The 47,015-nt window shown below is 45.7% G+C and carries 35 protein-coding genes and 2 pseudogenes; 19 read left to right on the top strand and 18 right to left on the bottom strand.

Features of this window, described 5'->3' with window-relative positions:
• Positions 1 to 158: 158 nt before the first annotated feature.
• Complete coding sequence (locus tag JGK20_RS07655; RefSeq protein ID WP_293184641.1) at positions 159 to 482, bottom strand: hypothetical protein; 324 nt, start codon at positions 480 to 482, stop codon at positions 159 to 161.
• Positions 483 to 529: 47 nt separating this feature from the next.
• Between JGK20_RS07655 and JGK20_RS07650 the strand changes: the two genes are divergently transcribed.
• Positions 530 to 748, top strand: a complete 219-nt coding sequence (locus tag JGK20_RS07650; protein ID WP_293184639.1) for a hypothetical protein — start codon at positions 530 to 532, stop codon at positions 746 to 748.
• A gap of 128 nt (positions 749 to 876) precedes the next feature.
• Here the strand turns inward: JGK20_RS07650 and JGK20_RS07645 are convergent, their stop codons facing one another.
• Positions 877 to 1,569: an iron-containing redox enzyme family protein gene (locus JGK20_RS07645; RefSeq protein WP_293190707.1), complete on the bottom strand. Its 693-nt coding sequence runs from the start codon at positions 1,567 to 1,569 to the stop codon at positions 877 to 879.
• 696 nt (positions 1,570 to 2,265) lie between these two features.
• On the opposite strand from JGK20_RS07645, the gene JGK20_RS07640 reads away from it, so the two are divergent.
• The 13 genes from JGK20_RS07640 to JGK20_RS07580 all read left to right on the top strand — a co-directional run bounded on the left by JGK20_RS07640 (position 2,266) and on the right by JGK20_RS07580 (position 18,679).
• On the top strand, positions 2,266 to 2,745 hold the full coding sequence (locus JGK20_RS07640) for a hypothetical protein (protein WP_293190709.1): 480 nt from the start codon (positions 2,266 to 2,268) through the stop codon (positions 2,743 to 2,745).
• A 363-nt stretch (positions 2,746 to 3,108) separates the two neighbouring features.
• Positions 3,109 to 4,734, top strand: a complete 1,626-nt coding sequence (locus tag JGK20_RS07635; RefSeq protein ID WP_293190711.1) for a tryptophan halogenase family protein — start codon at positions 3,109 to 3,111, stop codon at positions 4,732 to 4,734.
• A 369-nt stretch (positions 4,735 to 5,103) separates the two neighbouring features.
• Positions 5,104 to 5,283 carry a hypothetical protein gene (locus JGK20_RS07630; protein ID WP_293190713.1) on the top strand — a complete coding sequence of 60 codons (180 nt, stop codon included), beginning with the start codon at positions 5,104 to 5,106 and terminating at the stop codon, positions 5,281 to 5,283.
• Between the two features lie 1,054 nt (positions 5,284 to 6,337).
• A complete protein-coding gene (locus JGK20_RS07625) occupies positions 6,338 to 6,688 on the top strand; it encodes a hypothetical protein (RefSeq protein WP_293190715.1) in 351 nt (116 codons plus the stop codon).
• Between the two features lie 90 nt (positions 6,689 to 6,778).
• Positions 6,779 to 7,801, top strand: coding sequence for a GntR family transcriptional regulator (locus JGK20_RS07620; protein ID WP_293190716.1), 1,023 nt, complete (start codon positions 6,779 to 6,781; stop codon positions 7,799 to 7,801).
• Positions 7,802 to 8,520: 719 nt separating this feature from the next.
• Positions 8,521 to 8,796 carry a GIY-YIG nuclease family protein gene (locus tag JGK20_RS34455; RefSeq protein WP_366038638.1) on the top strand — a complete coding sequence of 92 codons (276 nt, stop codon included), beginning with the start codon at positions 8,521 to 8,523 and terminating at the stop codon, positions 8,794 to 8,796.
• A gap of 88 nt (positions 8,797 to 8,884) precedes the next feature.
• Positions 8,885 to 9,247, top strand: a complete 363-nt coding sequence (locus JGK20_RS07610; protein ID WP_293190718.1) for a hypothetical protein — start codon at positions 8,885 to 8,887, stop codon at positions 9,245 to 9,247.
• A gap of 673 nt (positions 9,248 to 9,920) precedes the next feature.
• A complete protein-coding gene (locus tag JGK20_RS07605) occupies positions 9,921 to 12,128 on the top strand; it encodes a pyridoxal-dependent decarboxylase (RefSeq protein WP_293229970.1) in 2,208 nt (735 codons plus the stop codon).
• A 488-nt stretch (positions 12,129 to 12,616) separates the two neighbouring features.
• A complete protein-coding gene (locus JGK20_RS07600; protein ID WP_293229967.1) occupies positions 12,617 to 13,429 on the top strand; it encodes an RNA polymerase sigma factor in 813 nt (270 codons plus the stop codon).
• On the top strand, positions 13,369 to 15,138 hold the full coding sequence (locus JGK20_RS07595) for a tetratricopeptide repeat protein (protein ID WP_293211702.1): 1,770 nt from the start codon (positions 13,369 to 13,371) through the stop codon (positions 15,136 to 15,138). Before JGK20_RS07600 ends, JGK20_RS07595 begins: the two co-directional genes overlap by 61 nt.
• 163 nt (positions 15,139 to 15,301) lie before the next feature.
• A complete protein-coding gene (locus JGK20_RS07590) occupies positions 15,302 to 16,510 on the top strand; it encodes a hypothetical protein (RefSeq protein WP_293211704.1) in 1,209 nt (402 codons plus the stop codon).
• Positions 16,511 to 16,907: 397 nt separating this feature from the next.
• Positions 16,908 to 18,023, top strand: coding sequence for a hypothetical protein (locus tag JGK20_RS07585; RefSeq protein WP_293211706.1), 1,116 nt, complete (start codon positions 16,908 to 16,910; stop codon positions 18,021 to 18,023).
• A gap of 512 nt (positions 18,024 to 18,535) precedes the next feature.
• Positions 18,536 to 18,679: a hypothetical protein gene (locus tag JGK20_RS07580; RefSeq protein WP_293211708.1), complete on the top strand. Its 144-nt coding sequence runs from the start codon at positions 18,536 to 18,538 to the stop codon at positions 18,677 to 18,679.
• A gap of 67 nt (positions 18,680 to 18,746) precedes the next feature.
• Here the strand turns inward: JGK20_RS07580 and JGK20_RS07575 are convergent, their stop codons facing one another.
• Positions 18,747 to 18,989: a DUF2442 domain-containing protein gene (locus JGK20_RS07575; protein WP_293229972.1), complete on the bottom strand. Its 243-nt coding sequence runs from the start codon at positions 18,987 to 18,989 to the stop codon at positions 18,747 to 18,749.
• A gap of 225 nt (positions 18,990 to 19,214) precedes the next feature.
• On the opposite strand from JGK20_RS07575, the gene JGK20_RS07570 reads away from it, so the two are divergent.
• The 3 genes from JGK20_RS07570 to JGK20_RS07560 are packed head-to-tail and all read left to right on the top strand — an operon-like array spanning position 19,215 to position 20,314.
• On the top strand, positions 19,215 to 19,691 hold the full coding sequence (locus tag JGK20_RS07570; RefSeq protein ID WP_293229965.1) for a hypothetical protein: 477 nt from the start codon (positions 19,215 to 19,217) through the stop codon (positions 19,689 to 19,691).
• A 15-nt stretch (positions 19,692 to 19,706) separates the two neighbouring features.
• Positions 19,707 to 20,159 carry a sterol desaturase family protein gene (locus JGK20_RS07565; protein WP_293229962.1) on the top strand — a complete coding sequence of 151 codons (453 nt, stop codon included), beginning with the start codon at positions 19,707 to 19,709 and terminating at the stop codon, positions 20,157 to 20,159.
• The gene (locus tag JGK20_RS07560; protein WP_293184606.1) at positions 20,156 to 20,314 is read left to right on the top strand and encodes a hypothetical protein; all 159 of its coding nucleotides are present in this window, start codon (positions 20,156 to 20,158) and stop codon (positions 20,312 to 20,314) included. The genes JGK20_RS07565 and JGK20_RS07560 overlap by 4 nt, the downstream gene beginning before the upstream one ends.
• A 17-nt stretch (positions 20,315 to 20,331) precedes the next feature.
• On the opposite strand, the gene JGK20_RS07555 is transcribed toward JGK20_RS07560, so the two are convergent.
• The 4 genes from JGK20_RS07555 to JGK20_RS07540 form a co-directional block, all read right to left on the bottom strand.
• Positions 20,332 to 21,405, bottom strand: a complete 1,074-nt coding sequence (locus tag JGK20_RS07555; RefSeq protein WP_293229959.1) for a linear amide C-N hydrolase — start codon at positions 21,403 to 21,405, stop codon at positions 20,332 to 20,334.
• 473 nt (positions 21,406 to 21,878) lie between these two features.
• On the bottom strand, positions 21,879 to 22,868 hold the full coding sequence (gene egtD, locus JGK20_RS07550; protein ID WP_293219342.1) for an L-histidine N(alpha)-methyltransferase: 990 nt from the start codon (positions 22,866 to 22,868) through the stop codon (positions 21,879 to 21,881).
• Positions 22,869 to 23,136: 268 nt separating this feature from the next.
• The gene (locus JGK20_RS07545; RefSeq protein WP_293190723.1) at positions 23,137 to 24,255 is read right to left on the bottom strand and encodes a mechanosensitive ion channel domain-containing protein; all 1,119 of its coding nucleotides are present in this window, start codon (positions 24,253 to 24,255) and stop codon (positions 23,137 to 23,139) included.
• A 125-nt stretch (positions 24,256 to 24,380) separates the two neighbouring features.
• The gene (locus JGK20_RS07540; RefSeq protein WP_293229956.1) at positions 24,381 to 25,946 is read right to left on the bottom strand and encodes a sulfatase-like hydrolase/transferase; all 1,566 of its coding nucleotides are present in this window, start codon (positions 25,944 to 25,946) and stop codon (positions 24,381 to 24,383) included.
• Between the two features lie 780 nt (positions 25,947 to 26,726).
• Here JGK20_RS07540 and JGK20_RS07535 point away from each other — a divergent pair.
• Positions 26,727 to 28,871, top strand: a complete 2,145-nt coding sequence (locus tag JGK20_RS07535; protein ID WP_293229953.1) for a lipoxygenase family protein — start codon at positions 26,727 to 26,729, stop codon at positions 28,869 to 28,871.
• 365 nt (positions 28,872 to 29,236) lie between these two features.
• On the opposite strand, the gene JGK20_RS07530 is transcribed toward JGK20_RS07535, so the two are convergent.
• From JGK20_RS07530 to JGK20_RS07485, 10 genes and pseudogenes are all read right to left on the bottom strand, one after another.
• Positions 29,237 to 30,034 (bottom strand): DUF5829 family protein, encoded by a 798-nt coding sequence (locus JGK20_RS07530; RefSeq protein WP_293190728.1) that lies wholly within the window; start codon positions 30,032 to 30,034, stop codon positions 29,237 to 29,239.
• Positions 30,035 to 30,359: 325 nt separating this feature from the next.
• The gene (locus JGK20_RS07525; protein WP_293190731.1) at positions 30,360 to 34,232 is read right to left on the bottom strand and encodes a PatA/PatG family cyanobactin maturation protease; all 3,873 of its coding nucleotides are present in this window, start codon (positions 34,230 to 34,232) and stop codon (positions 30,360 to 30,362) included.
• 400 nt (positions 34,233 to 34,632) lie between these two features.
• Entirely contained in the window at positions 34,633 to 35,553 is a 921-nt protein-coding gene (locus JGK20_RS07520) for a LynF/TruF/PatF family peptide O-prenyltransferase (protein WP_293190733.1), read from the bottom strand.
• Positions 35,554 to 35,618: 65 nt separating this feature from the next.
• On the bottom strand, positions 35,619 to 36,572 hold the full coding sequence (locus JGK20_RS07515; RefSeq protein ID WP_293203147.1) for a LynF/TruF/PatF family peptide O-prenyltransferase: 954 nt from the start codon (positions 36,570 to 36,572) through the stop codon (positions 35,619 to 35,621).
• 357 nt (positions 36,573 to 36,929) lie between these two features.
• Complete coding sequence (locus JGK20_RS07510; RefSeq protein WP_293190738.1) at positions 36,930 to 37,217, bottom strand: DUF5837 family cyanobactin class RiPP; 288 nt, start codon at positions 37,215 to 37,217, stop codon at positions 36,930 to 36,932.
• Positions 37,218 to 37,351: 134 nt separating this feature from the next.
• Positions 37,352 to 39,682, bottom strand: coding sequence for a TOMM precursor leader peptide-binding protein (locus tag JGK20_RS07505; protein WP_293190741.1), 2,331 nt, complete (start codon positions 39,680 to 39,682; stop codon positions 37,352 to 37,354).
• A 52-nt stretch (positions 39,683 to 39,734) separates the two neighbouring features.
• Entirely contained in the window at positions 39,735 to 40,496 is a 762-nt protein-coding gene (locus JGK20_RS07500; protein WP_293211726.1) for a cyanobactin biosynthesis PatC/TenC/TruC family protein, read from the bottom strand.
• A 23-nt stretch (positions 40,497 to 40,519) separates the two neighbouring features.
• Positions 40,520 to 40,771 (bottom strand): cyanobactin biosynthesis system PatB/AcyB/McaB family protein, encoded by a 252-nt coding sequence (locus JGK20_RS07495; protein ID WP_293190745.1) that lies wholly within the window; start codon positions 40,769 to 40,771, stop codon positions 40,520 to 40,522.
• A 96-nt stretch (positions 40,772 to 40,867) separates the two neighbouring features.
• Complete coding sequence (locus tag JGK20_RS07490) at positions 40,868 to 42,856, bottom strand: PatA/PatG family cyanobactin maturation protease (RefSeq protein ID WP_293190747.1); 1,989 nt, start codon at positions 42,854 to 42,856, stop codon at positions 40,868 to 40,870.
• A 734-nt stretch (positions 42,857 to 43,590) separates the two neighbouring features.
• A pseudogene (locus JGK20_RS07485) lies at positions 43,591 to 44,205 on the bottom strand (S8 family serine peptidase); the annotation flags it as partial.
• Positions 44,206 to 44,540: 335 nt separating this feature from the next.
• On the opposite strand from JGK20_RS07485, the gene JGK20_RS07480 reads away from it, so the two are divergent.
• Positions 44,541 to 44,678, top strand: coding sequence for a hypothetical protein (locus JGK20_RS07480; RefSeq protein ID WP_293184582.1), 138 nt, complete (start codon positions 44,541 to 44,543; stop codon positions 44,676 to 44,678).
• A 991-nt stretch (positions 44,679 to 45,669) separates the two neighbouring features.
• Here the strand turns inward: JGK20_RS07480 and JGK20_RS07475 are convergent.
• Positions 45,670 to 46,614: pseudogene (locus tag JGK20_RS07475) on the bottom strand (IS630 family transposase).
• Positions 46,615 to 47,015 lie beyond the last annotated feature (401 nt).

The following is a 47,015-nucleotide window of genomic DNA, read 5'->3' as shown; positions in this document are numbered from 1 at the left end:
ATTCCAAACGCAGATTCCTCTGACGCAAGACGCCCGCATCTGTCATCCAATGGCACGGGGGCAAAAACAAATTGAACCAGGGGCAAATAGTCTCGTGCGGCCACAATTTGCTCAAAAAGCTACCCAAATAGTCAATGATGGGTAGCTTTGTCCATAAATTAAGTTACAGTTCCTAACCCTTCCCACTTGCGGGTCAACACGCCCACTTCTTCGGCAATCTCTAAGTCGTAATTCTGCTCTTTGAGCGCTGCTGCAACTTCATTCTTGCTGTGGTAGTAGCCCAACCCCAACTCGGCGATCGCCTCTCGACTCATGCCTCTTTCTGCAATCAAGTGGTTGAGGGCGCCACTTCCTACTTCGCCCCACAGCCAATCCCGGCACTGGGCGTACACCGCAGCCAGTATCCCCCGGCGCATCTCCCACTTCGCTGCTATTTCTATTTCCCTAGGGCTGTGTTCGCGTTCGGGCAGCGCTGCTCCCACCCTCGAAGCTGCTTCCCGCAAAGCTTCTACCCAATCAATGGCGGTGCATGGAAGTGATTGCCCGGTTGCGTCCGCGTAGCGAGTGCGCTAGCGTAGTTCGCATCGTTTCCCAAGAGAATGACTTTGAAACAAGAAGGATGAGAGAAGAACATCCGCTCTTGAGGATCGAACGAGCCTTATCTGAGCTCAAGGACGAGACTGAGGAAAATCAAGTAATGCTGTTGGTAGCACGCCATTTGAGAGAATCGCAGCGCAAAGTTGGTTGAAGGCTGAAAGGCTCGGGTATGGCAACATTCACCTCAAGGCGTGGAATAGCAGCAAAAAGCTAATCGAAAACACCACCACCACTGGGCGCCACCGCTATTTTTGCTGCTATCAATGCGGGCGATCGCAATTACCTTGTCAAAGCTGCAACTTTTGAAAGCTCGTGTCTGTCCCCGGTAGTTTTGTTACCGAGAAGGCTCCAAGAGTCCAGCATCTGACCGTACAAACAAGTCATTTCCCAAGCAATCCGAGCGTAGACCTTACCCAAAGATGAGTCTTTCTCGCATTGAGGAATCAGGTCAAGTCCCATTGCTAGGTGCTGTTGGTCAATCTGATTATGGATTTGCCAGTAGCGACCCGCTTGCAGCCCCAGCTTTGCAAGCTTCGGACTCGCTGCACAGAAGAAGTCATAGGACGCCCCTTCTGAGATTAAATTCAGTGTAATGATTTGGTGTGCGTTTGATTCGCGCAGGACTGAACGAAAGCAATATGCGTTTACTGATATGGTTTCAAGGGTTGCCGGCACGTTAGTTGGACTCTCATCGGGTTCCAGAAAATCATATGTGTGCATCCACTCAATTAGCCGTTCGCAGTGATCGACTTCCTCCATCGCATGTCGGGCAAAGCACCCTTGGTAATAAGGGTCGTGGCACATGGCATGGCGCAGAGATAGCGCCGAGGTAAAATCGCGGGATAGGTGATATAACTGGCGAATCCAACCTCTAATCTCCTCTGGCGTTGAAGTCACTGCCAAGGTTTCGTAAAAATGTCCATTTCGGAGGAGATTCCGATATTCTTCTGCCAAACTTAACAGCCACTGCATAGATCCACTCCTGCCGTATAATTTTACTTTGACTAGATTTGGTGCCTTTAGGGGGCGAAATTTGTTAAGCGCCAGTATATTATAATAATAAAGCAGTATACTAAAACCAGTCAAGTAGACTAATGCCCCTTGAGTGGCCCTACCGTGTTCTATTCTTTTTTCTCTCATTGCCAGACACGTAAGCGTTGCTATCCGCTAAACACTGGACAAAAGTGGACAAGATAGCCAGTCTAAGTCTCTAACCAGGCTACGTTAGTAAGGTCACGACACCTATGGGTGCTTTCCAGCCCATAGCTATGTCGCCGGAGATTAAACATCTCTATTTAGCTAAGGAAGTGTCTCCGGCACGACAAGCCCCACTAACATTGACGAGGAAAACATTACCGGAGAAATCCGAGGGGGATTTATCCCTAAGAAACGCCCCATTGAGGCGGGTCTTCATCGAACAGTATCAATAGCCTCTGTCCTGTAATGCCAGCAGGTATGCCAAAAAGAATGACCGCTTTTGAGGCGTCTTGGTTTTATTTTGTATGCTGAGTCCACGTTTGTCCAATTAATTGGCGATTAGAGACGTACCGATCGGAAAACCGATCCCAGGCCTTTGTGAAAGTGTCAGTTCTGCGTCTGTCCTGACACAGCGAAGTTTATTCGTACCGACCTACCTATTTTATGGGCTGATCGTGCAACCAGAGCAAGTTGCTTCCCAACTCTGTTAGACTTGCTTTAGGTATGCTTCATCAAAAATACCCAAACATCACAATTATGAGCAAATTATATCAAGGGAAAAGTCAATCTAATACGGGAATTCTTGTAGTCGATAATAACAGAAGAATAGTGAGTATAAATCAAAATTTTGTAGAGTTGTGGAGTGTCCCAAAATACGTTATAGACTCACAGAACGAGTCCCAAGGTTTAGAGTTAGTTTCTCACTATTTAGAAGAACCTCAAAAATTTGTTAAACAAATAACAGAAGTATACCAAAAGCCGGAATTGAATATTTATGCAATTATTAAATTTAAATGCGGTCGGCTGTTAGAGATATCTTCTCAGTCGCAATGGTTTGAAGAACAATATGTAGGGAGAGTCTGGAAAAGTCGCGAACCTGACAAATTCATATTTGATGAGCCAAAATCAATAGTTTATATTTGCCCTTTTTTAGACATATTCCAAAAATAAATGGTTGACCGATCGCTCTTAAATTATAATGAAATTTTACCCCCTCTCAACATGAGCTAACTTCGAGAATATCTTGAAAAGCATCCATTTTATCAATATTCTCTGTGGGTTGATTGCTTATTGCCATCAACCCAAAAAGCCAGGAATCGCCATGGATAAGAACTTGCTTTGTTCTGCTTAACCCGAACTCACGTTTAATAGCTCTATTAAAACAATGCCACTTTCTTGTACCTTTGGTAAAAGCATTACTGTTTTCTTGCGAGCTATCTAATCGCAAAAGGCAGGCAAAAAAATGTGTGCCTTTTTAGTTCAGTTTAATGACGGCAATTCATATTGACCATATTCTTTAGGAGGTACTATCTAATGTCATCAAATACAGTAAATGTTGTAATTGTTGGTGGTGGATCAGCAGGTTGGATGACAGCCGCTTATTTGAGCAAAGCTCTGGATAAAAATGTTCGGATTACCCTAGTAGAATCTTCTAACATCACAACAGTAGGAGTAGGTGAGGCAACTTTTAGCAGCATCAAATCATTTTTCGATTTTCTGGGCTTGCAAGAGTATGAATGGATGCCAAAGTGTAATGCCACTTATAAAATGGCAATTAAATTTGTTGATTGGAATTCAGACAGAAGGCATTTCTACCACACTTTTGAAAAATTTGATTTCATAGATGGGTTCAGTATCTCTGAATGGTGGCTTAAACTAAAAAGTTCCAGCGTACCATTTGACTATTCTTGTTTCATGACACCTACGCTGTGCGATGCCCAAAAGTCTCCCAGATACTTAGATGGCAAAGTCTTTGACGAAAGAGTGCAACATTTATTTTCAGACGATCATTTATCTCAAAAGAGACTTGTAACGCTTGCCGATGCAGAAGGACAGTATCCCTACGCTTATCATTTTGATGCGAATTTAATTGCTAGGTTTTTGAAAGATTATTCTACACAAAGGGGTGTCCGGCAGATTGTTGATGATGTGGTAGATGTAAAGTTAACAGAGGACGGAAGCATAGATTGCATCCATACCGAAAAACATGGCAGTCTCAGCGGAGACTTGTTCGTAGATTGTACGGGTTTTCGCGGCTTGCTAATCAATAAAGCTCTTGATGAACCGTTTATTTCTTTTTCAGAATCGCTGCTTTGCGACAGCGCAATTGCCATGCAAGTACCGACTGATATCAAGAAAAATGGGATCGCTCCTTATACAACCGCAACCGCACAGAGTTCTGGCTGGATTTGGAACATACCTCTTTACGGAAGAACAGGTACGGGGTACGTTTATTCGAGTGCGTTTATCTCCAAAGAGGAAGCAGAGCAAGAGTTCCGCCAGCATTTGGGAGAAGCTTCTAATAACTGCAAAGCATCGCACATCAAAATGAGAATCGGGCGCAACAGGAATTCATGGGTGAAGAACTGTGTAGCCATCGGTTTGTCCAGTGGGTTTGTCGAACCGTTAGAGTCTACCGGGATATTTTTTATCCAGCATGGAATTGAAGAGCTAGTCAACCACTTTCCAGGCAAGTCATTTAGCGACGAGCTGATCCGAAACTACAATAGAGCTATTGCTAATTGTATTGATGGCGTTCGCGACTTTTTGACACTTCATTATTACGCTAGCGATCGAGCAGACACGCCGTTTTGGCAAGCAACAAAGCACGAAATTAAGGTATCAGAGGAACTGCGTGAGAGGTTTAACTTGTGGAAAAAAAGGCTGCCCAATAAAAAGAATATCAATCCAAATTTTCACGGGTTTGAAACTTACTCTTACTCCGTAATGCTGCTCGGACTCAATCATAAACCTGAAGGCAGTTTGCCGCTTTTAGATCATATTGATGACGAGAAAGCATTAGCCCGGTTCAACGCGATCGAGCAAAAAGCACGTCACCTGAGTGCTACTTTGCCATCCCAGTATGAATACTTAACGCACGTGATGAAATCTCAAGAGCGTTCTGAGTACGTTACTGAAAATGACCTATGCCTGGTTTAAATAACGTAAGCTGAGAAGTTGAGTTGTGTGCGTGCTGGTCTGACTTTTCATTGACTCAATCTGCAAGCGCGTGCTAAGCGGTATTTTCTTAAGCGAGTCCGATACCGCAGTTTCTGGGAAAATGCTTCTAAAGTCAACGGCCGCACCTCTACTAAATTTCAGAGAGCGGTCGCTTCCTGCAATTTGCCGTTGTTAGGGGCGATCGCTTTTTGGAACAGAAGCAGCAAAGCTGCGATACCAGCCCGCAATCAATTGCTTTGTTCCTGCAATACTGACCCCAAAAAAGGTGATTGAGGGCAACTGCAATTATGCTGCATTTCTGAGTCGCTGTGCGATCGCACGTTCACAAACAGACGCATCTCCGCCACCGTGAAAAAGTACCTCAACCTCGCCACCGCCTTCATCGCTTCTCTCAAACACAAATCCCAATTACCCGAAATCGACAGCTACTGCCAACCCGCACTCGCCGCCCCCGAGGAGCAAGCTTTGATGGAATGGTTGTTCGCCAGTTTGATGAGTGCTAGTCGTACAGCAAATAAAATAGAATGACGCGAATAGGAGGATGAAATACTGAATACAAAAATTATCTAGCTCGCTTACCTCAAAAAATACTAAGTTATTCTAATGCTTGAACCAAATTTTCAGCCCCCGAACCCACTCAATAATTGTCTTGAAAAAACTGGGTCTTCAAAAGACCTCTCCCAAAAAGAAATAGTTGATCGATCGCTCTTAAAGTATAATTAAATTTTACCCCCTCTCAACATGAGCCAGCTTCGAGAATATCTTGAAAAGCATCCATCCGAGACTCAAAGAATGTTGGGCATAGACTACGACCAATTAATACAACTAATTACAAATGCCGAAAATCTGTATGCTCGTCAAAAAGAGCCAATAAATCAAAGGCTCAAAAAAGAATCTTTGTCGAACATCTAATTAGATTACTAAAAATCTGGAGAGTAGCATCGGAAAGATTTCGCTGAAAATCGAAAAATTTTGGTGGTATGTGGATTAGTAAGATGGCGAATAGGTGCGATCGTTATGTGTCAATAAAAGTCCCTACAAGCTGAAAAAAAACAGTAAAATTTAGATCATGAAACCGGGCAGTTTTTATCGCTCGACCGTTGAAACCCTTATTGAAGCGTTGGTTTTGGCAGCCAGGCCCTTGAGCAGGGCTGTTTCATTCTCAGACGAATCATCGTTTTGTAGGGGTAGTGCCCCCGTGCCTACCCTCCCCCTCCACGATTTTGTAGGTGTTTCAGACATCGGGCGGGCACTCTTGGCACCGCCCCTACAAGAGAATGAAACAGCCCTGGGCCCTTTAGGGGGCCGGGTTCCCAAAACCAAGCGGGGGAAGGGATTGGAATTATGGGAGAGGTCTACTGTATCGAAAAGCACAAAGATTTGGCGATGAAATCGCTGAAATCCTTACCCTGAGACACATAAGCTATATCAATCACCGGATAGCCAGGAGCGACCCGTAGTACCAGTCAACCAGTGTTATCTGGGAACTTTCGTGTTTCAGTTGTGGTAGGATGTATTGTAAGTAGGTAAAACTGTCCTTCTACAGTTTTAAAAGTGTGATAAGAAAATTAAATATTGGAGAATGTTGCCAATTTCAGACCAGTTAAAAAATCAAGATGCAAACTCTGGAATTTTGTTAGTAAACAGCCAGAGACAAATTTCAGGGCTGACTCCCAGTTTCTTAAAAATCTGGAACCTACCCGAATTTATTATCAGGTCGCTATCCGATCGCCTAGCGTTGCAGTTTGTTGCCGAACAATTCGACAATCCCCAAGTTTTTCTCAAGAACATAACAGAAATTTACAAGCAGACTCAGCTAGAATGTCACGAAAAAGTTCAACTGAGGGACGGCCGCACAATCGAACGCTATTCTAAACCGTTGTGGGCTGATGGGGAATACGCCGGGCGTCTGTGGATATGTAAACTTAATTAATGGATAGAAAAGTACCCACAAAAAGCGGAGTGCAAACATACATTTTAAGAGAGAGGGCGCTTTTCGTACTGAATTTTAGAAATTGCTTGAATGTCAAAAAGATTAATTACTAAAATAGTCACAAATATGCCAGCTTACATGAAAGACCCGGTTTTACTCCCTATTGTTGTGGATACTGGAGCGCCTCTAACAATTGCCGCTCAAATTACCGAGCAGATTAAGCTATTGATCGTGCGGGGCAGTCTCAAGCCGAACCAGCCACTACCACCGGGCGTTCATTTAGCAAAGCATTTAGGAGTCAACCACAATACTGTAGCCTTGGTGTACAACGAACTGATTAATTCAGGATATTTGATAGGTCTGCGGGGCAAAGGAACTTTTATCGCCGATTCCCAGTCTGTGAAACAAATAATAGCCCGGAAAAGTTTCTACGACTTGCTCGGTCAAGCTTTTCGCTCTGCATCTCAAAGTGGGCTGAGCGTGTCGGAGTTTTCAGCAGCAGCTTACGCTCAAGCAGTCCTTGTCGATCGCCATCAAATCAACGTAGCATTTGTGAATTTTTTCCCAGATAGTATCGATATTGGCAGCAGCATTCAATCTGCAACCGGGTTAGCTTTAGTATCAATTGATTGGAACACGTTAAAAAATAAGGAAGCAGAATCAGTTCAACAGTTGTTGGCGGCAGATTTGGTGGTAACAACTATTAAAAACTTGTGGGATGTAGCGAAGCTGGCAGATCCCAACAAAGAAGTAATCGGAATTGACGTGCAACCGGATATGCAATTGCTAAGCTGTATTTCACCGCTGCCCCGCAATGCCAAGCTGTTATTCGTATGTAAAGAACAAATTAGCAGCGAAGCGATGAAGGAGATAATCGAGTACAACGTGCATCACGTAGAGTCAGAAGCCGTTACCCTCGAAACCGTTCAAAATAATAAATGCGACCTGGATCAATTTGATTTGATAGTCTGTTCGAGTCAAGTAGAGAGTCGGTTGAGTAAATACGTCCCCCAAAACTTGAAAGTAATGACTTTTCGTATCGCCATAGATCCGATAAACTTGTTGGTACTTCAAGCTCGTTTGGCTGCTGTTGAAATGGAAAAGTTAATGTAATCCGAATCTTTCCAAACTTGTGAAACAACTCGAACTTTTCCCCAAATTCAACTCCAACTATCCGAGTCGGGCATCTAAATTGGCGATGAGCGCTGATGCCCTACATTCTTGGAAAAACCGAATTTTCGAGTGTCAGCAATTTGCTAGCACGCCCGCAACCGCAGCATGGAACTTTATTCGAGTTAACTCCCAATCCTTGCTACTCCGATACCCTCGACCCTTTTACCCTGCAACTTCACCGAAAAACGAGCCCGGCGTGCCTCTGGCTTTAGACATGAGGAGGAAGTCGGCAGCGGTTTCAACCGCCTTTAATATTTATTTACATAATGGATCTAAAGATTTGTTATAATTAGATTGTAAGTAAAAAACCCATCTACGTGTTGAAACTTGTCTTGTATCGGAGAAATCCCGGCGCAGTGAGCCACCACTACCATTCATGTAATAAGCCTGTATAACTGACAAGTAATGGCAGAATGTGTGTTGCGTACCTATCTGGCAAATGTGATGGATACTGACAAGCAAACACAATTTAAAGTAAGCGCAATTGCAATACCTTTTGTACGGGTAGTTGTTTTGAGCGAATAGAGGTGATTTGATAACGCCTTTGAGAGTTTTCCGATTCATTCAAGAATCTCCGTGGCTTTAGCCCTGGGGAGTATCAAAACCTTTCATTTTGCGATCGACCCGATTCGGGCGATCGCACTTGCCTCTACTTCGTTATCGATAACGCGCTCCCGCTGCTGCTGTACGTCGGAGAAACGCAACGCACTCCAAAACAGCGGTGGATGAGCCACGATTGTCATAAATACATTGAAAATTACATCGGATTGCACCGCAGCTATTCCCTCAATGTCGCTGTAAGTATTGCATTTTGGTACGGAGCGCCCGGTAATCGCAAACAGCGGTTGCAATTGGAATCAGAGCTGATTTACAAGTGGAAATCTCCTTTTAACAAAGAGTGTTGGCAGTATTGGGGACAGCCGTTCGGGAAGTGAAATGGCTGGAATAACGTATCGAATTGATGCCGCTAACAAAACACCCCTTGTCGTACCGATTCAGGTGAAAACCTACGCCAACTAAGAAATGAAAAAGTACCTCAACCTCGCCACCGCCCTCATCGCCTCCCTCAAACCCAAATCCCAGCCACCCGAAATCGATACTTGCGGTCAACCCGCGTTAACTCAGGAACAGCAGCTAGCTCTCATGGAATGGTTGTTCGCTAGTTTGATGGGTGTTGGCTATTTCGGCAAAGCTCACCTCATCTGGGATGATGGCAAAGACAGGGAGCGGCAGATATTCACCGCATTGATGAGAAACGAGCCAATATTCCTCTATAGCCAAGGAACGCGACCCACCCCAACTGCTGAGGGATATTGCTGGCGGCTACTTGGCGAACATCCCAGTTTGAGTGTGTATCAGTTGCAGGTGGAAGTGGAAGGAAAGTGAGGGCGATCGATAGCTATAAAAACCAGAAAGCCCACAAAATTGGGAAACATACACTGTCAAAATTTCGAGCTTTTTGTACGCGTGTAACATTTAAGACCTCAAAACCCGCCCCGAAGCGCTACTCCCCTCAACTGCATTCGAGATGATGCAGGCGCGCGAAAGGCAATATATCAGTTGCACATAAAAATTGAAGCCTGTTGGTAGCGCAGAAGTGTTAAGAGCCTTTACCTAATCGATTCCAAGGTTCCTGCAAATGAGAGTTGCTGCAAAACTTGCATAAATCATTTGTATTGGCTACATATGATATCCGCAGCGAAATTTTAACTTGACAAACGTAAAATTTATTACTTATACTGCTATACAGGTATTTTAATACCGTACAAGCGGATAAAACAAGTCAGACCGAGCAAACTACCGAACCTTTGGTTTTTGCGGCTCTATTGACACGCAGGAAAATGTATCGACTGAAGTTAAACTTCCGTCGGGACTAAATGCGATTAAAACCAAATGAAATGCAACTAGCAAAGATTTTGCCTCAGTGACAGGCTTGAATGAGCGCAACTATTGGTGTTAACAGCCGCTCTCGTTCAAAACTCTCTATCGGTACTGTACCAATAGAGAAACAACAGCATGATTTATGGCGCGAACCTAACAACACAGGAATTATTGTTTGATGAATACTCCAAGAGACACTCAAAGTCAAGGCTTTGAAAAAGCCCGCCGCAACCTGCAAGAACTTTCCCGTTCTTCCAACCTTCCAAAACTGGACAGCACGTCAGGAACGCGCTCCCTTGAAGCCTGGTTTATGGGGCCAAAGGGAGAAAATGCTGGCGTGCTGGAGACTTTAATTGTAGAAGCAATTCGCGACCAGGCTGACTGGAGAAAAAATTATCACCCAAAAGATCCCGAGCACATTACAGAGGAAATTAAGCAGTCTCCAGAATATTTACAGGCAATGGAGAATTTCAATGAGGGCTATCACTCATTGTTGGAGTTTCTCAAAAAGTCAGTTCCTTTCTTCAGCATGCGCTATCAAGGGCACATGAACTGGGATTTGACAATGCCGAGCGTGGTTGGTTACTTCGCGGCGATGCTCTACAACCCCAATAACGTAGCATTTGAAGCATCAACAGCAACGACCTACCTGGAAATTATCGTCGGTAACGATTTGTGCCTCATGCTGGGATACAAAATCCCGGAAAATGAGGAAGAGATTGCTCCCTGGGGACACATAACTTGTGGGGGTACAGTTGCCAATATAGAGGCTCTATGGTCAGCTAGAAATCTCAAGTTCTATCCCATTGCTTTGCAACAAGCTGTAATCAACGACTTGGAAGAAGCAAAAAATATCGAGGTTTCTTTTTACGACGGCGGTATTTTGGTGGTGAAGCCTTTAATTGAACTAACTGTTTGGCAACTGCTCAACCTAAAAGCCGATGACATTCTAGGATTGCCCGCCCGTCTAGAATCGGAGTATGGTATCTATCCGACTGTCCTCTCAGATGCTGTGTCAAAATATTCGCTGCAAGATTTGGGAATACAAAAATTTGCTAAAGATTTCCTGAGCGATGTGCCAGAACCTTTGTTTTTTGTACCGGGCAGCAAGCACTACTCTTTCCCCAAAGCAGCAGCACTGTTAGGCATGGGAGCGTCTCACATGCAAGACGTTGATGTGGATGCGAACGGTCGAATGAAGATAGATGTTCTGCGCGCTCACCTCGATAAATGCTTGGTAGAAAAAAGACCGGTGTACACAGTAGTTGCGGTTATGGGAAGCACTGAAGAAGGTGCAGTTGACCCGCTGCGGGAGATTCTCAATCTGCGGGACGAATATCGCAAACAAGGTTTAGAATTTACAGTTCATGCTGATGCAGCTTGGGGAGGCTATTTTGCATCTATATTGCGCGATGACTTTGAAATCGAACCCCTACTCTTTCGCTCCGCTCCCCCACCAATTTCACCGTTAAGTGCCTACGTAACCACCCAATTTGAAGCGCTCGGCGAGACTGATTCTATCACCGTCGATCCTCATAAAGCAGGTTACATCCCGTATCCGGCAGGAGCACTTTGCTACCGCAATTCAGCCATGCGCTCTCTAGTTACCTTTGCTGCGCCTTATATATTTCACGGCGATGCTGAACCAACAACAGGTATTTACGGTATAGAGGGTTCTAAACCGGGGGCTGCTTGTGCTTCAGTATACTTGAGCCATCGAGTAATTCGACCCACAAAAAGCGGCTACGGCAAACTCTTGGGTCAGGCTTTGTACAGTTGCGACAAGTTTTACGCGCGGCTAATGTGCATGAACAAGCCCGAAGATCGTTTCATCGTGGTTCCTCTATCCGCTCTCCCAGACGGTGTTACCGAACAACAAGTTGGGGATTTGATTGATGGCAAAACTAATGAGGAGATCCAAAATAACCCAGACGCAATGGCCCTCCTGAAAGAAATTGGACCCGACCAAAATATCTTGGTCTATGCTTTCAACTTCAAGACTCCATCGGGCAAAGTCAACAACAATTTAGAGAAGGCAAACTTACTCAACCAAAAAATTTACGAGAAGCTGAGCATCAAACCGGAGACTGATATCTCTGCTTACGATCTGATTGTGAGCACGACGGATTTCTACGAAAAGTCCTACGGGACAGAATTCATCAAAACCTACAAACAACGTTTGGGAGTAGATGGCTCATCAGACATGCCCATCACCGTTTTGCGTTCTGTAGTGATGGACCCCTGGGTTACAGAAACCGCCAGCGGTTCGTTTATTGACGTGCTAGAAAAATTATTGCGCGATACAGTCAACCAGGTGATTGACGAAAATCCCGATGATTTCCAAGTCGAAAATATAATGCCGGTGATTTCCGAGTCGAAAATGTAATGCAGTCCAGCGCTCCACAGATGCGCGCGCATTAGGATTAAAAGCCTGGGCGGTTTGTTCTTTTTCTTGATTTCTCACCAATCCAGAGTACGGATTGTTGAATCAGGGCAGAGAGCCGTAGCTGGCAGCAGGTAAATCAAGTACGAAATGCCAAGATGGAGATGCAATTCGCATCGGCATTCGTACTTGACTTACTAGCAAACTACATATTGGACGGGTTCTACAGGTATGGCTTGCAGGCAAAATTCATTAAAAAAAGCAACAGCAAGAGTTTGTATGATTTTACATTTGGTTGCACAATACGGTTGACTCACGCCTATTTACCAGTCAATTTGAGTGTAAAATTTGGGTAAGTATTACTAATATTTAGGTAGGGTATTTTCCTAGACCCTGGTGTTCAGCAGCTTTGATAGAACGATCGCGGTGTGACTGTCAACCACAACCTCCAAGATTACTTGAAACTTACAGCCAGAGTTTAGGCATTAGAAATGAAATTAGGTTCTCAATTATCTAGCATTTCAAAGCAGTCGGATCGCTCGTCAGATACAAGCACAAATTTTTGGCAACAATGGAACCAGCACCGAGATTATCTTTACCGTTGCTGTTTGAAGTGGATGGACGGAAACGCGACTAATGCCGAAGAGGTACTCAGTCGAGCGATGCTCAAAGCCTTTGAGAAGAGTCAAGATTCTACTGGTGTCATCACTAATTTTAAAGCTTGGTTGACCCGACTGACTTATAACCTCTGTATGGATATACATCGAGAAAATAAGAGGTTGGGCGATCGGGTTGAGAGTTTGGAAGTAATAATTGAAAAAGGGGAAGAGGGACTGGTTTTTCTCTCCCATAGTCCTGAAACTGTCGCTTTACACTGCGAATTAGCAATGATAATCCAACGCGCTATTGAGGATTTGCCGCCCAAACTGCGCGAACCTTTTATCCTACACTTCATTGCGGAAAAATCCTATCTGGAAATAGTACAAAAGCTAGGTGTATCCTACGAAAACCTTCGCAAACGTATTTCACAAGCGCGAAAAATTCTGCAAAAGCGTTTGACAAAGTATTTGTCAGGGTTGGACAATTCTCTGTTAAATTCCTCCGAGTCACCGGACAAAAAGGGCTCTCCCGGGGTGGAAAGCTTTCACTCAGATGAAATAATCGCGATTTACCAAAAAATAGCTCCATTCCCCCAACAAAAGGGGCGCTTTGATTGTTCTCTTAATTATCAAGTAAGCGCAATATGTCTGGAAACAATTTTTCCTGCTTGGTACCAGTCACCCACTGCTCTGGGGTGGAGTTGAATGTTCATCTAGTCTTAGAAAAAAAGCTAACGAGACAAGAGCAGAAGCTGAACGCATTAAGTCAGTATGTGGAGCAGTATCCCTCGGGCTGGAAGAAACGCTTGGAATTAGCTAATCTCCTGTCAGTAATTGGTAACTGGGAGCGGGCGGTTGAGGAGTATCGCCAAGTCATTGAGCGGCAACCTCAATTAATAGATGTGTTGTTAAAATTGGGGAAACTCTTGCAGCTAATGGGAAGGGAAGCTGAGGCGATCGCAGTTTATCAGAGTGCCTTACCATTATGCGACAATGAAGGGATAGGACAATATATCAACGGCGCGATCGCAATTTGTCGAGGTGACAGTAAAAAAGCCATCACTGCGTTGGAAACTGCGGCTAACCTACAACCAGATAACGTAGCTAACTGGCTGGTTTTGGGACAATTGCAGATGGGGAGAGAGAATCCTGTTGGGGCTTTAGGAGCCTTTGAGATGATTTTGTCACTTAACCCTGATGATATTGTCGCCTTAATTCATAGCTATGATGCCCTAATGGCGGTGGGGAATCTTCAGGAAGCACAGCGACGGTTGCATAAATTAATCGTCTTAGCTGCTGATGATTTCCGGGTACTTCAACGACAGTTGAATGAGCGTTGCGCGATGAGATTGATATCTGGGAAGGAGGGGAAGGAGACGAAAAAGATAATTACCTCTGCTCTGCGACAGTATCCTCATGGGGCTGAGGCTCACAAATCTCTGGCATATTATCACATCTTTCGAGGAGATTGGAAGGAAGGTTTGGAGGTGTTAGCAGAGTTTACCGCACAACACCCGAATAATCCTCATGGTTGGTATTACTATGGGCGCTGCTTGTTTGAGACGGGGGAATATGACAAGGCGGCGGAAATGATGGGGAAAGCTTATCATCTGTATCCTGATGAGTGTGAAATTTATCGGGGTTTGTGTGAGATTTTGTCGGTGCAACCTCTCCCCCTGCCCCTCTCCTGCGTTAGCGAAGCGGCACGAAGTGCGGAGAGGGGAGTTAGAGGAGAAGGGAGGGAAGTTAGAGGTGATGAGAGGGGAGTTAGAGGTGATGAGAGGGGAGTTAGAGGTGATGAGAGGGGAGTTAGAGGTGATGAGGGGGGAGTTAGAGGAGGGGAGAGTAAGATGAATCTTGCTTCCATAGTGGAAGAGATGCTTGAGCGGTTTCCTCAACGCTGGAGTGTTTGGGCGACTGCGGGGCGAGTCTTGGTGGAATCCTTGAAAGAGGTTGAAAGGGGGTGTCAGGTTTCTGAAGAGGGGACAAAACTACAGCCTCAGTTAGCCGATGCTTGGTTTTGTCATGGCAGGGTGTTGGCTTTGGCTGGAAAACATCAGGAAGCAGTAGAGGCGTTGGAGAAAGGATGGCATATTTTACCAGGAGAAAGTTATCTGCAATCAGTACCTGCGGCAGTGTGGCTAGGGGAGAGTTACCGAGAGCTGAGGGATGATGGGGCTAGTAAGGGATGGTGGGAAGCAGCTTGTGAGGGAAGTCAGAAATTGAGGGCATTTAATCCGACTATGGCTGATTACTGGTTAGGGAGAGCCTTGGTGGGGTTGGGGGATAAGTTGGGAGCGATAGAGGCTTATGAGAGTGCTTTGCGTCAGGAGTTGTTGTATCCGACTCGTGGGGAAGTTGAAAAAAATATACGGCGGCTGAAAGATAGGAGGTATAAGGGTTCTGGGGGTTGAGGGTGGATTTTGGGGGAGAAAAAATGAGTGTAAGTCGAAAAATTCCGAAATTGGGGGTGGGAAACGTCTAAAGGATGTGGGAAGAAAAAACCACTACTGTAAATTGTGACATCCAATCAAAATTGATCTGTCACGGATGATAATTATAAGGAGTTAAGTCCCAATGAGTAATGACGCATTTCTAGACCTACAGAATGGTTTCTACAACGCCCTAATGCAGGGGCTAGGTTTCAGGATTGGAGATCCCTTTCAAGTCGTTCAACCATCGCCTCCTCTTGCTTCGGGACCTCAGGCGGATCGGTTGCTCTGGAACTACTTCAACAACATTCCGCCCTTGTCGCTGACTCAAAACTACATTCAAAGCGCCGGCAATCAGTTCTTTAGCAACTATACTGCTTTCCTTAGTGCTTTAGTGCCAGCAACGCCACCCCAATTTGATCAAGTAGTTGGGCCAACGATTTCTGCCGAATGGTTGGCTTACTCGAGAGTTGCTTTGGATAGAACTTTCCCTTTGAATCAGTTCCCGCAAGCTTTCCGCAATTGGGCGATGCGCTATGGTCACTCCGCAGTCGCAAGTTCTGGAGCTTCTGCTATGGCAGCTGACTTCCTCGACCCTATTATTGCTGCACAGACTACAGTAACTTCGTTGTATATGGATGAGAATTTGGTGCCTAAACCACCAGATTGGATTCCTGACTATAACACACTGGTACAAATGCTTCCCACTGCGCCCAGTCGTTCGTTCGACCTATCTAGCAGCAATATGTCTTCTGACGTGTCTAAGTCTTGGACGAACAGCAGCAATTCTGGATTCTTTGGTCTGTGGTCGGGCAGTAGTTCCACTTCATCGATCAGTCAGCAGTTTGCCTCAAATGGTGTCACAGTTAATGCTTCGTTTGCCCACGTATTACCCTTCTTAGCAACTGCTGGACAGTGGTACAGTTCTGCCGCAATGGGATTAGGATACAGCAACAGGACTGGCAATCCATGGAATTCTAGTTCATCGATCAACTGGCAGAACACATTTGGTGACAGGGGTAATCTACAACGCTTTGCGGTGCAACTTATTGTTGTAGACACAATGAATATTGAAGTCACGTCCCAGGCTAGTTTTAGCACAAGCGACCAGAATGCCATTTCCCAAAACTCGGGAGCGGGTATGTGGCCGTTCTACACCAGTAATAGCGGCAGCGGATCTAGTACAAGCACTAAATTCGATAACAACGGTAAAATGACGGTTCACATCAACAGCAATCCGGGAGTTCCTATCGTTATTGGAATCAACGTTTTACCTGTTAGCGATTTTGTCGGTCACTCAGTAAGCTCGGCACAGTTTATGTATGACGCATGCCTCAACAGAGTTTGTGTATGATGTATGCTGCCGTTAACGAATAAGTGTTCTAGTGTTCAAGTGATAGCTTCTGTAGGGTTCTGCTATCTTTAGACTGTTGATTTGTCTTTCAAATACAGTATTGACGAGTTGTTAATAGATATCGGGATGTAATACCTTTTGAAGGTATTATTATGTTTCGACAGAGTGGTCAAACTACTCTGTAGAAACATAAAACTTGCCATTTTTAGAAATTAAGCTTCATACAGAAGATAATACTTTCAATGATTTTGAACTACATTTTTCGTGCTTCACGATGTAGTATAGTATTTGTACAAGGTTTATGTCTTGTGTAATGTCCAAACTGAAGAACCGCATTTTTTTACTTTTTGTAATCTGATAGGGATAATTTATGTTGCAGAACGAGATGTCCGACCCAATGACTATCTTACAAAATCACTGGTACAACTTTCTGATAAAGGTGTTAGGAGTTGCTAGTGATATGTTCCAGATCAGTCAGCCGTCACCACCGATAGCCCCATCAAATGATATTGGGTTGTGGTCTTATCAGAATGTTATTCCGCCTGCGTCACTTACCTTCAACCGTTGTGTTTACAGTGATACCCTCTTCTTTAATGAATATGTAGCTCTTGTTAGCCAGATCGAATTTCCAGAGAGCGCGTTCGAGCAGATCATAGGTGAGCAAAACTATAAAGCTTGGTTAAGCTTCCTGGACGAGCAAAATCCGCCCCCTCCACCGAACGATATCCCCACGGTGTTCCGGAATTGGGCAATGAGACACGCTCCGTCGGTTGCAAATCAAGGAGCAGCAGCTCTATCACAGATGGTACTTATCCAGGCAGCTCAACAAGCACTGTTGCCCTATCAAGGCATAAACGCAAGACCACCGGACTTCGATGGTAACTATGCTTCTCTGTTGAATATTCTTGCCAATTCGCCAAGCGTATCTTTCTTATTCGACAGTTCCCAGGTCTCAGGTACAGATAATGTTCAGAATACTTGGACGGGTGGTGTCAATTTCGGCTTTAATGGTCTGTGGTTCGGCAGCAGTAGCGACTCTCGGCTGACCCGCAGGTTTGCTGCAAGCCAAGTCACTGTCAACACCAGTTTCAATGCACAAGCGGTTTGGACTTCAACACCCGGATCTTGGTACAATTCGTCGTTGCTGAACATGGCATACAGTAATAAACAGACACCGCCGTGGCCACCAAACCCGAATCCAACTTGGGAGGAATTCTTTGGTTCAGATGGTAGCTTGAATCACTTTATCGCTGCGCTGGTGGTGGTGGACGAGGTTAATGCTACTGTCACGTCCAATGCAATCTACTGCGAAACGGATCAACAAACCATTCTCAGCAATACGTCAAAAGGGTTGTGGCCATTCTACGTTCCCAGCAGCGATAGGGTGACTAATACTGTGACTTTCAATGCTGACAATACCATGACGATCGACACGGTTACCCAGCCCAGAAACCCACTTGTCATAGGTCAAAATGTCCTTAGTTTAGCCCGTTGGTTAGGGCATTCAGCGTGATGACTTCCATCTTTTTTTTGTAGGGAGGAGGGGATCGCTTTGGGGAATTTAGAAAGGTGATCGCGCCAAAGCATGAAAAGTAGAGGCAGAGCCTAAGCGAGGACATTCCCAGTCTCCCGCTGGGGGCGAGGGATTTGCGGGAGGGTTAGCTGGTGTTTTAAACCCATCAGATACCGCAGCGCGTCAGTGTTCGCCTGCAAACGGCACATTCTTGTTCGGCAACACAGGGCAGGCGGCAGGAATAACCTATAGGATGACATTACAAACCATGTTGTAAAAGAACAAGAGTGTTGTTGGATAATTACGGATCATGGGATTCTTAAGAATACCACAACTTCAACTTGTGGAAGTGCGATCGCCCGATCTTGTAGGGTGCGTTACACTTCGTTAACGCACCATCGGTATCATTATCATTAAATTGGGTGGGTTAGGCTGTTGCTAACTCACCCTAAGTTTTATGGCGATCGCGGATCGTGTAATGCGTAGGCGTAGCCCGTCGTAGACATCGCTTTTTGTTTGATTTATTTACGGGAGTGCGATCGCTTTGGGGATTTGAAAGTGCGATCGCCTTTTTTGTAGGGAGAAGGGCGATCGCCTTTTTTGTAGGGAGAAGTGCGATCGCCTTTTATTTACAGAATGCCGATCCTATTTTTTAGTGCGATTGCCAACGGCCGCAGCGAAGCCGATCGCACTTACGAATAATAGAAAAACCCAGTTGCCATCCTACAGCTTAACTGAGGAATGTCTACGACGGGCTACGCCTACGCTTTCTGCCACTGTTATGCCATTTTTCCAAAGCTCATACTCACTCAAATCAATATCTTCATTCCACACAATCCCGTAGCCCCCTTGCTCAACCTTAAAATTATTGAAAAAAGCAGGTTGACGAAGTGGAGCAAACATGAGATTTTTTAAAAGATGGACAATATTATATTGCTTGACTTCGTGATTGGTAAATTCAATCACCAAGGTGCGAACGCAGGGTAAATGCATCTACTTACCAGAGAATATTTGAAACCTCTAGTTCTCCTTAAAGTGGAATTTAGATATGACAGCATTCTCAATAAGAATTTATTGGTGAGAAGTTTTTGTCCTTAATGTCAGTTATTAGGAACGGTATATTAAGGCTTTTAGCGATTAATTGTTCTTCCTAAACTAGATGGATTTATCCTGGTGTCCAGATAACTAAACGTGAAAAACAAAACAATGCTCAGTCCAGGTTCTCAGCCCCCGAACCTACTCAATAATTGCCCTGAAAAAACTGTAATTTCTCAGGATAAACTAACAGTCAAACTATTTAATTTATTTTTTGAAATAGAGTTTTTTATCAAAGTAGCTGTTGCTTGTACCCTAGTCCAGCAGTTAATTTATTGGCTCTCAAATAAATTCCATCTCGGCTTTACCGCCGAGGTTTTGCTGTACTGGCTGGTAGGGTCACTTTCATTCTACAGCCTCGGTATTGTTATTGAAAAAGTTATTGAGAACAACGAGATTTGGCGGCAAAGATTCAATGTCCGAGTCAAGAAAGTGAAAGAACAACCGTTCCCTGAATTTACTGCTCAAGGAATTCTGGTCGGAGAAATTAAAAGTTTAGTAGCAGCAGCGATTATTCTGTACCTAGCTCCCGAAGTTCATCGGGGAAATAGCTGGCTCTTAAATTTTGGATGATTCTTCGCGAGAATAATGGCGGCGGATTTCTGCTTTTATGTTACCCATAGGCTCTTTCACAAAAAGTTCTTGCAGGAAATACATCTCAAACATCACGAATTCTTGGATTCATCCAGTTTTGTAGCCGGTCATAAAAGCCTGCTTGAATATGCCATTGTCACCATTGCGGACGTTTTGCCTGTTTTTGTATTCGGATACGATATTACTCAATTGTGCGCCTGGACTGCGATCGGGAATGCTTACAATTTAGAAGGTCACAGCTCTCTGTCAATATTTTTCATTGACTCAGATTTTCACGATCTCCACCACTCTCGCTTTAAGGGAAACTACGGCATTCAAGGATTTTGGGATCGGATATTCAATACGCTGAACCATCCTACTAAGAAGCCTGGAATTATGTTCCCTGCGGCTGCTCTGGAAAAGAACTTTCTCAAGCCGTCCTATAAGGGCATTGATGGCGGGAATTGAACCTCGACCCTTGCTGGTACGGCGATCGCCTTGTCAAAGCCGATCCAGAAGCTTTGGCTCGGCGATCGCTCTCGAAGATGAGGTATCAAAGGTTGAAAACCTTGATGTACCTAGAATCTGGCATACCTCATCTATCCCAGAAAGGCTATACCTGACCCGGAAGCGTTGACACTTAAGGGTGAGGCAAGAATTCAAACGGAACGGTCGCTACAAACTTTTCGGTGAGGTTGCCGCCCAACTCCCACTTTTCGATTAGTTTCGTCCCTTCAGGATGGTTTACTTCTTCGAGCATATCGATCTTCCGCACTTCCGAGCCTTCGCCAAGGTCTAATTCCTTGAGGTCGATCCAACAGACACTCGCACTGCGGGTGTTTGCGTAGTAATAAACCAGATTCTTGTGGTCGGAAACGGTGCTCCAAAGTGTGGAGGCAAGATTGGGCTTTTCGGGGTCTGCGATCCCGATCGGCACGGCGGCATTGCGAATTATGCTAAAGGTGGTTGCAATAGCTGTGCGTACATCGTTGATATGATCGCGCGGGACTGCCGATAGGTAAAACGAGCAACGGGCAAATCGATCGGAGGCGTTGTTAGTGCCCGGCAGCACGATCATGCCATCCTTTTTTTCCCAGTATTCGTTGATTGCCAGTTGTTTGTCGTAGGTCGGAGAATTGGTCATCACGATATAATCTTTACCGTGGTGGATTTGTAGCTTGCCGCCTACGTACTCGAAAATTGCGGAATCGCCAGTTGCGTCGGAAATTGACAGGTGAACTGTACTTTTCTTATTGCTGCCGTCCGGTATGACGGGCGCGTCCACCTCGAACAAATTGTCTGGTTCCATCGCTACAACCGCCTCTTTGACCGTGGCGAAACTATCGAGGAAATACTGCGCCCATGCCGCAGTTGACATTTTTGGCAAATCACTCTTTGGTTTGTCGTAGTCGGATTCAACCAGGAACAGCAAATTGGCAACCAAACCCTGAGTGTTGATACCGTCGGTAGTGCAAGCGTCTAAGGCGGAGGTAATTACGCTGCCGTACTTAGATGTCCACGTAAAGGAACTATCACCATTATTATTGTATGTTCCCCCCTGGCGCTCCATATTTGCTGGAAATGCCCAAATCTCGCTTTCAAGCGGGGTTGCCCAGTCCATGTTGCGACCCGTCACAACGTTGGGACTAGGCGCGTTCGGGTCATATATTAATGGATTTATTTGTCGATCTACGTAGAGAATTCTCGTACACATGATTCAGATATCTCCTTTGGAAGTATTGGGTATTGCGTAGTATTGTTCGCAGCTCAATTGTTGTAACTGCCTAATTAAATATACACCAAAAACTACTTTTATAGCAATAGAGGCGAGGAAATAATTAACTTGAATCAGACCAGAGTTACCTGCTACAGACAAGCGAAATTGCGGCTCGTACTATACCCGAAACCTAATAAAAAATGCGGTTATTCAAGCTCTGAGAAGTCGGTGTGTTAAAGCTTACTACAAATCAACCGTTTTGGGGGACTTGTACCGATCGCTTTCTCGATCCAAATACTTTGACAGCAAGTCTTGAAACAAGAAAAGCACATCATCTACCTCGCGATTGAGAACGCACATCTTTAAATATAGTTCTAGTACGTGCTGCCGTCTGCGGTTGCGTATTTTCTAGATTAATTTGTATTGTTTGGAGAGTTGGGAACCAAACAATACCGAAGGCTCGGGGTGATTCATTTAGTGGCTTGACACAGAATTAAACCAAACCACTTTTGGGGGTCTGTAAAGCTTTTTATGGTTTTCAGTCCTTTGGAGTCTAGTTCTTTTTCCACAGTGTCTAAATCAAATTTACGAGAAATTTCCGTAAGGATACTTTCGCCAGTTTTCCAGGTAACATTCAATCCAAGCTTTTCTAAATTCACTACATGACTTGTTTGGCAATGCAAGTACATTTCAATTTGGTTCTCTTGTTGATTGTAAATAGCTTGATGGGTGAATAAATTAGTATCAAAATCACCCTGAAAACGCCAGTTTAAATGGTCGAGCATATTTAAATTAAAAGCGGCAGTTATACCTTGAGAATCGTTATAAGCTGCTTCTAAAATTTGCTGGGGTTTTTGCAAGTCAATGCCGAGTAAAAAGTAATCTCCCGGAGCGAGTACATCTTTAATTTGGTTCAATAAAACATCGCATTCCTGCGGCGTGAAATTACCCAGAGAACTGCCCAAGAAGAAAATCATCCGCGCAGGCAAAGATGCAGGCGTTAATTGAGCGAGGGCTTGTTCGTAAGTCCCTATCAACCCTTGAACGTACAAAGCCGGATATTCTACTTGCAATTGAAGGGCGCTCTCTTTGAGAATGCTGGCGCTAACATCAACAGGCACATACTTACAGGAGTAATTTCGAGATTGATAAGCATTTAGCAAAAGGCGAGTTTTTGTGGAACTGCCACTGCCTAATTCTACGAGTTCGCAATCACCTGTTATCCGTGCGATTTCACCAGCATATTGGCGCAAAATCGAGGCTTCTGTGCGAGTTGGATAATATTCGGGCAATTCGCAAATTTGTTCAAAAAGTTGAGAACCGCGACTGTCGTAAAAATATTTAGCGGGTAAAGTTTTTGGGTTTTTGGTCAATCCTTGAATGACATCTTCGCCATCATTTTTTAGAGTAGAATGGCAATCCAGAATAGTTATTAGAGTTGTTAAAGAGGCGGTTGACATTTGGCTTTCCGAGAGTGCGAGTGCGGTAAATTTAGCAGGAATCCCCGTTGTTATTAAACGGAGCGGGATATTTTTCCCTCAAATGCTTGGATGACCGATATATTTGAGGTTGAATTATCGAGAGAAAAGCAGGCAATTTAGCATTAATGAGTGGAGTCAAGTACAGATGTCTGCTAGGACTGTAACTGTACTTCACCCGATTTTCAACCGCTATCGCACGATGCGAGCAAGCAGTTACTCTAAATTGACTTCGAGCCAACATGAATGCTCAATTGTTGGTTGCTTGCAGGCTCTTTTTGTATTTTTCAGGTTCCGTTCTTAGTTCCACGTGTAGGAAATCTATTCCTTCTTTTTCTAGTAATTCTAGTATAGCTAGATTTAAGTTTTTCTCAGCATCAAAGTAGAAATTATCGTCATTGACAACTGCCATAATTTCAATAACCCGGGCATTTTTGTCAATTTGTTTGAACCGCACCGTACACGACGGAGACAAGCCTTGAATGTACTTCGGCAATTCTTCAAGCTTTTCACAAATCCGCGCCGTTTGCCCCGCCGAAATGCCGTCTATTTTGAGAGTTAAGACTAAGCCCCATTTTAATTCTTTACCCGGATTTTGCGACCAGTTTTCGACAATTCCAGAAATCATTTTGGAATTGGGCATTTTGATGATAGAACCCCACTTAGTTATATGTAGAGTTGTAGTTCTGAATCCAATATTGAGTATCTGCACGAAACCATCGACCCCGGATATCCCCACCCAGTCACCTTCTCGGTAGAGATTGTCGGAGTAAATAATCAGCGTACAAAACCAGTCATAAACAATATCCTTCAGCAGCAAACCAAAAGTGATACCGGCACCGCCCAATAGCCCCACCAATGCAGCAGCAGATTGTCCTAAAAATGCCTCGCTGATCTTGATGATAAAGACAATAATTGCTGCTGATTGAAAAATCTTGGGCATTAAAGGTCTGAGCAATTCATCGAGCTCTGTTTCGGTGTGCAGCACTAAGTTGGCTATAATCTGACCGAAAATAGAAGAGCATCGGTAAATAACATAGGCAACTATGAAAATAACTGTATAGTTGAGCAGGCTACCGATTGTTTGATTTAGTTGAGAACCTAAGTTATCTGCCAGAATTTCTTTACTCAGCCAAAATCCACCTATCAGAATCAGCCAACTTAAAGCAGGCTTGATAATTGTAATCAACTCATCATCAAGTGTTGTTTTAGTTTTGCTAGTAAAACTCTCAATAGTTTTAACAATGACTGCTACGAAAAATCGCCTTAACGTCTGTGTCAAGGTTAGAACAACGAGCACAATAGCGATTCTAGCAATCGGTATGCCAGAGTAATTGATATTCTTTAACGTATCCCAAACTGCTTCCATAGGTTAACCAACTGGTAATTGAGTTTTTCTAATTGATCGATCGAATATTGCCCAAATCAGAGAAAGGAGGGAAAACACCATCCTCTCCCTAGTTTGGCGGGACTCCTTACTTCGGCGCTCGCGCTCTAGATATCGGTGGGTTTGGTGGCGGGTGCGCCTCGGCTTAACAAGGTCTTCTGGGGAGGCCATTTGAAGGCAGTCGGCATAGTTCCCAGGCGATTCATAGCCTCTTGCAATTGCCGCTCCAATTCCCACTGCTGCTTGTTGACCTCGGGATCGCGATTACCAGCTAGGTTGTTGTCCTCGTAAGGATCTGCTTCTAGGTCGTAGAGTTCCCAATCCCCTTCGGCACCCTCAGCCTTCGCCTCGTCTTGTTCGTTGAAGTAGACCGAGTATTTCCACTTATCCGTGCGAATCGTTCTGACGATACTCGGGTGTAAAATCCTCTGTTTCGGTTTATCTTCAGGAGGGGGTATAACCGCTGGATTATCGTCGTATGTAAAGTGGATGGATTCCTGGACAGTGGAAGTCGGATTGTTGAGAATCGGCGACAAATCTTGCCCGTAAAAAATCGTCGGGTTGGCTGTTGCTGGAATCGCTTCCTCCGGTTTGTGCCACTCGACACCAAGCAACGAGGCGATGGTCGGAGTCAAATCGACGCTGCTGGCAAGGGATTGGGTAGTCTGTGCTGTAGGCCAGGCTACAGGATTGGAGAACACGAAGGGTATGCGAATGCTTTCTTCGTAAGCGTTAAAGAATTTCTCAACGAGACCGTGGCTCATAGCCATTTCACCGTGGTCGGCGAAGCGGATAATCAGGGTATTGTCGATCAGATTCTGCTTCGCCAGACCGTCTAGGAGTTGTTCGATTTGTTTATCGACCAAAATCTGGAGATAGGCGTAGAAGTTGACATAATCCTGCGGTCTGTGCTTGGGGGGCATCTTAGAGCCAGGTTTAGCGAAAGTCCACCAACTCGCTGAGGCGTGGGCGCGAGGCTCTGAGTGTAAGTTATCCAAGAGGTGTTCGTTCAGATGCTGCCTGTAGTTACGTGGCAGCTCCACGATCGCCTCAGTGAGGGTACTGCTTGCATATCCAGAGCCACCCAGCCCTCTGAACGCTACGAACCCGTCGTGAGGATTGACAAAGGACGCAACCAGGCAAAACGGATCTTCAGCCTTCTCGTCCTGCCGTTCCACGAACTTCAGCATATCTGCGAGGTAACGACTGTCGTTATCTGCCTCGCCACCACCTAGGGTGTTGTAATCGCTGATTGTGATGCCTGCGTCCGGGTCATCCCATTCCGTGAATCCAGCCTCGATGGGGCTAGTATCAATTTCTCCAAGGTGCCATTTGCCGAGCCAAGCACGTGTTTTGTAGCCAGCCTTCCCTAGGACATGGGCGAGGTTGGGCAACTGTGTGTTCAGAGGCTCCTTCGGCTGTAGCTGACCAGTATCCGTTGTTTTGTGCTTTGCCGGATACTGGCTGGTCAAGAAAGTTGCGCGACTGGGGGCGCAGGCGGAAGCGGCGGTGAATGCCCGATCGAAACTCAAACCGTTGCTCATCAACTGCTTCAGTGCGGGGAGCCTGTAGATGAAGTCCCGCGGATAGTGCTGCAAGGCGCGCTGTTGGTCGGTAATGATAATAACGATGTTGGGCTTTTTGTACTTGGCGAAAAGATCCTCAATTGCCATTTTTGGGTATGAAGTAAATAGGTTTGGGGGAGCCGTGCAGGAGCGGCAAGAACTGAAGCCAGTTATAAGTTGTAGAGGGAAAATATCAGAAATATTTGGCCGTCTCAAGCTTTGAGTCCACCCGCTTGTCGAGTGGGTGGCCCTACACAAGGAAGAAAATCGCCATCGGTTTTTTCCGATTCGCTTTAATTACCCAGGATTTGGATTAAATCAGCCGTTTTCTGGAAAAATAGTTAGATTTGACTGGTTGTTCGCCTCAAAAGATAGATTACTTGAATTTGCGCCTAAAAAAACTTTTTAGCTAAAAAGTTTTGTTAACTTTTGTTTCCGGCTTGCAGTCATCTTTTTTCTTATTTATTTGGTGTATTAATTTATACGGCTTCAAGCACAGAACTAGGATGAGAACTAGCTTCCAGCCTTTGCTGGCGCTATTGCTCTCTGGCGCAAGCCGTCTTGCAACGAAGCATCAATCCACAACGCTCGCGATCGACTTTCTTTCACCTGCGAGCTTCCTGATGGTGGTCTGTGAGGAGAATTCTGATGTCGCTCAGCAGGTATGCTATATTAGCTGAGTTCGTTAAACAGTGGATTTTTGGGCTTTCAACTTTAATCCCGATCTGACAACTTGCCAGTTCTTGATTGGTAGCAGCCGCAAGCCGTTAAAAATCTATTAACTGCAACTAATACAAAATTAAGAGTCAAACTGTTACCAACCAATACTGAAGAATCTCATCTCGATTCACTCAATCTGATAACCATACTTTTCTTTGGAATAAAAATATGTCTTTTTCCCGGCAAGAAATCATTCAAACGCTGTACCGTTTCGTCACTTTTTTAGCAACGGTTCCTTTGGCTCGCAGGTTGATTGTATCTGGTAAATACGAATATGACTATACAGTTTTAGCTCCTCTAGCTATGACTGAGGTGCCGCTTAGTCCCATCGGCAACCTGCCTAGACTGCCTAAAGCCGATGAACTTCCGAGCCTGAAATGGGTGAGTTTAGTGTTGAGCGCGTTGAGTATTTTGAACGAGGCTGAAAAGTCGGCTAATCTTCTCAAAAGCTCGCTGTCAAACGAGCGTGAAATTGATTCGTTAGAGTCGATAGAGCGTGAAATAAGGGCAGCCCAGGGACAAGCAGAATTAACTAATGCTGTTTTAAAACTAGAATCAGTCTTGGAGCGAAAAGTATCCCCCAAGGTTAAAAGTAGCATTCCCTTGACAGGGGATTTTAGTGAAGTTGAAAATGTATTCGATCGAATAGATCGAGAAATACAAGCTGAACTCAGCGGAAACTTAGAAGTGAAATCTGCACGAAATCTCAAAAGCGAGCAACTCGATGAAGTTGACCGAGTTGATGAAGTTGAGGAAGTCGCTCAATTCGAGGAAGTTGAGGAAGTTGAGGAAGTTGACAAAGAATTATACAAGCACCTTCAAGGAATTGCTAGATGTTTGGGAGAAGAATTGATTAACCAGGAAGCTGATTTTTCAGAGTTCCTTTTACGCGGTACTGTCAATCCTACTCTTGAAGACTACGAAAACTTACTCAACCCGTTAACAATCAGACCCGCAACTGTTGGAAATTTCCAACAAGATGCAGTTTTTGCTTACAGCCAAGTAGCAGGGCCAAACCCTGTAATGCTCAATCAAATCCAAGAACTAGACGAGCGCCTGTTAATTACCAGCGAACAGTACGGAGAAATTCTGCATGAAGATAATCTAGAAGCAGCACTGCAATCCGGGCGACTTTATCTAGCAGATTATTCCAAGCTCGATAGTTTAGTCAATAGCGATATTGGTGGGTTGCCAAAGTATATGTATGCTCCAATCGCATTATTTGCAGTACCGCCCGAACAGTGTCAAGATCGAAATTTACGGCCAATAGCAATTCGCTGCCAACAAGTTCCGGGGGATAACAATCCTGTATTTACGCCCCTAGATGGCGACAACTGGATGACAGCTAAAACCGTCGTGCAAATGGCAGATAGCAATTACCACGAGCTGATATCTCACCTAGCTCAGACTCACTTATTTATTGAGCCTTTTGTTCTGGCAACTAATCGCTGCTTTACCGATAAAAGTCATCCTGTAATGGTTTTGTTGAAACCTCACTTGCAAGGTACTATCTTGATTAATTACGGCGCACATAAGAATTTATTAGCACCAGAAGGGCCTATAGACTTCTTATTGAGTGCCACTATAGGCAGTAACGGCAAACTCGCTATTAAAGAAGCGATGAGCCACTTAGCTAACTTTAATGAAGTTGCCTTCCCCCGAACTTTAGAAAAACGGGGTGTCAATAATTCCCAGCAATTACCGATTTATCCTTATCGAGATGACGGACAACTAATTTGGGATGCGATCCATCAGTGGGTGGGCGAATACCTGCGCCTGCACTATTCTAGCGATAAGTCCGTAGTGGCAGATCGACAACTGCAAAATTGGGCTGGTGAATTGTTTGCCAAAGGACACTGCTATATTGGCGAAAATGCTGACGGTCGGATTGCAAGCTTAGATTATTTAGTAGAGGCCATCTCTACGGTTATCTTTGCAGCTAGCGCCCAACACGCTGCTGTTAACTTTCCGCAAAGTGGCTTGATGACCTACGCACCAGCATTTCCTTTGGGTTGCTATTCTCCAGCACCTACCAACTCCGCACAGCAGCAAAATTTCATGGGTTCGCTACCGCCACTAGAGCGAGCATTACTCCAAATAGAAGTGCTTTATTTGTTGGGTTCAGTTTACTATACGAACCTCCTCGATTACCCCGGTTCATCTTTTGTCGAGCCGCAGTTGAAAAGAGCTTTCGAGAAATTCAAGGTAAACCTGAATGACATCGAAGCAAAAATTCTCGAAGCAGATGCCCAAAGGCTGGTGTCTTATCGATTTTTGCAGCCTTCAAAAATCCCTCTCAGCATCAATATTTGAGTAATACAGGACTTACGCACGGGAGGCACAAAACCAGGGTTCTGCGTCAATATTCATCTAAAAAGCGACGATTTTTGTCAGAACCCGGAGTTTTTGCGTAAGTCCTATAGCGATCCTAAATCATTTGCATAATTCTTGTAGGGGCAATCCCCCCGTGGTTGCCCAAATCGCCCGGAGGGCGGGCACGGGGGCACCGCCCCTACATATCTGCATGAATGATTTAGGATTGCTATATAATATAAAGCTTGAGGGCTGACATTATTGGACATGACGCAACTGATAAATAGGGTAGCAAGCGGTTGCCAAATTTATCAGTTGCACTACCAAACAAAGGGATACCGCTATTTTTAAACTTATTGCTTCAGTCATCCAAACTGCCAAATTGCCAACTCTCCACCCACATTTAACTGTGCATTATCACCGAAAGTGAACTTTCTTTGCTGATGAACTTGATCCTTCATCGTGCAAACAACCTTGCGAATTCGATAACTTGGAGCAACTTTCTGAGATACTTGTAAAGTAAAACCATGAGAACGATAGGTAGTAATATCTCCTGAGCAAGATGAGTGATAGCCAAAGACTCGAAGTAGTAATGCTAGTTCCTCGTGTTCCGCTAAAGTCAATTCAAGATGAACTTCTGAAATGTCTTCAAATAAAGAAGTTTCGGAGGTAGCAAGGTTTTTTAGATAAGCAGCACGGTCAAAGCAACCAGCACTGGTAAGCTTGATGTTTTTATAGTCTAAATAATCCTGATGAAATTCCATCAACCACGCACTGAAGGCTTCTCTCTCTGATTTGAGCGCCCAATAATGAAACCAGGGTACTTTTCCATCTTCGGTTTGACGAATTTGCAAATCAGAAAACGTTTCTTGGGCGACTAAGGATTTTAGTTTTTCATCTACAATATCAATCTGTCCTGCTTGTTTACTATTGAAACCAATACCCGAAAAACCTTCCCTAAACCCTTCAGCACCCCCTGGTGCAAAAAGCTCAAGATAGCTATGTTTCCCTCTGAGATAAGTACCCGCCCAACTCTCTGTATCAGTTTCTACGGTATCTCTGGATATTGTGCAGAATTCTTGGCTAATGAACTCTGATTTGGCTATTGACTCTAGTGTTTCTGTGTCGAGAGTAATATATAAATGGTTAAATTCTATTCCCATGTTTTTACTTCTTGAGCCTTAGCAATACAAATTGTGGAACAGACAAGATGCCTGTTCATAAAAACTCTTTAACTTAAGTCGCGCAAAGGTATTAGGATTATTCCTAAAATTACGAGTACCTTGAACTGAGATCTTGCACCATTCTCGCTTAACAGGCTTTCCGGCCTGTTCCACAAAGAGTGAGTTTTCTTGTGGGGTGGGCGTCCCGCCCGCCCATGAAAGGCTAATTGAAAATGGTGCAAGATCTCAGTTCAAGGAAATTCTGGAATGGCCTAGAAGCTCATGTCATACCGACTCTTGTGACGTGAGTCCGTCACCAGTGCGTTCAACTCACTTTACCAGGGATTGACCAGCTCCTCACCTCACCCAAAGTGACTGGCATCGGCTGCACCACATCAAGGGTAAAGCGGAAAACCTTGCGCGATCGACTACTGCTTTCCGGGTCGAAGAACTCTAGCTTGACATCCCAACAGTCACTGTTGAGGCGACAGAAAGGGCTTTTTTCCACTGTAATGGTGTCCAGTTGACGACGCTGGGCGATCGCCCGAGCAAAGGTCACAGCGGCTTGGAATATGTTAGTGGCAGCGAAGTTGAGCGCTCGATCGCGCGAAGTCTGCCCCAAATTCCGGAGATCGTTGTAGACTCGGTTGAGGAAGGAGGTCAGAGCTTGTCGGACGATCGGTTCTTGGGCTTCGTCTACTTGACGAGAGATTCGCACCATTGCCGCGTTCACCAGAGCATTCACTTTCCAGCCGTACATCCCCCGCACGTCATGTACCTTCACCACAGGCACAACTTCACCGGAGAAGAGTTCCACCGTGCGGTTGGTGCGTCGGGCGGGTACGCTGATCCGCTCTACAAACTCATCGCTGGTTTCTGGCTCTAGTTGCCCCGCCAACATGAGCAGAAATATCTCGTAGATATCTGTTGAAAACGGCCCTGTTGGATCTAGGGCATAGATCGTGTCTCCATCCAAGTTCAATATCCAGATTAACGAACGGCTTTCATCGGGGTTGCGATCGAGGTATTCGATCATCTGGCGGGCATCGTAGGGGTCTGCGGGCACCATGATACCGTTGATTTCGGAGGGGGCCATCAGTTGCTTGAAAGTGTCGCGGCGGCTTTCATCCCCGAAGTCGTAGCCAAGAGTCCCTAGGGCGTAAACGTTGCCAGAATAGGCGGTGCTGGCTTCCACTGTGGCGGAGTCAGCAACAGTAACGGATGCTTCTGTGGGTGTAGCAAGAGTGGCGGGTTGCACGGCTGGGCTGGTATCAGTAGCCGTTATAGCGGCGGTGATGCCAGCCGGGGCAACCGTAGCACTAGGCATGGCATATCCAGCACGTTCGGTGCGGGTCACTTTGTCGCCCGCGAAGGAAATGGTGAGGGAGGGTTGCCCAAACAGCACTCTCATTGCGCCGGGGATATTGACAAAGCCGCGCAGACATTGTTCCGGTTCTTCTACAACCTTTGGGTCGCAGGGAATCGCGGTGTTGAGTAGGGCGGCTCGGATGGCTTCGGCATCGATGGGTTTTCCTTCTCGCAGTTGCAAACTCATCAGCAGCGCAGAAATGCCCGTGATGACAGGAGCAGCCATGCTGCTTCCTGTCTGACGCACAGGTTTTTCGGTGCAGGGTTGCGCCCCTAGAATATCTTCACCCGGAGCAAGGATGCCTTCTTCTGTGTTGTTGCCGCCCCAGTTGCTAAATTTACACGGTGTACCATCGACTTTTGCGGCTCCCACTGCCAAAGTTCCCGGCAGCATGGCGGGCAGACACGAGTATTGGTGTACATTGTTCCCCACCGGCGCGACGATCAAAATATTGTTGTCTTGACATTTCTTAATCGCTTGGACAAGGATCTCTTCTCCTTCTCCCGTTTGGGTGGGGCGACAAAAAGCGCAGTGGATAATATTTGCTCCCAACTCTAAGGCTAAGTCGAAGGCACGGGCTATGTTGAGGGGTGACAGCATATCGGCATAGTTTCCTAGTGCATCATGGGGCATATTAATTACCCGACACTTGGGAGCCACACCGAAAACAGGACTGTGTTCTTGCCCCACAATGATACTGGTGACGTGGCAGGCATGGTCATTGAGTTCAACCCGCTCCTTGTTTTTTGGGAGGGCAGCGTAGAATGCATCTTCCTTCTTTTTACCCTTTAGCCCCTGGTCGCGGATTGCTTGGTAGGTGGCGTAATCTTGTGGGCTGATTGGTTCTGCTGGTTCGTGCCAGTAGGGAAACACCTTGGAGACTTCAGCTCCAGCAAAGCAGGACAATGTGTAATCTGGGTCGCCGTCTAGAATTACAATCGTGATGCGGGGGTCGCCGAGAGTTTGGTTGTGGAGTTGGGCCAGTCCAGGAATGCGATCGTCGAGGTCATGGGGGTGGAGTGCCAGCGATAGTTTGGTTGCAGAGCTATCAACTTTACTAGCTGAAACCGCCGCTGACGATCTTTCACCCTCAGCGACACTGGATGAATCTGGAGTCTGGGAGAGTAAATCTGAAGGAGCCAAGTCAACAGCCTCAGCCCCAATGTCCTCAACTTTTACCGAGGTATTGTCAGAACTGTCCCACACCCCAGGCGGCGGAATTTCTGCCACTAGCCCAACTGGCTCAAGCTGATTTCTCAATACTCCTGTCTCACCAGACTCAGGCTTAGCCTCAACTCCACCCAATTCAGTCTCCCTAGCCGAGACCATAGTCTCAGTCTGATATTCTGAGCTATCAACCTCAATCGACTCCAGTCCACTTGCTTCAACATTGCGGTTGGGCAACGACCCGAGCAAAAATTCTCCGACAGCCGACTCTTCCAAATAGTTTAGGCCTATCGCTCGACCAAAAGCATCGCTATCCCCAGCCCCCACTGCACAGGGAGCCAGACCCATATTGGTTGCCGCCAAGTAAAAGTTTTGATAGAGCAGTCCAAGATTCTTAAGCACAGTCGAATAAGCGATAGCGTAATAGCGACGAAATATGCGACCGAACCGTGCTGTAATTACTAACGTCACTTGTGGACGTGGATCCCAGAATTTCTCGACCAAGCCATAACCTAACGCAACTAAAATATCATCCCCCCATTCTAGTAGCTGCTCTAGCTGGTGATTGAGAGGGTCGTAGTGATACACCCCTGAATTCAAGCCTTGACAATGCCGTACCACCGGATAAATTTCTAATTCATACATTCCCCCGCCACCAGCATAAGCCCGTCGGCTCAACTCGCCATAGTCAAAATCTGCAACAGTACCTAACTTTTTTTGCAAATCTTTACTAATTAGCTGGTCTTGGTTAATTAATTCCTTAACACGGGCAGTGCGATACAGTAGTTCGCCCAGTTGCTCGACCGACATTGGATGGTTCTCATCATAATCTCGAACGGATTTTCGTGCTTCGATCGCTTGCGTGAGCGTGGCATCGTTACACATCAACGTCCCCAAATGCGGACGCTGTAGCGGTACAATCCGGTCGCTCATGGGCGGCTTCACCACCGGGAAATTCGACCACTGGTCAAACTTTTCATCTACTGTTGGATTGTCATGACGACCCAAGCGGCTGCGGCTATGGAACAGCAGGTTGTGAAACTCCCAAAGCTGGAGCGAGGGGGGTTCAGGGTCAGCCGTCAGAAACCCCGCAGCCCAAAGCAAATTGAGGAACTGATAGGCAGTTTCTGGTCCGAGGTAGGGCGGTGGCGTCAGTGTTGCTAAGGTTTGGGGCTGGGCGAGTTGAGCCAGGAGCGCACTTGCTCGCCAGTCGAGGAGCTTGACCCGAAACTTCGAGAGCGGGGACTCCAGCACCATTGTGCCTTCATAGGGATGTTGGTAGGCAAAGCGGGACAGGCCCAGACGGGTTTGTGTCCAGTAGAGTTCGGTCAAATTCAACTCAGCAGAATCCACCATCGGAACCGCCACTGCCAGCGGCAACACAGCGTAACTGAGCCAACTCCGCTCATCCAATTGTTGTAGCGTCACTGCAAACTGTTCCCCGGCTGCCCGACCATCGAGTTCGGCTAACCCTTGCACGAGAGATGCGGTGGTGGTGTTGCCTTCCTTGAGACGATCCAGAGCCATACCGATTCCGGGCGTTGTGGCAAGGGTTAGCAAAGCGGTCGGATCGGATTCTGCCGAGTGCAGGGTGTAGTAGTCTTCGGCGCTTTTGACTTGGACAAAAGGGTTGAGGGAAACCGCGAAAGGGTGATTGCTCATGGCGTAGATAATGGGAAACGATGATTGGGAAAGTGAGTCAATGGCAATAGCGATCGATGAAATTATTATAAATGGAATCTTATTTGATGTTAACAATTGGAGCAGTGTAATGTTAGAAGGTTATCATTTTTTTCAGACTGTTGAACGACTGTTTGACGCGCTGTTTGAAAGATAGATTCATGATGTTCTGATTGGCGGCGTTGCCTATTGTTCGGATTTTATTGTGCTGAGTGCAGGATGTATAGCGGTTTCCAAACCTGTAAAGTCAATCCAACTTTAGGGGCAGAATACTTGCGTTCCTTGTGGTGTACCGCATCAGAGTGGAAATTGCTCTAGTAGTCTTCAGTTTTGATTTCCTCATCAGAATCTTTTTCAAAAACAATCAAAATTACGGATGTAGTTAATATTCTTCATATCGAATGTAGTAAAAATTAAAATTTTCTAATCGACTGTTTTCTAACTCTTGCTCTGTAACATACACACCAGAAAAAATGATAGAAGTTTGACTTTGACAAAAGCCATAAATCCTATCACCTAAGCTATTAAACCTAAAATATTTTGGTATGTCTTTGAGGTTTTTGAAGTAAAACCCTAAAACTGGCCTTGCATAAGCTTTAGAGAAGCATATTTTGAAGATAGATGATTCCCTGAAAATGGAATTCACTTTTTCTGAAAAGTATTTTTGTATGTATGGTGTCAAATACTTTCCTCTGTTTCCTAATGATCCAGGCTGTGCTGGAGTAACAGGACATAGAGTCAGGTGAGTACGACCATCGAAGAAAAGTTCAAAACCGATGACGCCCATATCTCTAATCAGAACCTGTGTTAATTCATCTGAGTAGTGACCACCATCAAGAGCGATCGCTGTCCTTGCTAATTCTTCACAATCTTCCTCCGTGTCGAGATGGATATACAGCATCACACTGGAATCTTCCAGCTTTGAACTTAAGTGAATGCCAATCGTGTTATCCATAATTTTGCGGGAGCCAATATGTGCTGCGACAAACTGCTCAAACGATTTACGATTGAGACGTACACCTAACCGATTCTCGATTTTATCCAAGAACTTAAACGTATGAGTTAGCAATTTTGGCCAAGTTTTTCTCATAGGGAGAACAACAGTCTCATAACGTCCTGCTAGCAGTTGACTACCTTCAACTTTGCAAGACGGTTTAACACTACATATACCTTCTATTTCAATAATTATCTCTTCAAAAAGAGGGAGAGGAAAGGTTGGCTCAACATCAAAAGCTTCTTGATGAGCTCGGATAAACTGAATACGGCGGTCTTTGAAACGATTATTTTGAATATTTTGAAGCATAGAGTTTCAGAACGGGATTATTGGAGGATGTTAGTAAAGGGAAATTGCGAAATATTAGGTCATTTTTAAGAAAATTCAAAACCAGGACGTGGCTGACATCCGTCACGTTGATCGTAGTAAAAGCAAAAATTTTCTAATCGAGTCTTCTCTAACTCTGGCTCTGCAACAGCCACACCAGTACCCGTGATGCAACTTTGACTTTGACAATAATCGTATATCTTATCACCTAAACTATTAAATAGAAAATATTTTGGTATGTCTTTGATGTTTGTGAAGTAAAACCATAAGACTGGCATTGCATAGTCTTTAGAGAAGCGTGTCATAAGGAGATAAGAACCCCTGAAAATAGAATTTACCTTCGGTGAAAAGTGTTTTTGTATGTAGGGTGTAAGATACTTTCCTCTAATTCCTAATGATCCTGGCTGTGCTGGAGCATAAGGACATAGCTCGACGCGACTACGACCATCCAAGAAAAGTTTAAAGCTAATTGCCCAAGTATCTCTAATCAAAACCTGTGTTAATTCATCTGAATAGTGACCGCCATCAAGAGCGATTGCTGTCCTTGCTAATTCTTCAGGATCTTCCTCGTCATCGATATAAACATAGAAGACTGCACTGGAATCTTCCAGCTTTGAACCCAAGTGAATGCCAATACTGTTGTTCGTGATTTTACGAGAGCCAATATGTGCTGCTGCAAACTGCTCAAACGAGTTACGATTAATGCGTATACCCAACTGATTCTCAATTTTATCTAATAACTTAAACGCATGAGTTAGCGATTCCGGCCAAGACTTTCCAGGATATTTACAAACCTCATGACGCCCTGCTAGCACTCGGCCACCTTCAATTTGGCAAGAGGATTCAACAAAACAAGAACCTTCAATCTCAAGAATTACCTCTTCAAAAAGAGGGAGAGGGAAGGTTGGCTCAACATCAAAAGCCTCTTGATGGGCTCGGATAAACTGAATACGGCGGTCTTTGAGACGATTATTTTGAAGCATAGAAGTTAGGGTAATCATCTTAGTAATTTTTGTTGCTAATTTTAATGGATTGCCTAAGTTTAACAACAAAGTACGGATTGCTTTTTTAGCAAAAAATATTTAGTGGAAATTAATCGCCACTGAGATTGACCTGATGGCGATTAATTTCCCATTTTTCACACCGCTAAACGCCGAAGCGTTGTAGCGCCTGTCTTTTGGGAGGTGTAAGATGAAGACGAGGTAGATGAAGAAAGTGTACAAAACTCAGGATAAAGTAAAGTTTTGCTCGCAACTCGACATCTTTAACCTCGTCAACAACTCACAGCCTAGTAAATCACTTCTATGGCAACTGGAGGTTAACTGTAGTGCCACTGAAGTAAGCTAGGCTACATATCCTTACTCACCATCGAAGGCAGTAATACAAGTACTGGCAGACGCTTCCGCACCATCGAAGGCAGTCATACAATGAGTGATAGATGCTTCCGCACCATCGAAGGCAGTCATACAATGAGTGATAGATGCTTCCGCACCATCGAAGGCAGTCATACAAGTAGTGGCAGATGCTCCCACACCAGCATCACCGAGAGATTCCTCAGAGAGTTCAGCCAAGTAGGTGGGGAGTTTACCAGTGGTGCTCCGCATCACTGGTTTGCCTTGTTGGGGCAGAATGTTCTTCTTTTCCATGAGTAATTTCCTCATTTTGTTGTTTGGTTTGTTGACCCGTTGAGGTGGGTCAATCCTCTTCTTCTTTGGAAAGAAGCCTATTAGGACGACATTTGGCACGTAGCGAAGCCGTCGCCTGCAAACTTTAAAAAGACTTAAAACGGTATATTTGTAGGGTTCATCTCTGCTTCAGGCAGGGGCACGGTTCGCCATCCCAACTTCACCGGCACATCATAGAGCCGCCCTGGACCCAACCGCGACCAAAAGGTTCGCATTCCCGGTACAATCACTTTGACCACGCTCAAGCCAATGTCCGGTCGCGTCTGGTCTAACACCAGTGTTTCTAGCCCTACTGCTTGGGCCCTCTCCACACAATTCATCACATCTGTGTAGATGTCATCACTCCAAGAGTTCGGGTAATCATTGGCAGTCTTAAGCGGCTGCGATGCATCTGGGACTAAACAAGGATGACTTGCTCGAGTCACTTCTAGCCACCAGTCTCTCGACTCACCCTTAATCCGCTCGTCAGGAATTTTGTCAAGCTCCAGCCCAACTTGGCTCACTTCAGTGAGGGCACGAACAATGGCAATCTTCGGGTCGAGATGTGCCCCAAAACCAATAGCTATTCGCTCTGAACCCACCGTGCGATTAGATAGACCTGCAAAGGCTGGAATTCCCAAGTCAGCAGTCAAATCCAGCACCCATAATTCCCGGTTCTGTTCCCGGTAGAACTGCTGTAACTGGACAAAGTATGGCTCGTCAAAGCTCGTCAAGTCCACCCCCGGACGGCTGAGGCGGTTGTACCACCACAGAGCTACACAATCGCGCTCCACCAGTTCCATAAACCCTTGCAAGATTGCTTCTTCCAGGGTGTTGCCTGCTGCATTACCGTTGGAATCCGCCTTACAGAAGCGCTCAGCGTCTGGCATGGGGTAGTTGTAGTAGCAAAAGCCAGTAGGTACATATTTGTGCTTTTGCTCAGTCAACGACCACACTGGTGTCCAGTCGATCGCTTTACTGGCGTCAAACCAATGGGGAATCCAGCGATAGGCTGCCGCTGAACCCTCAGCGTTCAAGCTCTCCCGATTGGCATACTGCTCATCGCTAAAGTACAAACACTGCTCTGGATGAATTGCCAAGTCCCCTAGTTGCGCCAGGGTTGCCTGTTTGCGGGGTTCGTCTCCCTGAAAGATGCCCGAATAGCGTTCCACCGCCTCGCCCAAACCACTAGCTCGGGATTGGCTATCGGTCTTACCTTTGCCAGAACTCTTGTATTTTAGGGTATTACGCAGCCCCCGTAGGGTGGTGGCACTGCCGAAGCTATGCCCCGCCCGGTAGGTATGTACCAAGGGATTAGTCGGGTCAGAGAGCCGCACCAGTTCCGTTACCACTCCCGTAACAGGGCTGATCAAGTGCTCGTATTTCTGCAAGGTCTGTTCTGGGCTGGTGGTACGGTAACCACCATCATGGGTGAACTGCTTGCGGCGCGATTCTAGCTTCAGCGGTTCAAACGCTCGTCGCTGCATAATTTCCGGGTCACCACAGGTCGGACATTGCGGCCGCTTAATCAAGATATGGCTTTTCAAGTCCAGAATTGTCTGGTTGAAGGTGATCACCTTGCCGTCGAGGGTTGGGAAGCGTGCCGTTCCCGGCGCAGTGGCATTGACGTGTTGCTTGACAATCCACTTGGCTATCTCGGTGGCGGCGAACTGTAACCCCGTTTGCAAGGTCGAAGGCAGCGTCGCCCGTGCCGTAGGCAAGCAGCTCGCCACAGACCCATGCTGACCATTGCGCTCCTGCTGGGCTTGTTTTTGCACCAAGACCGACGACTCAACTTCGCGGTTGCCCCGCAGCCGATGGGCAAGACAGCCCCAACACCCCGTCTTTCCCGGAACAAACACCGGTCCCAACCACAGGACACTGCCTACTGGCTTGACGAGCAGCCAAGTTTGCTGGCGCTCCAGAGCCTGCTTGTTGATGGCGGCTAGTTCCTGCTGCAAATAGTCATCGGTCAAGACGATGTTCAACGCCACTGAAGAATCTGCATCTGCGGAATTTTGCACCGGAATGCCCATGTCCCGCAGGGCAGTTGCCAGGGCAGCAACCGTGACTTCACTGATGTTATCGCCCACCGTTGTCAGCGTCACCGGCTGCTGTAGCCCCTCGGCTGCTACGGGGGGTGCAATCCCTAACTCGCTCCAAAATGCTGCCACTTCCGAGGATAGTTCCGGGGCTACCTCGGTGAGGTAGCCTTTCTCTGCGAGCCGATCGAGCACATAGTCAATGTGTTCCGCTGGGACTGCCCCATCAAATTTTTCGACAATCTGCTCCCGGGTGTGTTGCCCATTCAAAAGAGGCACGATTTGGCAGTAGAGTTGCCCGGTGAGGGCGTAGTTGCTCTGTTCGCCAAGGAGGTAGACTTGGTTTGGCTCGATCGCCTCGACATGAAAGTGGGGCTTAATTTGGAGCAGTGTGGTGGATTGCATAGAGCGAACAGTCAGTCATTAAGTGGACGATGATAACAAGACAGGCTAGGGATTAGGCCCAGATGCGGCCCCGGCGGAAGGGTTTAGGGTGTTTTTCTGACTTCTTGGCTTGCTTCTTGGCGTAGTCGCACCAGAAGGAATAATCTTGCAGCCCTGTCTGGGAAGTCGGCACGTAAGACTTTTTCTGTTCTGGCGTGGAGGAGACCTCAGAGGGTGTTACTTCTGTTTTCTCCTTACCCGTTTCCTTTTTCTCATTAGCCATAGTTTCCTTAGTTTCCTTAGTTTCCTTAGTTTCTTTAGGTGTTTGGAGGGTTTGCGGTGGCTGGGAAGCCACAATCCCCTCTAGCTTGAGGTAGTCGATCCGGTGTGCCCCATCTCCCAAACCAACAGCGGTGGTCAGGGTCAAGATATGTTTCCCGGCGCTGAGGGCTGGCAAAGGAATCTGGGTTTTGGTTGGCTTGCCTGACCCGACCCCGACGAGTTCGGTCACTGGCTCACCATCAACCAAAAGGGTGTCAACTTGAGAACCAAAAAAGTTGTAAAAGAGTGTAAGTTCGCCTGTGCTGTAGTTTTTGCCAAGGGTGAATTGGATATTCAGTTTGTCGGTGGAAAAAAGGTACTTTCCCTTCCTCTGCGGTTTGGTTTTGCAAGCTGGAACCACTAGCAGCGATGGCATCTGTGGCTGGTTAATGGGGTCTTTATCTGACCCAACAACATAGGTAAATTCAGCGTGCCACCCACCTACCTGCGAAAACTCCTGACTTCCTTTACCAGGTTGACCAATTTGCCATAGGATTTCAGTTTGCTGAGGCATGGTGATTAGTGGCTAGTGGCTCGTTAATAGAATCGTCCCATGCCCCCAAAGCCACCCCAGCCCTGGCTGGCTGCACTTTGGCTGGCACTAGAGTGCATCACTTGGTTGAAACTGCGGTTGGCATAGGCTGAAGGATCGTTATAGTTAGCACCATGAAGCAGATCCATCCGAATATGCACCAAATCATCGGGATTACCATTTTCCACATCTACGCACAGCGCAGGCTGGATGAAATGGGGGCGTTTGACTGGGGGAGACAATAGAGGAAGTCGCATGATTGAGGATTCTCCGCATTGATAGGGTGAACAAATTTAGCTCTCTTGGCGAGAGTGCTTTTTGTGATTGCACTCTCACTCAAATTGTGTCGCCTTTTAGTACGGTGAAGACCAAGAACGAACTTCGCCCAAAGTAACAGGAATCAGATCGCTCACATCAATGGTGAAGCGGAAAATCTTCTTGGCACGACGGCTGTTTTCAGGGTCGAAGAATTTCAATTTCACATCCCAGCAGTCGCTATCCATGCGACAGAAGGGACTTTTTTCAACAGTAACGCTGTCGAGTTCCATGCCCACAGCAACCGCTTCGCTGAAGGTTTGGGCCGCTTGGAAAGCGTTAGTGACAGAGAAATTGAGGGCGCGGTCTTGGGATGTGGTTCCTAAGTTGCGGAGGTCGTAGTAGATGCGATTGAGGAAGCCATCTAAGGTTTTGCGGATGCGGTCTTCGTCAGCAGTGCCGTCTTCAGCTTGTACCGCGTCCATCGCGGCAGTGACCAAGTTGTTGACTTTCCAGCCGTAGATGCCACGGGTGCTTTGGGGTTCAATTACCGGAATAACTTGACCGGAAAATAGCTTGACTTTGCGCCCGGTCAAGATGCCTGGTATGCTGACGCGCTCGACGTATTCTGAATCGTTTTCTGGTTGAATTTGACCCGCGAGGAGTTCGTGGAGAGCACGGTAGGATTCGGCTGCGAAGGGACCAGTGGGGTCGATCGCATAGACCGGAGTCAGTTCAATGTTAAGCGTCCAAATGAGCGATCGCGCCTCAGAAATATTGGCGTCCAGGTAGTCCACCATCTGACGGGCATCGTAGGGGTTCGCCGGAACCATCGTTGTCCCAAAGTTAAAAGGGGGCATCAGTTGTTTGAACGAGTCCCGACGAGCTTCGGTTCCGAAGTCGTAACCGAGGGTTCCTAGGGCATAGACAATCTGACCCATGTCAGCGATTTCGCTGGGGGCTTGGCTGGCGGTGACGGAATTAGCAGTTAAATTTGGCATCATTGGTTGTTGGGTTGTAGCAGTGGGAAACGATTGAATCAAATCTTGCAAGTTTGGGGTGTTGCTGGGGACAGCCCCAGCAGTCGCAGTGGCTGCTGTTGCAACCGAGGTTTGAGGCGATTGCCCTTGCGCGGTGGCGATCGCTTCACCCGTATTGCTCAGGCTGCCATCACAACCACAGCCTGTAGCTTCTACTTCTGATGCACCCACTGATGCGAAATTCTCTGCCATATTTCCTCCTTTTAGTAACGTTATTGCTCCAGGGATGTTCAGTTTGCCTGTCAGACACCGCCTGGTTTCTTCTGGCAAGTCAGGGTCGCAGGGTAAAGCACTCTGCAACAGTATTTGACGAACTTTTTGGGGGTCGGGGGTTTCTCCCCGCTCCCGCTGAAGACTCAGCAGCACTGCTGCTACACCTGAGACAATCGGAGTGGCAAAGCTCGTACCGCTGAGACGGTCGGTGCCACCACCGGGTTTAGCCCCCAAAATATCCTCGCCGGGGGCAAGAATACCTTGGTTTTGATAGGTTTCACCCCAGTTGCTAAATCCCAAGGGTTTGCCATTTGCATCCATCGCCCCGACTGCTAGCACTGCGGGCAACGCTGCGGGTACGTGCAGGCAATCGCAACCATTATTTCCAGCCGCTGCAACGAGCAAGACGTTGTTTTCTCGACACAGACGAACCGCATTTTCCAGCCACCCATCAGCTTCGCCAAAGTCGGTCAGTTGACCCCCACTGAGGTTAATAACGTGTGCTCCTGCATTGACCGCTTGCTCGATTCCCCGAGCTAAATCTAGCTGAGATGTCTTGCGGCGATCGTCGGCAAAGATCGGCACTATTATTCCCTTACATCGGGGAGCTATTCCCTGCACCGAACTACCCGGTTGCCCAAAAATAATGCTGGCAACGTGAGTTCCGTGAATGGACATATTGCCATTAGTTTGAGCTTCCCCTCTAACTAAGGTGGGCAAATAAGTTAAATCTGCACCTTGGAAACAAGGATGATTCCGATCGACAGGGCCATCCAAAACGGCAATACAAATACTATTATTTCCCTGGGATATGGTGCTTAATGTATCTAACATTTAACAAGACTCGGAACAGTTAGGGGAACCATAATACAAGTTTTACAAGGCTAGAAGTATAAAACTCTTGAATCAAATACAAGTCAGGGACGAAAATTAAATTGATTTAATTATTCGTAGTGGCTCAAAGTTATAAAAAATAAGCCATTTGGCTATCTAAAAATAGCCCGGAATATCGTTTTAAAAGAATCAAGTAGTTCTGCATGGCAAGGATAATTACGAAGTAAAACGGTTAATCCATCGTTATCAAAGCCCTGATATTTCAGGATTACCAAGAGTCAAACTTAATAGACATCTCCCTAAATAACAGATAAGTCTAAAATAGATAAGCCTAAGCAGGATAAGGATTTTAGATTTATTTGTACCCGGTACAACTGATTTTACGATCAAATATACGGACTCTTAGAATCTTAGTCACAAGTTTATTTGATCCGATCATCTAGTTGACTATCAAGTTTTTGAGATGTACCTTACCGTTTGACTGGTATTTCTATACCTTTACAACAGTACAGTAACATTTGAAATCTGTCAAGTAAAATTTATAAAAATCATATTTCAGAGGGCGGGGCTGTTTCATCATCGAATTTTAGCTATTCTAAAAGTGTGAATGAAAATATTAACTTATATATAGTATAGATAGCTCGCGAAAAAATCAACTATTAATTTTATTAATAGTCAAATAAATTTTTTTAGCGCAAAAATTAGAGAGCGATCGTAAAATACATCTAAGTTCCTCCTGGGGCGAGAATACCCTGATTGCTGTAGGTTTCTCCCCAGTTGCTGAAGTTTAGAGGCCGACCGAGATCGTCCATTGCTCCCACTGCCAAGACTGCCGGAAGGGCTGCGGGGACGTGCAAGCAATTGCAGCCGTCGTTCCCAGCAGCAGCCACAATTAATACGTTGTTGTCGCTGCACAGTTCCACAACACTCTCCAGCCAGCCTTCGGCTTCACCTATTTCGGTAAGTTGACCGCCGCTGATGTTGATGATGTGAGCGCCGGCATTCACAGCAGTTTCGATCGCGCGAGCCATGTCTAGCTGAGACACTCTAGAATGGTTGTCGGAAAAGATCGGAACTATCAATCCCCGACATTTAGGCGCAATTCCCGCTATCTCCGAGCCGTGCTGCCCGAAGATTATGCTGGCAACGTGAGTAACGTGCAAAGACATCGCACCGGTGGTACAGACTTCTTCCTGGACTAATGTCGGCAGTCGTTTCAGGTCAGCTCCGGCAAAACAAGGGTGAGTCCGGTCTACTAAGCCGTCAAGTACCGCAACACAAATTTGAGAATCACCAGACGTTTTTTCCCACAGGCTTTGAATTCCTGGGATTTGGGTTGTATCGGCCATTTAATCTAAAAATATTTAGGTCTGGCTGGTTTTCGGCCTCAACAGATAGATTACTTTAATTTGCGCTGAAAAAAACCTGTTTTCTTTAAAATTTTGTTAAATTTTATTGTCTGTTACACATATCCTTTTTTAAAAAATTTTAGGGTATTAATTTATACTTGTTGGCTCGGGTAAGTAGCAGACTGCGATCGTCGATCGCGGAAAGTTCGCGTCCCGCGAAAGCTCTTTGACGGACATATCAACGGTAAACCCGACCGTCGCTTCTTTATCGGGTACTTGAAGTCAGTGAGTCAGGCTGCTTTCCGTGAATTGAACGGGGAGGGGTTCTGCTGCGGGTGTTTCGGGTGATGGTGGTGTTGGTGCTGGCAATACAGCTTCGGGCGTTGGCGGTACTAGCGATCGTGTTGATGCTGATGTTGGTGCAGCTTCCCGATCGCCAAAGACAAACTCTTTCCCCGAATATGAAGCGCTAACCGCCCAAGTCCCACTCGCGATCGCTGCTTGACCCGACTAACGCTCTTTCATCACTCTAAGAAAGGAAAAATCTGACCATAATTTGATAATGCTAATCTGGTATGGTTTTGTGGAGCGATTTTCTAACACCTTGCTGGCGTTGGGAGCATTTGGCAAGAGATCCTTTGCTGTCGTGTCTTCGAGAATTTACTCTCATGAAAGTGACGAAAGAGCGCTAATACCATTTTTTTAAAGTTATGACAGACTTTAGCAAACAGGGAAAGTGTATAAATTACAATGTCTTGTCGTGTTCGATCTCTATCGGATCTTTAGAAAAATGGTATGAGGTACGGGTTCTAAACAGGGAGTTAACTTTGAGAACTGTCTTGGGATTGGGCGATCGTACAATCGGCCGAAAAGCACTTCTGAGTCAAATCGCTGATAATATCTAAGCTCATATTGTCCAATACTTCGGACAGTTTTAGATCTAATCGAGGCTCTCAAACCCTTGATGGCTATAGAGATGACTATTTTTTCAATCTTTAATTCTAGCCCGCTCGTTTCAAAAAATCATTAAAAATGCCATGGCTTACGCTGTAACGCTTACAGAGCCGTTAAAAAACTGTCCGAAGTATTGATTGTCAACTAATTTAGTTAGAGCCGCAGCAATTTGCTTCTGCGACAGCGCAACTCGCTCAATCAACAGCCTTACCGCTTGCTCGTCTCCACAAGCGGCTGCTTTATAAAGCTTCTCAATCGACTCGCCATCTTCTCGAAAATTACTGCCTCTCGGAACGGTTTGGCAACAAAGTCATCGAAGCCTTTCGACATGGCGAGTTCCTGAGTTTTAACAAAAGCATTAAGTAGGTAGGCGGGAAAAAACCACTCTATGTAACAAAACATTAAGTTACCTAATTGGAGTTAAACTTAAGACGTTGCGTAGTGTAATTTCCCCTTTGTCCTCTAGCTTCTACTCCATGAATTACGGCGTAGGCGAGTTCTAATTCATCATCAAACAAATGTCGCAGCCAACTCATCTTTCTTAATGTGTTGCCACTCCAATTCAATGGGGTTCATTTCCGAACAATACTTGGGTAAAAAGAAGATATATAAACCTTGCTTTTCCCAATGTGGCCATAACTCTTGGACTTCTTTGCATCGGTGTATTGGGCCGTTGTCTTGTACAATTACTCTCGGTCGTCCAATCTCAGCAGCTTCCTGGGCTTGGAGTTCCATAATTTTGATATAAGCTTTTCGATCGACACCTCCAATTACCAAACCGTAGACAAAACTGATGTCAGGTTGAAGAAGTCCGACAATACTTAGTCTACGACCACGCCGTTTCGTTTGTTCTAACCGTTTTTGCTCACCTATTGGGTAATAAGTATAACCTGGTTCACTCCACATACAAAACCCTTATTCATCTAAATACTTTAAGTCAATTCCTCCCGCCGCTGCCTCTAATTGCAACATATCTAAGTCGGATTGCTTCGTTTCTTGTACTATGGGGTCTTGTTTTCCTTTGTGACTTTTTCTCGCTCTTTTCCAAATAAACCTTTTTTTTAGTATGCGTCTTAATCGAGCAGCACTTAGTTTAACAGAACGTTCTTTTTCTAATTTCTGGGCTAATTAAAGACTGTTATATGTACGTGGTTCGTTTTTGAGGCATTCTTTTAAAAACTCTATATCTTCCTCTTTCCACACTTGAAGGGCTCCTCGACCAGGTGACTCCCAAAGCCCTTCCATGCCTAGATGCGACCATTTATGTAAAACCTTTCTCACTGTTTGTGGAGTCCAGTTAAAATGAGCAGCTATTTTTTCAACGTACCAGCCATGTGCATTTAATCTAATTACTTCTGCTCTGTCTTTGACTTTTTGTGGTACATCCGCAGTTCTCAGTTTTAAGAGAGTTTTGTCTTGCTGTTGAGTCAGGAATACCCTTAATCTAGCACCCATATATTGAATTACCTCACTAGATATATTCTTTTTCTTTACTTATCTTAACATAGTTATGTTTTTTTGTGCCGACCTACTTAGTCGCTGTTTTGTGGCCGCATCCCAGGCGATCGAACCGGCCTACGAGTTGGCAAGTGGTTCCTATAGCGTATTGACGGATGGGCTTTTACAGGGATTGAATCCGGAACGTTTGCCGGGGCAATCGATCGATACCCTATCTCTATGTGCCTTTGTTAATCAATATCTAGGACTTACGCATTGACAAAATCACAAAATAGTGAATCGATCAATCAATATGAGTAGTCTACTTTCCAGGTATTTGACAATGAGAAAAACTACCAAACCCTCGACAGCACAATGCAACGCCGAAAAGTATATTTTATTTTTGCTCTTAGAACCAA

Source organism: Microcoleus sp. PH2017_05_CCC_O_A (genome assembly GCF_020738785.1).
Taxonomy (GTDB): Bacteria; Cyanobacteriota; Cyanobacteriia; order Cyanobacteriales; family Microcoleaceae; genus Microcoleus.
Note: the sequence above shows the minus strand (reverse complement) of the source record. Positions and strands in the feature narration are given on the sequence as shown.

What these genes read in the sequence shown, in the direction of transcription:
- JGK20_RS07600 (WP_293229967.1), top strand. Translation starts at nt 12,617, where the DNA reads ATGAAATTAGGTTCTCAATTATCTAGCATTTCAAAGCAGTCGGATCGC.
- JGK20_RS07635 (WP_293190711.1), top strand. Translation starts at nt 3,109, where the DNA reads ATGTCATCAAATACAGTAAATGTTGTAATTGTTGGTGGTGGATCAGCA.
- egtD (WP_293219342.1), bottom strand. Translation starts at nt 22,868, where the DNA reads ATGTCAACCGCCTCTTTAACAACTCTAATAACTATTCTGGATTGCCAT.
- JGK20_RS07495 (WP_293190745.1), bottom strand. Translation starts at nt 40,771, where the DNA reads ATGCGACTTCCTCTATTGTCTCCCCCAGTCAAACGCCCCCATTTCATC.
- JGK20_RS07505 (WP_293190741.1), bottom strand. Translation starts at nt 39,682, where the DNA reads ATGCAATCCACCACACTGCTCCAAATTAAGCCCCACTTTCATGTCGAG.
- JGK20_RS07650 (WP_293184639.1), top strand. Translation starts at nt 530, where the DNA reads ATGGAAGTGATTGCCCGGTTGCGTCCGCGTAGCGAGTGCGCTAGCGTA.
- JGK20_RS07555 (WP_293229959.1), bottom strand. Translation starts at nt 21,405, where the DNA reads ATGTGTACGAGAATTCTCTACGTAGATCGACAAATAAATCCATTAATA.
- JGK20_RS07605 (WP_293229970.1), top strand. Translation starts at nt 9,921, where the DNA reads ATGAATACTCCAAGAGACACTCAAAGTCAAGGCTTTGAAAAAGCCCGC.
- JGK20_RS07540 (WP_293229956.1), bottom strand. Translation starts at nt 25,946, where the DNA reads ATGGCAATTGAGGATCTTTTCGCCAAGTACAAAAAGCCCAACATCGTT.
- JGK20_RS07520 (WP_293190733.1), bottom strand. Translation starts at nt 35,553, where the DNA reads ATGCTTCAAAATATTCAAAATAATCGTTTCAAAGACCGCCGTATTCAG.
- JGK20_RS07620 (WP_293190716.1), top strand. Translation starts at nt 6,779, where the DNA reads ATGTCAAAAAGATTAATTACTAAAATAGTCACAAATATGCCAGCTTAC.
- JGK20_RS07545 (WP_293190723.1), bottom strand. Translation starts at nt 24,255, where the DNA reads ATGGAAGCAGTTTGGGATACGTTAAAGAATATCAATTACTCTGGCATA.
- JGK20_RS07625 (WP_293190715.1), top strand. Translation starts at nt 6,338, where the DNA reads ATGTTGCCAATTTCAGACCAGTTAAAAAATCAAGATGCAAACTCTGGA.
- JGK20_RS07645 (WP_293190707.1), bottom strand. Translation starts at nt 1,569, where the DNA reads ATGCAGTGGCTGTTAAGTTTGGCAGAAGAATATCGGAATCTCCTCCGA.
- JGK20_RS07585 (WP_293211706.1), top strand. Translation starts at nt 16,908, where the DNA reads ATGACTATCTTACAAAATCACTGGTACAACTTTCTGATAAAGGTGTTA.
- JGK20_RS07490 (WP_293190747.1), bottom strand. Translation starts at nt 42,856, where the DNA reads ATGTTAGATACATTAAGCACCATATCCCAGGGAAATAATAGTATTTGT.
- JGK20_RS07515 (WP_293203147.1), bottom strand. Translation starts at nt 36,572, where the DNA reads ATGATTACCCTAACTTCTATGCTTCAAAATAATCGTCTCAAAGACCGC.
- JGK20_RS07510 (WP_293190738.1), bottom strand. Translation starts at nt 37,217, where the DNA reads ATGGAAAAGAAGAACATTCTGCCCCAACAAGGCAAACCAGTGATGCGG.
- JGK20_RS07500 (WP_293211726.1), bottom strand. Translation starts at nt 40,496, where the DNA reads ATGCCTCAGCAAACTGAAATCCTATGGCAAATTGGTCAACCTGGTAAA.
- JGK20_RS07565 (WP_293229962.1), top strand. Translation starts at nt 19,707, where the DNA reads ATGGCGGCGGATTTCTGCTTTTATGTTACCCATAGGCTCTTTCACAAA.
- JGK20_RS07530 (WP_293190728.1), bottom strand. Translation starts at nt 30,034, where the DNA reads ATGGGAATAGAATTTAACCATTTATATATTACTCTCGACACAGAAACA.
- JGK20_RS07595 (WP_293211702.1), top strand. Translation starts at nt 13,369, where the DNA reads ATGTCTGGAAACAATTTTTCCTGCTTGGTACCAGTCACCCACTGCTCT.
- JGK20_RS07610 (WP_293190718.1), top strand. Translation starts at nt 8,885, where the DNA reads ATGAAAAAGTACCTCAACCTCGCCACCGCCCTCATCGCCTCCCTCAAA.
- JGK20_RS07590 (WP_293211704.1), top strand. Translation starts at nt 15,302, where the DNA reads ATGAGTAATGACGCATTTCTAGACCTACAGAATGGTTTCTACAACGCC.
- JGK20_RS07525 (WP_293190731.1), bottom strand. Translation starts at nt 34,232, where the DNA reads ATGAGCAATCACCCTTTCGCGGTTTCCCTCAACCCTTTTGTCCAAGTC.
- JGK20_RS07535 (WP_293229953.1), top strand. Translation starts at nt 26,727, where the DNA reads ATGTCTTTTTCCCGGCAAGAAATCATTCAAACGCTGTACCGTTTCGTC.